Here is a 55,619-nt window from a genome sequence, read left to right as displayed (position 1 = left end):
TGATGAACGTGATCTTGGTCGCCAGGAACGCGTTGGCGGCGTATTTCGTGAGTTCGGCCGTCCGCCGGCCCATCACGAGGATCGGGGCCGCGTTGAGATACAGGGGGCGATAGATCTCGCGCATCACCGCCTCGGCGCGCGGATCGTCCACGCCGATGACGATCCGATCGGGCCGCTTGAAGTCGGAGATCGCGGCGCCTTCCCGGAGGAATTCCGGGTTCGAGACGACCGAGACATCCGCCTCGGGGGCGACCTCACGCACGATCCGCTCGACCACGTCGCCCTCCCCCACCGGAACGGTCGACTTGGTCACAATGACCGTGAAACCCCTGACGGACCGGGCGATTTCCTGCGCAGCCTCGCGGACATAGGTCATGTCAGCAAAGCCGTCCCCGCGGCGCGACGGCGTACCGACCGCGATGAAGACGGCCTCCGCCTGGGCGACCGCGGGGCCGAGATCCGTCACGAAGGCCAGCCGGCCTTGGGCGACGTTGTCGGCGACGAGGTCGCCGAGGCCCGGCTCGTAGATCGGCATCCGCCCCGCATTCAAGGCCGCAATCTTCGCGGGATCCTTGTCGATGCAGACGACCGAATGGCCGAAATCCGCCAGGCAGACCCCGGTGACCAGCCCGACATAGCCCGATCCGACCACGGCCAGACGCATACGTTCCTCCTCGGACCCCGGTCCGCAAGATCAGATCGTTTCCGCATTGGGGGCGATGCCGTTCCATCGAGAGCGCGCTCCGACGAAGCGGACACCGGTTCGGTGCACGAGAGCGCGTCAAAACACGGCTCTCGGAGGAGTACAGGACGATCCCGTTCAGATGATCGTATCCAACTCCTGCACGATCCTCCTGCGGCGAGAATAGACATTGTCCCAGATATACGGCTCGACGATACTCTTGTACCGGGTCTGGAGGATGTATTTGACCTTCTTCAGACCTTTGAGAGGCTGGGTCTTCTGATTGGTGTTCGGAAAGGACTTCGCAAACTCGGTATAGACCTGAAAGTATGCGTCTCCCCAGGGGGCGAAAGGGCCGTGCCAGGGGCGTGGGTTCGAGCAGAAATGCAGCAGGTTGGCGGGCACCTCTCGAAAATGGCTATAGTTCATGAGGAAGGTGGGGAAATTCCACTTCATGGACATCAAATTCTTGTTGCCAGACAATATGATATTCAGAGCGTCCTGATCAAAAAAAGTGAAAGCATTCTTGTTCCGGGCGAGCAGATTTTTGATCTCCGATCGCAAGTCACCGATGATACTCCTCTTGAGTTTCATGACGCCCGAATTGAAATACCGCTCGTGTTTATCTTCACCGATATTTAGAGATCGGAAATATTGTTTGATGCGCTTCGCTATCCGAGTGTTGTCGTTGACGATCAAGGTCATGGCATCGCGGGCCGCCACGAAATCGTGGTGTGCCAGGCCGGGCGCGAACAGGCCCTCGAGGGAGTTGGGCACCTGTGTATCGCCGTCGATATACACCAGGTTCCTGTATTGTGCCGGAAGCGCTTTGTCGAGAAACAGCCGCGCGTAGGCCAGGGGGACGCCCTCAAGTTCAGATTGGGGCATCAGGATGAATTTGATCCCGGAGGCCTCGGAAAGTGTCGCCGCTAGCCTTGTGTTGTCATTCGGCTCATCGAAACACACGATGGCGACATCGGCGCGCGCATGCGGCGTGTTTTTTCTGACCTGCAGGGCACTCAATGTTGCAGGAAACAAATAATTCGAATCGACAGCATAGCAAACGCAATTTTCCTGCATTGCCGCCTCGGCTGATGAACTTAATTATTGGTCAATAATGGCTTATCATGCAGCATTGACGAAATCAAATTAAATATTGAGAATTTTTATAAGTACGAATGCTTGCCGCTTCGGAAATATAACTAGGTTCATTACTAAATATTTCAAAAATCAAAGGGCCCCACCGTAGAGCAAAAAGTCGATTTTTTGATCCTTGGCCAAAATCAATCTCAATAAAAGTGAATTCATATTTACGATGATTTTTCCATGATGAAGACGGCTCTACACAGCTGTTTTAACGATTCGAAATCAGAATTCATGAAATGCGGATGTCTTTTCGAACCCCGTGTTCACGCGCGTGTGAACACGGGGAGGCGCCCTCACCCGATCCGCAGGTAGGTCCGCGGCCCGAGCCGCCGCAGCAGCCGCAACAGATCGGCCCGGGCGAGTGCGACGCAGCCCTCCGTGGGGCGGTAGCCATCCCGGGCGAGGTGCAGGAAGATCGCAGACCCCCGCCCCCTGCGGATCGGCCCGCGATTGTAGTCGAGGTCGATCACCACGTCGTAGAGCCCGTCGTCCCGCCACATCGATTCGGCGCTGACGCCCGGGGCCGGCAGGCGGATCGGGCGGTTGTAGCGGCGGTCCCGGATTTCGTCGCACCAGCCGTCGCCGGGCCGGGTCGCCCGGAGCGGCAGGGTCGTGCGTGGGCGAAGCCCGAGATGGTCGGGGCGGTAGGCACCGCCGCGCACCCGGAACCGTCCGCGGGGCGAGCCGCCATCACCCTCGCGCTTGTCGACGACGATGCCGCCGGCGCCGAGCGCACAGGGAATCACCATGGGTCCGACCAAGAGCTGGCCCCGGGACCGGTTGCCGATCACCGCGCGCACACGGATCTCGCGCACCGTCACGGGGACGCCGTCCTCGGCCCGTCCGCCCGGCCGTCGCCGCATATCCGCCCTCCACCAAGCCGCCCTGCCCCAAGCCGGCTGGCCGGCCTCGATCGGCGCGCCTTATGCCCGATATTCGCGCCCGGACGGATGAAAATTGCGCACAAGGCAATTTCCGGCCACAAAGTGTGCTCTATCCTTGCTCGCAACCCGGGACGTCAGCCGGGACTTGGGAGGAGACCGGTCCCGCGCCAGCGCGGGCGGGGCACCTTCGGAGTCCGGCACGGCGGCCCGGCCACCGCAGCAGACCCGCTCGCCGGGGCGTCCTCCGCCTCGACGGCGCAATGATGCGGACACGAAAGCCTCCGCAGAATCGCTGCGATCGCGTATCGCCACGATCCTGCCGAGAACCGCTAGTCTTGCGTGCTGCCCCCGGGAGGATCGCCCTCCCCAACCGGCGGCCTGTCCTGGGACCCGGACGATGTCGAATGCCTACCGCCTGCTGATCTGCGACGATGACGCGATCCTGCGCGACACCCTAACCGAACAGCTCGATCTCTGCGACGAGTTCACGGTCTTCACCGAGGCGAATGCCGCGGACGCGATCCGGCGGACCGCCACGGAGCGCATCGACCTCGCCGTGATGGATGTCGGCCTGCCCGATCTCGACGGGCGTGAGGCCGTGCGCCGGATGCGCACCGGCGGCTTCCGCGGACCGGTGATCATGCTCACCGCCCAGGATTCCGAGGCCGATCACGTCGAGGGGCTGGAGGCCGGCGCCAACGACTACGTCACCAAGCCGTTCAAGTTCGGCATCCTGCTGGCCCGGATCCGTGCCCACCTGCGCAGCCACGAGGCCTCCGAGGACGCGGTGTTCCAGATCGGCCCCTACACGTTCCGGCCCGGCGCCAAGCTGCTGGTCGGCGAGCGCGGCTCGAAGCTCAAGCTCACCGAGAAGGAGACCGCGATCCTGCGCTTCCTCTATCGGGCGGGCCGGGCCGTGGTGAACCGCGACACGTTGCTGGCAGAGGTCTGGGGCTACAACGCCCACGTCACCACCCACACGCTGGAGACGCATATCTACCGGCTGCGCCAGAAGATCGAGCCCAACCCGGCCACCGCCGCGATCTTGGTGACGGAGGGCGGTGGATACAAGTTGCTGCCCTGACGAAAAGACGTTTACCGTATATGCGACCAATCGGTACGCGTATGCGCAGGGTGGTGAGGCGTTCTTGGGGCTCGACGACGATATCGCGATCCTCGCCGGTGCGCCGCTGTTCGGCTTCCTCGATCGGGATGCCCTGCGCCTGCTGACCTTCGCGGCCGAGCGCCGCGATCTCGCGGATGGCGACCTGCTGTTTGCCCGCGGCGACCCGGCCGATGGCGGCTTCGTGGTGATGTCGGGAACGATCCGGCTCGAGCCCCGGGACGCCCGCGCCGAGCCGGTCCGGGCCGGCCGCTCCGCGCTGATCGGGCAGCTCGCCCTGTTCGTGCGCGGGACGCGCCCGACCGTGGCCCGGGCCGAGAGCGCCACCGCGGTCATGCGCATCACCCCGACGCTGATGCGCCGCGTGCTGGAGGAATTTCCGGAGGCCGCGCAGGCCGTCCACGCGACGCTGGCGGACGACCTCGCGGACTTGGCGGCCGACCTCGATCGGGTGCGCACGCTCCTCGACGTGATCGACGGCATCTCCTCAGGTGACAGCCCCGGTGCCCGCTTGTAAGCACGGACTCCCCGCCACGAGAGTGTTTCGACCTCCATGTCCCAGGCCGGCAAGCCCATTTCTGATCTCGCCCATTCCGATCTCGCCCAGACCATCGAAGCCGCCTGGGAGGACCGCGCCAATATCTCGACCGCCACCAAGGGCGCGGTGCGCGAGGCCGTGGAGGCGGCGCTCGATCTGCTCGATTCCGGCAAGGCCCGGGTCGCCGAGAAGAGCGGCAACCACGATTGGGTGGTCAACCAGTGGCTGAAGAAGGCGGTGCTGCTCTCCTTCCGTCTCAACGACATGGCGACGATCGAGGGCGGCCCCGGCGGCGCGCCCTGGTGGGACAAGGTCGCCTCCAAGTTCGCCGGCTGGGGCGAGGCCGAGTTCCGCGCTGCAGGCTTGCGGGCGGTGCCGGGCTGCTTCGTGCGTCGCGGCTCCTACATCGCGCCCGGCGCCGTGCTGATGCCGAGCTTCGTCAATCTCGGCGCCCATGTCGGCGAGGGCACGATGGTCGACACCTGGGTGACGATCGGCTCCTGCGCGCAGGTGGGGAAGAACTGCCACATCTCCGGCGGCGCCGGCATCGCGGGCGTGCTGGAGCCGCTCCAGGCCAACCCGGTGATCATCGAGGACGATTGCTTCATCGGCGCCCGCGCCGAGGTGGCCGAGGGCGTGATCGTCGGCCAGGGCAGCGTCCTGTCGATGGGCGTCTATATCGGCGCCTCCACCAAGATCGTGGACCGCGCCACCGGTGAGGTGATGTACGGGCGCGTACCGCCCTACTCGGTGGTGGTCTCGGGCACGATGCCCGGCAAGGCCCTGCCGGATGGCTCGCCGGGCCCCGGCCTGTACTGCGCGGTGATCGTCAAGCGCGTCGATGCGGGCACCCGGTCCAAGACCGCCATCAACGAGTTGCTGCGCACCTAAACTGCGCGCCAGGGCTTTGCCCTGGCAACCCACCGAAGGGCGCAGCCCTTTGGGATCCCCGATCGGGTGGATTGCCGGATGGACACGCAGGCGCTGAACCTCACGGTGGTGGGCTGGCCGGTGCCGACGCCCTGCGACGTGATCGGGCAGGGGAAGGCGGCGCTGCTGCTGCCGGCCCTGTCGACCATCTCGGCGCGAGCCGAGATGGAAGGCCTCGCCCGCGCCCTCGGGTCCGACTATCGCTGCCGCATCCCCGACTGGCCGGGCTTCGGCGCCCGGGCGCGGGCGCGGGTGCCCCTGGCTCCCGAAACCTTCCACACCTTCCTGGATGCGCTGCTCGAAGCCGCCCCGGGGCCCTACGCCCTCGGGGTCGCGGCCGGTCACGCCGCCGGCTATCTGGTCGCGACGGCGCGCCGCCATCCGAAAGCCTTCGACCGGCTGGTGCTGGTGGCGCCGACCTGGCGCGGGCCGCTGCCCACCGCGATGCCGGGCCGCGCCCACTGGTTCCCGCGGATCCGCCGGGCCGTGGAGGCGCCGCTCCTCGGCGAGGCACTCTACCGGATCAACATCAGCCCGCCGATCATCGGCCGGATGCTGCGCGCCCACGTCTACGCCGACGCCGCCCGGGTGACCCCGGCCCTGATCCGCGAGAAGCACGCCATCACCCGCCAGCGCAACGGCCGGTTCGGCACCGCCGCCTTCGTCACCGGCGGGCTCGACCCGGTGGGCAGCCGCACGGATTTCCTCGACCTGTTCGCGGGCGATCTGCCGCCGACCCTGGTGCTGCGCTCTGAGGGCGCGCCGCGCCGCTCGGGGGCCGAGATGGACGCGCTGATCGCCTCCGGCCGCGTGACCGGCGCCGCGATCCCCGGGGCGCTCAGCCCGCACGAGGAATACCCGGAGGCGGTCGCGGCCGCGATCCGGGCGGCATGAGGGTTATCGTCGAGGGATTCCAAAGGACGTAAGCCCTTTGGTGGGTCGCCAGGGCAAAGCCCTGGTCATCGGGCTTCGCCCGATGGCAGGGTTCCACCCTGCCCCCGGGGATGCTCGGGCGGCAGCGTGATCACGCCGCGATGATAGGGGAACCGGGCGCGCTGGAGCGGGTCGGGCCCCGTGAAGATCAGCCGCGTCCGGAACGCCACCGGGCTGACGCAGATCAGGTAGCTCCGCAAAGCCCGCTCATCAGGGACGAACAGGGCCTTGGTCAGATAGCGATCCCCGGCGCGGACCCAGCTGGGGATCGGCAGGCCCCAGCGCCGGGCCAGATGCTCCCCGACCCCGCCCAGGAAGGCGTCGGCCTCCGGCAGCCCGATCCGGCCGGGCTCCTCCGCGATGAAGGTCGCCTGCCGGGCCGTGTCGCCATCGGCCGCGTAGAAAGCGTCGAGGAAGTCGCGCAGGTGGTGCTCCCAGTCGCCGTCGTCGTGCGCGCGCGCGACCAATGCGGTGAGGTTATGCGGCCTCACGGGTTCGCCCCCACGACGGTTCGGAAGCGGGCGCGCGCCTCCGGCGGCGGTGCCTCGCCGTAGATCGAGCGGTAGAGATGATCGAGGGTCTCGACATCGCCGATGTTCAGGTGGGCCGCCAAGGCCCGCGCGTCGTTCAGATCCCGGTCGCCGCGGTCGAGGCTTTCGAGCGCATGGAGTTTCATCGCCAGCAGATAGGACGGTGTCGCCAGGACCGTCCGGAGACCGGGTGTGCCGCCCGTCGGATAGGTGCCGGCCAGCGCGAACAGGGACTCGTCCTCGTCGAGGGGCGTGAACATGCCGACCGCATCGTTGAGCCAATCCGGCTCGAAGCCCAACCGCTCGGCGACGCGCTGCACCGAAGGGGCGAGGGCGGCTTCGTCGTAGCCGGCCCGGACCACGGCATCGACATCCTCCGTGGACCGGCGCCACGCGAATTGCAGCATCAGAGCCCCGCCGCCGTAGACGGCGAGTTCGACGAACTGCCCATGATCGGCCAAGTCGGAGCCCAGGGCCTCGAAGGCTTCGAGGAGACGGGCGCGGTCGAGCGGTTGAGCCATCGTGCCGGATACCGGTGTCGTTTCAAGAGGGTTCGCGCCTCCCGGCGCCGGGGTCAACATCGGGACACCCGCCCTGGACAGGCGCCGGCACCTGTGCAGGGACTGAACCGGCCGGGCGAGCCGTTCGTTTGGCAGCGGGAGCGGCCCGCCGATTCATCCGAGCCCGCCACGGATCCGATGCCCCGCACCTTGACCCTGCCGACCGCCACCCTGTCGCTTCTGGCCCTGCTCGCCGCCGCGATCCCGGCCTGGGCCGAAGAGGCGCCCCGCCCGGCCCCATCGTCTGCGCCTTCGGCTGCCCCATCACCTGCGCCTTCGGCTCCGCCCTCCCTCGGCGCCGACACGCTCAAGCCCGGCAAGCCGGCGGTGAAGCCCTACCTCGCCGATACGGCGCTGCCGGACGCGGTCCAGATCCTGCCGCCGCCGCCGGCTCACGACGCGCCCCTCGACAAGGCCGACCGGGCGGCCTTTGCCACCACCCGCGCCCTCAAGGGCAGCCCCCGCTGGGAGATCGCCGCCAACGACGTGGCCGAGGGTGCGGCCGCGGTGCTGGAGAACTTCGCCTGCGTGCTCGGGACGCGGATCGACCAGGCCCGGGTGCCGGCGGTGATCAACCTGCTGGAGCGCACCCGCCTCGACCTCGCCCATGCCACCCGGGCCCCGAAGGTGCATTACCGGCGCCTGCGCCCGTTCGTGGGCAACGAGGCGCCGATCTGTGTGCAGCGGACTGAGAAACTCGCCGACAGCTTCAGCTACCCGTCCGGTCACGCCACCCAGGGCTGGGCCTACGCGCTGATCCTGGCCGCCCTGGTACCCGAGAAGGCGACCGCGATCCTGGTGCGCGGGCGGGCCTACGGCGAGAGCCGCGTCGTGTGCGGCGTGCACTGGCTCAGCGACGTGGTGGCGGGGCGCCTCACCGGCACGTCGGTCTTCGCCGCCTTGATGGGCGATCCGAGCTTTCGGGCCGACATGGAGAAGGCCCGCGCCGAACTCCGCACGGCCATGACGAGTGCCGGGACGGGCGCCGGGGCAGCCCCCGATCAGGCCATCTGCACCCGGGAGACAGATGCTCTGCGCGAGCCGCCACTGGAGTTCTAGGCTCGAACGATTCCAGTTTTTAAGTCTTCTAAGTGTGTGATTTACAACACGTATTTGGCTTGATCAACAACCCGTGATCGATCAATCGTGAGCCCAGTGCCGATCCAAAGGCGCTCCAACAGGGTTCTCGATGTCCATGCGTACCGCCCGCCTCGGGCTGCTCCTCGCCTCCACCGCCCTCGCGGGGCCCGCCCTGGCGCAGGACCGGAGCGTGCAGCTCAACGAGATCTCCGTGGAGGCCGTCGGCCCCGGCCCCGCGGTCGCAGCCGGTGCGGGGCTGGGCGGCAACGTGAGCGGCGGCGACGGCGGCACGGCGGCGACCAGCGGCGGGGGCGGAGGCCCGTCCGGCATCACCGGCTACGTCGCCCGGATCAGCCCCACCGCGACCAAGACCAACACGCCGCTGATCGAGACCCCGCAATCGGTCTCGGTCGTCACCCGCGAGCAGCTCAACGACCGCAACGTCCAGAGCTTCAGCGACGCGCTGGCCTACGTGCCGGGGGCGAGCGTCAACGTCTCGGGCTTCGATCCGCGCTTCGATCAGGTCTTCATCCGCGGCTTTGACGTGCTGTCTAACCAGGGCACCTACCGCGACGGCCTGCGCCAGATCGGCAGCGGCTTCATCTTTCCGCGCATCGAGCCCTACGGGCTGGAGGCCGTGACCGTCCTGCGCGGGCCGGCCTCGGGCCTCTACGGGCTGGGTTCACCCGGCGGCATCCTTGACGCGACCTCGAAGCGCCCGGTCTTCGCGCCCTTCGGCGAGGTCTGGTTCCAGAGCGGCAGCTTCGACCGCTTCCAGGGCAACTTCGATATCGGCGGCCCGGTGGAGGGCTCGGACGGCACCATGGCGTACCGGTTGACCGGCGTACGGCGGGAAGCCGGCACCTTCATCGGCCGCGGCACCAACGACGACCAGCTCAACATCGCCCCGGCCTTCACGTGGAAGCCCTCGGCCGACACCACCTTCACCTTCCTGAGCGAGTTCCAGGTCCGGAACACGCCCGCGACCGTGTTCTACTACAACGATCCCGGTTTCCGGGTGACCAAGTACTACAGCGGCGACCCACGCTTCGCGGGTCTCGACCAGACCCAGTACCGGGTCGGCTACGCCTTCGAGCATCGGTTCTCGGAGGATCTGATCTTTCGCCAGAACTTTCGCCACTACGGCGTCTTCCTCAGCGCCAAGTACACCGGGATCGATTCCATCAACGCGGCGCGCACGCTGGGCTCCCGCTCGACCGGCTACATCCGCGAGGGGCTGGTGCAGCAGACGCTGGACAATCAGCTCGAGGCGCACCTTGTCACCGGCCCGGTTACCCACACCCTGGTGGCGGGTGTGGACTATGCCCATTACGGGCTGAGCAACCGCTTTGGGGGCGGCCCGGCGCCCGACCTCGACCTGCTCACCCAGAATTACGGCCGGCAGTTCATCCCGACCCCGACGCTGGGGAGCCCGACCCGGCAGGCGCAGGATCAGATCGGCGTCTACCTGCAGGATCAGGCGCGGTTCGGCGACTTCATCCTGACCCTGAACGGACGCCACGATTGGATCTCCCAGGACAACCGCGCGACGCCGGTCAGCGCGGTCACGCGCCAGGACAACACCGCCTTCACGGGCCGCGTCGGCCTGGGCTACATCCTGGCACCCGGCCTCGTGCCCTATGCTAGCTACGCTACGACCTTCACGCCGCAGGTGGGCACCGACGTGCGCGGGCAGGCCTTCAAGCCAGCGACCGGCGACCAGATCGAGGCCGGCGTGAAGTACCTGATCCCCGGCACCAACATCCAGACGGCGTTCGCGGGCTTCGACATCGAGCAGTCGAGCATTCTGCGGACCGACCCGACCAACATCGCCTTCCAATCCGCCACCGGCGCCGTGCGCTCCCGCGGTTTCGAGGCCGAGGCGACCGCCAACCTCGCGCCGGGCACGAACCTGACCATCGCGTACACGCACCTCGACTTCCGCTTCGTGAACCAGACCTCGTTCACGGGCGCGACGCAGGATGGGAACCGCGTCTCCGGCATCCCGAGCGACACCTACGCGTCGTTCCTCACCTACGCGTTCCCGACCTCCTCGCCCCTGCGCGGCCTGACGATCGGCGGCGGCATCCGCTACATCGGCACGAGCTTTGCGGATGACGACAACACGGTGCGCAACCCCACCGTGACGCTCTACGACGCGCTGGTCGCCTACGATTTCGCGGCGATCGACCCGAAATACCAGGGCCTGCGCGCGCAGATCAACGCCTACAACGTGTTCGACCGGACCTATAACACCTGTGCATTCGGCAACTGCTACCGCGGTGCCCCCGCCACGGTGATCGGCAGCCTGATCTACCGCTGGTAGCGGGCGGGGCAGGGGACACGGGCATGGCAGGCCCCCGCCCCCGGCACTGGAGATCGGCGCGCATTTCGTCCTAAGGCCGGAGCCTCGTCCTCCGGTCTGGACCCGCCATGCTGTCGACTCTTCCGGTCGTCCTGCCGATCTTCGCGCTCGTCTTCGCCGGGTGGCTCGCCCGGCGGATCGGCGTGCTCGGCGCCGCCGCCACCACGGAACTCAACCGCTTCGTGGTCTTCCTGGCCCTGCCGGCGCTGCTGTTCGACGTCACCGCCCACGCCCATTGGGCCGACCTCTGGAAACCCGGCTTCATCGGCGCCTTCGGGCTGAGCAGCCTCGCGGTCTTCGCCTTCACCGTCCTGATCCGGTGCGGGGCCGGGCGGCCGCTCGCCGATTCCGCCCTGGACGGGCTCAATGCCGGCTACGCCAATACCGGCTTCATGGGCTTTCCCCTGGCGCTCGTGGCCTTCGGGCCGGAGGCGCTCGCCCCCACCACGGTGGCGGTGATCCTGACGGTCTGCGCCGTGTTCGCGGTGGCGATCGTGCTGATCGAGATCGGGCTGCGTCGGGCGGATCCGGGGGGCGGGCAGGGGAGTCCCCGCGTTCCGATCTGGCTGGCGGTCGGCCGCTCCCTGGTGCGCAACCCGCTGCTGGTCGCCCCGGCGCTGGGCGCCCTGGTTCCGAACCTCGGCCTCGCCGTGCCGGCGCCGGTGGAGACGTTCTTGAAACTCCTCGGGGGCGCAGCCTCGCCCTGCGCCCTGGTGGCGCTCGGCCTGTTCCTGGCCCAGAGGCGCCGAAGCCGCGGCGGGGCAGGGCGGGACGGGCATGCGCGGATCGCCGCCTTGCTGGTCGGGCTGAAGCTCGCCGTCCATCCGTTGCTGACCTACGGGCTCGGCCGCACCGTGTTCGACCTGCCGCCGCTCCTGCTGCACACCGCCGTGCTGATGGCGGCGCTGCCCACCGGCACAGGGCCGTTCATGCTGGCGGAGTTCTACCGGCGCGAGGCCGACCTGACCGCCACCGTGGTGCTGGTCTCGACCGTGCTGGCAGTGGCGACGGTCTCCGGCTATCTGGCGACACTCTGAAACCGAGCGACCACGGTCCTGCCGCAGTGGAATCGTAATCCGCGCCGCGTAGCTTGGTGGCGCGGCACGCCGTGTCCGCGCTAGAACGATCCGGCGAAGCGGGGCGGAACGACGGCGTGATGGTGGGTTCGGGTGTATCACTCGCGGGGCGGATCGCCCGCTTGACCTGCGTGGCCGGCTTGGGCTTGAGCCTGTCGGCCTGCTTCCGTCCGCTCTATGGACCGACCGCCTCGGGTGAATCGGTCCCGGCGCTGCTAGCCTCCGTGCAGGTCGACGACGTCGCGATGGCGCAGGGCCAGGAGCGGCTCGGCCACTACCTGCGCAGCGAACTGGTGTTCGACCTCGACGGGTCGGGCCAGCCCGCGACAAAGTGCTACCGGCTCAAGCTCTCGGGTTCCGAGATCGTGCAGACCCCGATCGTGTCCTCGACCACCGGCCGCGCCGAGGCCGGCACCCTGGTGGCCAACATCAAGTACAGCCTGGAGGACATGGCGGGCACCAAGGTCTACAGCGAGGGCGTGGCCACCTCGACCGCGACCTATGACCGCTCGGTCCAGCGCTTCGCCAGCCAGCGGGCGGCGCGCGATGCCGAGATCCGGCTCGCCAGCGTGTTGTCCGACCAGATCAAGAGCCGGCTGGCCGCTGTCCTCTCCACCAAGCCGTAACCGGCATGACAGCCGTCAAGGCCGGTGAGATCGAGGGGCTCCTCCGGCGCGGGCCCGATCCGCGCATCCCGGTGATCCTCGTCTACGGGCCCGATACCGGCCTCGTGACCGAACGTGCCCGCAAGCTCGCCGAGGATTTCGTCCCCGATCCGGCCGATCCCTTCGCGCTGGTGCGCATCGATGGCGATGCGCTGGCCTCCGATCCAGGCCGCCTGTGCGACGAGGCCGGCACGATGGGCCTGTTCGGCGGCCGCCGGTCGATCTGGATCCGGCCGGGGAGCCGCAACTACGCGCCGGCCGTCGAAGCGGTGCTGGGGACGCCGGTGGCCGAGGCCCGCATCGTCGTGGAGGCGGGCGACCTCGCCAAGAACAATCCGCTGCGCACCCTGTGCGAGCGCTCCCCCCGGGCGCTGGCGATCCCCTGCTACGCGGATGACGAGCGCACGCTGGCCGACCTGATCGACCGAACCCTTCAGGAGCGCGGCCTGCGGATCGACCGGGCCGCCCGGGAGGTCCTGGCCCGCAGCCTCGGCGGCGACCGCCGGGCGAGCCTGATGGAGATCGAGAAGCTCGCCCTCTACGCCGCCGGGGAGGGCACCGTGACGCTGGATCACGTCGAGGCCATCACCAGCGACGTGGCGGCGAGCGTGCTCAACACGCTGATCGACGCCGCCTTCGACGGGCGCCACGCGGCCGTGGAGCGCGATTACCGGCGGTTCCGGCACGAGGGCCTGGATCCGGGCGTGGTGCTGGGCTCGGCCCTGCGGCACGCCCTGACGCTTCTGACGACCCGGCTGGACAACCCCGACAAGACGCCCGCCATGATGGTGGCGACGTGGCGGGGCCTGCATTTCAAACGCAAGGCCAGCCTGGAGGGGCAGCTCGGCACCTGGGGGCCCAGCACCCTGCGTCAGGCCGCGGTGGCCCTGCAGGGGGCGGTCCTCGCCTGCCGGCGGGCCGAGCCTGAGCTGGCGCATGCGCTCGCCTCCGCGGCGCTGCTGCGGGTCGCGGAAGCAGGGGCGCGGCGGCGGCGGTAGACGTCCAGGTTTCAAAAGGCCGAGGCTTTTTGCGGGTGCAGGGCGGAGCCCTGATGGGTTCGGGCGAAGCCCGATGTCGGGGCTCCGCCCCGACACCCCGCCAAAGGGCTCGCCCTTTGGGATCCCCGACTCCGGTCAGCCGTCCGAGACCTTGAACCTGTTCAGCAGCGCCTGCAGCTCATCCTGGGTCTCGTAGCGGATCCGGATCTCCCCCGAGGTCTCGTCCTTCGGGCGGTACGACACCTCGACGCCCAGTGCCCGCCGGATCCGCAGCTCCAGATCGCGCACCGGCGCGGCGCGCTCGGCCGAGAGACGCGGGCGGCCGGGGCGGGGGATCTCGGACGGCGCGGCCTCGGCCTCGGCCGACGCCAAGGCCTCCACCTGCCGCACCGACAGGCCCTCGGCCACGACCCGGCGGGCCAGACCCTCCGGGTCCTTCACCGACAGCAGGGCGCGGGCATGGCCGGCGGTCAGCTCGCCGGCGGAGAGGCGGTCCTGCACGGCGGGCGGCAGGTTGAGCAACCGCAGGGTGTTGGCGAGATGGCTGCGGCTCTTGCCCAGGATCTCCGCAAGATCCCGCTGCGTGTACGAGAAGTCCTGCATCAGGCGCTCGTAGCCCGAGGCCTCCTCGATCGGGTTGAGGTCGCTGCGCTGGACGTTCTCCAGAATGGCGAATTCCAGCGAGGCGCGGTCGTCGATCTCGACCACCACCACCGGCACCTCGTCGAGCCCGGCCCGCTGGGCCGCCCGCCAGCGCCGCTCGCCGGCCACGATCTCGAACGTGCCCGGCACGTCGCCGATCGGGCGGACCACGATCGGCTGGATCAGGCCGCGCTGGGTGATCGAGGTCGCAAGTTCGGCGAGTTCAACCTCACCGAAGCTGCGCCGCGGGTTGCGCGGGTTGGGCCGCAGGAACTCGATGGCAACCTTGCGCTGCCCCTCGATCTTCGCGGGCGTCGGCGCGGCATCGCTGAAATCGCCGATCAGTGCGGCGAGACCGCGCCCCAGCCGGGGTCTTGCCCCCTCCTCCGCCATGCTTGCCACCCGTCTCACGCTCCACACGCACCCCCGGTTTGGTGGGGGCTCTCTCGTCGCCGTCAGGCCGCCGCCGGAACCCGGCCCTCGCGCTGGATCACCTCCGAGGCGAGGCGCAGATAGGCTTGGCTGCCGGCGCATTTCAGGTCGTACAGCAAGGCCGGCTTGCCGTGCGACGGCGCCTCCGAGATCCGCACGTTGCGCGGGATCACGGTCTCGTAGACCTTGTCGCCCATGAAGCCGCGCACATCCGCCACCACCTGGGCGGAGAGGTTGTTGCGCGGGTCGAACATCGTCAGCACGATGCCTTGAATCGTCAACTTCGGATTGAGGGCGCCGCGCACCTGCTCGACAGTCCGCAGCAGCTGGCTCAGGCCCTCAAGGGCGAAGAACTCGCATTGCAGCGGCACCAGCACGGCATCGGCCGCCGCCAGGGCGTTGATGGTCAGCAGGTTGAGCGAGGGCGGGCAGTCGATCAGCACGTAGCTGATCCGGCTCAGGCTCGGCGCCTGGGTCAGGCTCTTGAGCGTGCCGCGTAAGCGATGCGCCCGGTCGGGCAAGGTGGCGAGTTCCAGCTCCAGCCCCAGGAGATCCATCGTCGAGGGCGCGATCGACAGGCGCGGCACCGCCGTGGGGATCACCGCCTGGGCGAGCGACGCCTCGCCGGCCATGACCTCGTAGGTCGAGACCCGCCGGCTCGCCCGGTCGATCCCGAGGCCCGTGGAGGCGTTGCCCTGGGGGTCGAGATCGATCACCAGCACGTCTTCGCCGATCGCCGCGAGCGCGGTACCGAGGTTGATCGCCGTCGTGGTCTTCCCGACGCCGCCCTTCTGGTTGGCAAGCGCCAGGACGCGCAGAGGTCGACGCACGGAAGACTCCATGGACCGGTCGGCGGGCTCGCCGAGGATGGCTTCGCTCATCGATGACTCGGGGCGGCGAGGGCGGTGACGCGCACGATCCGGGCTTCGGAATCGGTCCGGCTCGGCACGAGGTCGTTAACGACTGTCCACTGCGCGGCAGCCTGGGTCAATTCGGCTTGCGCATCCCGGCCCTTCGGAAACAGACCGGTGGTACCCGTTTTCAACAATGGCTCCGTCCAGGCGAGGAGTTGGGACAGGGGCGCGAGGGCCCGGGCGCAGACGATTTCGGTGGTTCCGACATAGTCGCCGATCACCGCCTCGATCCGCGCGTTGCGCACCCGGACCGGAGCCCCGGTGAGACGGGCCGTCTCGGTCAGGAAGGCGCATTTGCGGGCGTTGCTCTCGACAAGATCCACGCGGATCCCGCGCTCCGCCCCCGCGATGGCGAGGATCAGCCCCGGGATGCCGGCGCCGGAGCCGAGATCGATCCAGGTTTTCGCCTCTGGGGCCAGATCGAGGAGCTGGAGCGCGTCGTCGATATGCCGGCTCCAGACCTCCGTCAGGGTGGCGGGGCCGACGAGATTCTTGATCGGCTGCCAGCGGCGGAGCTGCGCCACGTAGATGTCCAGACGCTCGGCTGTTTCACGTGAAACATCGGAGGCGGCGAGGATGCGGGCGCGGTCGGGATCCGTCATGCCGACGGACGACCCAAACCCACCCAATCGCCCCGGCGGGCATGGGCGGCCAGCAGCGTCAGGGCGGCAGGCGTCACGCCCTCGATCCGTGCCGCCTGCCCCAGCGTGCCGGGCCGCACGGTCTCGAGCTTCGTGCGCATCTCGTTGGAGAGTCCGCTGATCGCCGCGTAGTCCAGACTCGCCGGAAGCCGCACCGCCTCGTCCCGGCGGAAGGCCGCGATGTCGGCGTTCTGCCGGTCGAGATAAACCGCGTAGGTCGCGTCGGTCTTCAGACGGTCAGCGACCAGGGGCGGCACCGTGGCGAGGTCCGGCCAGATCCCCGCAAGATCCCGCCATTCGATCTCCGGATAGGCGAGGAGCTGGAAGGCCGTGCGCCGGATCCCGTCGCGGTTCAGGCTGAGGCCGTGGCCGGCGGCTTGGCTCGGCGTCAACGTCAGGGCGTCGAGCCGGGTCCGGGCCGCGTCGAGCGTCTGCTGGGAGGCCGTGAAATGCGCTGCACGCCGGGAGCCGACACAGGCAAGCTCGATTCCGCGGGGCGTCAGACGCGCATCGGCATTGTCGACCCGCAGGGACAGCCGGTACTCCGAGCGCGAGGTGAACATCCGGTAGGGCTCGCTGACCCCGTGGGTCACGAGGTCGTCGATCATGACGCCGAGGTAGGATTCGGCCCGGTCGAAGGTCGCAGCCTCGAGGCCGCCCACGCGGAGCGCGGCGTTCAGGCCGGCCACCAGACCCTGCCCCGCCGCCTCCTCGTAGCCGGTGGTGCCGTTGATCTGACCAGCCAGGAACAGGCCGGGACACCGCTTCACCTGCAGCCCCGTATCGAGTTCGCGGGGATCGACGTAATCGTACTCGATCGCGTAGCCGGGCCGCAGGATCTCGACGCGCTCCAGGCCCGGGATCAGCCGGACGAGGTCATGCTGCACCGCCTCGGGCAGGGCCATGGAGATGCCGTTCGGGTAGATCGTCGGATCGTCGAGTCCTTCAGGCTCCAGGAAAATCTGGTGGCCCGCGCGGTCACCGAAGCGCACCACCTTGTCCTCGATCGACGGGCAGTAGCGTGGGCCCCGGCTGGCGATGCCGCCGGAATACATCGGCGAGCGGTGCAGGTTGGCGCGGATCAGATCGTGGACGGCTTGCGTCGTCCGGGTGATGCCGCAGCGGATCTGCGGATTGGTGATGCGTTCGGTGAGCGTCGAGAACGGCACAGGATCAGCATCGGCATCCTGCATCTCCAAGGCGGCCCAGTCGATGGTCCGACCGTCGAGGCGCGGAGGCGTCCCCGTCTTGAGGCGGCCAAGGCGCAGGCCGAGGCGGTCGAGGGTCTGGGCCAGCCCGATGGCAGGCGCCTCGCCGACCCGGCCGGCCGGGATCTGGCGCTCGCCAATATGGATCAGGCCCCGCAGGAAGGTGCCGGTGGTCAGCACCACCGCGCCGCAGGCGAGGCTGCGCCCGTCCGCCAGGACAAGGCCGTGGATCTGGCCCGCCGCATCCAGGACCAGATCCTCGCAGGCGCCCGCCACCACGGTCAGGCCCGGGGTCTCGGCGATCGCGGCCTGCATGGCGGCGGCATAGAGCTTCCGGTCGGCCTGGGTCCGGGGCCCGCGCACGGCCGGCCCCTTCCGGCGGTTGAGCAGGCGGAACTGGATGCCGGCCGCATCCGCGACCCGACCCATCAACCCGTCCAGGGCGTCGACCTCGCGCACGAGGTGGCCCTTGCCGAGCCCCCCGATGGCGGGGTTGCACGACATCGCGCCGATCGTGGCCGGATCGTGCGTGACCAGGGCGGTGCGCGCCCCGCAGCGCGCCGCGGCGGCCGCCGCCTCGACGCCGGCATGGCCGCCACCGACGACCGCGACGTCGAACCGGTCGAAGGAGGGGAGGGGCATCGAATCTCGAACTGCGTCTGCGGACGTATCGCCGGATGGTCCCAACGGGAACGATGGCGCCGGGCGTGGTGTCAGCCGGTCTAAAGGCGGGCGGGCGCAACGGTCAACGGGCCGGCGCCGGTTGGCTCCGGCCCACCCAGGCGCCAAACTCCTCGGTGCGGCGCCCGAATACAGTATTTTTGATACTGGCGGGATGCTCTGAAAATGATCAGTATTGATTTACTTTTCATCGGCCGATGAAGAACTGATGAACGCGTCTTGCCAGCCGGATGTTCGCGTGCAAACCTGCCCTGTCCCCGATTCCTAGCTGGGCGTCGGTGTCCGGCAGGCACCCGGGAGACCTCGCTTCGCAGCGTCGCCGTGGTGACGCGCGGTGGGGGAGACAACGATGTCCTCGCTTACGATCGGTCTTGGCGCTGCCTGCTGCGCGGCCGGTGCCGCCGCCCCCTTCCTCGACACCAGCCATCGCAAGGAGGGTGCGTTCGGGCTCGCGGCCTTCGCCCTGCTGTTGACCGGGATGTACCTGAGCCGCGCTTAGCGGTTGATCGCTTCGCAATCCCGGGTTTCCAAAGGGCGTGCCCTTTGGCGGGTGCTCAGGGCGGAGCCCTGAGATCTCCGTCCCTAAGGGGGTTTCCAGGGCTCTGCCCTGGACCCGCGAAAGGTCTCGACCTTTCGAAACCAAGACGGAGGCTCAGCCCGTCATGGCCGTGGCCGTGTAGCCGGCCTTGGTGAGGGCCTCGGCGATCGACAGCGCCTGCACGTCGGTGCGGATCGCCACCCGTCCCGCCGCCCGGTCCACCTGAACTTCGGCCGCGGGGTCGAGGCGCTTCACCGTGCGGGTCACCGCAGCGGCACAGCCGTCGCAGGTCATGCCCTCGACCCGCATCAGCAGGTCGGCGTGCGTCGCATCCATGTGAGCCTCCGTGATCCGTATCGCCGGAATGTCGGAGCCCGGAGCGACCGGTGCAAGCGCGGGCTCAGAACAGCGCCGGCATCCGGAACGCGTAATCGATCCGCAGGCCGAACTGGTACTGGTTCGGGTTGCCGAAGGGCCGGCGCACCAGCGGGCTCGCGCCGGAGGCCCCGAGGATGCGGGTGTAGCCGGCAAAGGCCGAGTAGGCCCACGTCTCGCTCTGCGTGTAGGTCACGCCGCCGAGCACGCCGGCCGAGTAGAAGCTGGCCGGATCGTACGGGGTGACACGGCCGTTGAGCGCGGCCTCGACCGGCGACACCCCAAAATACTTCCGGGCGTAGCTGGCATCGCCCATGTTGAAGCGCGGCCCGATCGAGAACAGGAACTCGTCCACCGGGATCAGGTAGTCGGCCGCCAGGGAGCCCACCGTACCGTGATGCCCGTAGACGCCCTGCCGGGCCTCGACTCGGGTGCGGATGAAGGAGACCGGGTAGAACTCGGCGAACACGCCCGGCTCGACCGCGAAGCGCGCGTCACGGAAGCCGAACAGGTGCCGCCTGTCGTCGCCGTAGTAGCGCCCGGGCACGAATCGCGCAGTCGGACCGATCCGGAAGGTCCCGTTGTCGAAGAGCGACAGGCTGAAGCCGTCGTCCGGCGTCGAGAAGCGGCGCGGCTCGCCGACCTTCCGGATGTCGATCGAGGGATAGAACACCGCCGCGTAGTCGCTGGCCCCGGGGTAGCGCGGGATCGCCTGGATCGAGCCGCTCAGGGTCACGATCCACGTGCTGGGATCGACCATGGTGAAGGTCGGCGTCTGCCGCGGAACATCGGCGGCGAGATCGGCCGCGCGGGACGCGGTCGTGCCGCACGCGGCGAGGAGCGCGCCAACGCCGAGAAGGGCGCGGAGTCGGGATTTACGCGGGGGCACAGACGTCATGGCCACGCTTTATGGCGCGTTTTGCTGACCTGTGCATTTGCAAGGCGCGCAACCCATCCCGGATCGCCACGCAATCAGGCGCGCCGTGACGATTCCGCAACGTTCCAGCGGGCGCGGGCGTCACACCCCACGGAATTAACAGGCTTCCGATCGATGGGCGCCGGCCCACGGCCTTGCCGCGCCGGTCCCTCCGGGCCATTGATCGACGGATTCGATTCGCGCCCGGCGGGGCTTCGCCTGGGACCTTCCCCGGCGACCGGTGCGCGAATCCGGCAGGTGTTCAGACGATGGTCCCGGTCCTCGGCCGGTACGCGGGGCTGTTGACGGCTACCCTTCTCGGGCTCGTCGTGTTCGGGCCGCTCGCCGTGTTCCTGCCGCTCTGGAGTGCCCTGACGCTCGGCGCCGTGTCGGCCGCGGCGTCCGGCCTCGCCCTCACCCGCATCAAGGCCCTGACGGCACGCTGCGAGAAACTGTCGGGCGAAGTCGATCTCCTGTCCCGGCGCCTGCTCAAGGTCGAGACCACCGCGGTCAAGCCGGCGCCTGACTCCGGCGAGGCGGCACTGCGGGCCCAGATCGAGGAGCTGACCGTCGAGTTCGGCCTCCTCTCGGGCATCGTGCGCGACCTCACCACGGTGGTCAGCACGCAGGACGTCGAGATCGCGGGTCTCAATGCCCGGCCCGCACCGGCGCCTCCTGCGCCACCCCTTCCCGCGCCGGCTCCGCGGGAGCCCATCCCCGCGGCCGCTCCGCCCCCCGCGGCCGCTCCGCCCCAGGCGGTGGCCACAGCACGGCGGCCAGCGGTCTTCGAGCCGCCTGCCGTCCAGCCGCCTGCTCCCGAACCGCCGGCCTCGGTGCCGGTCCCGCCGCGACCGATCCCGCCCCGTCCGATCCCGCCGCGGCCGGTGCGGGACCCGGCGAGCGAGGCCGAGATCATCCGGGCCTTCGAGCAGGACGGGTTGGAAATCCACCTGCAGCCGGTGGTCAGTCTGCCCCAGCGCAAGGTCGTGGCCTACGAGGCGCTGGCGCGCCTGCGGATCGGCGATCCAGGCGCCGCGGCTCCGGCCGAGCCGGAGACCTTCCTGCCGGTGCTGGAGCGCTATGGCCGCACCACCGAACTCGACCGCCGCATGCTGCAGCGGGCCGCCCTGGTGGTGCGGCACCTCGCCCGCCGCGGCAGCGACACCCTGCTGACCTACGCGCTTTCGCCGCTCTCGCTGTTCGAGCCCGGCCTGCTGCGCGAACTGGGCCGCGCGGTGGCGGAGGATCCGTCCCTGGCCGGTCTGGTGATCGCCCTGCCGCAGGCGAGCTGGCGGGGCCTCGATGCCGGCCAGCGCGGCCTCCTGATGCCGCTCCGCGGACGGATCGGCTTCAGCCTCGACCGGCCGGACGACCTGCGCTTCGACGCGGTGGATCTCGCCGCCCTCGGCATCGGCCAGGTCCGGGTGCCGGCCGCGATGCTGCTGCGGCCGCAGGCGATTCCGGGCAGCCTGTCGGACCTCGCGGTCGAGGATACGGGGCCGGCCCTGGCGCGGGTCGGGATCCGTCTCGTCGCCACGGGCATCACCGACGAGGCCGACATCCCCGACCTGATCGACCTCGACGTGCCCTTCGCGCAGGGTACGGCCTTCGCGGCGCCGCGCCCGGTGCGGACCGAGGTCCTGACCGCGCCACCCGAGACCCCGGAGCCGCCCACCGAGCCAGGCCCCGAGCGCCGGCCCTTCCGCTCGGTCCTGCGCCGGGCCGTCTGAGCGCGTTCTCCATCGCAACGTCAGGGTTTCGAAAGGGCAAGCCCTTTCGCGGCACCAGGGCAGAGCCCTGGTGCCGGACGTGGTCCGGTGCCGGACGTGGTCCGGTGCCGGGCGAAGCCCGAGCGTCAGGGGCTCCGCGCCCGAACCCCGCCAAAGGGCGGAGCCCTTTGGAAACCCGGACTTACCACGAGATCTGCAGGCGCCCGACCACGGTGTCGACCGAGAACGGCGCGCGCCCGAACGTGTCCGCCTGGGCCTCGCCCGGTCGCACGCGTCCGCGGACGTAGTTGGCGATCAGACGGAGATTGGGCTCGGGATACCAGCTCAGGCCGAGGGTCACGTCCTGCTCCAGCCCGCCGCGGAAGCCCCGGGCGTCGAAGTCGATGGCACTGTAGCGCGCCGCCAGCTCAAACACGCCGATCCCGCCTCGGGAGACCCGCTGGCCGTCCGCCACGGTGACACCCTTGAAGGTCGCGTAGGTGGTGCCCCCCTGGGGCGTGAGCGCGTAGCCGCGCCCCTCGCCGTTCAGCACCCAGGCGGCCTCCACGTAGCCACCCTGGAAGCCGAGACCAGCGGCGGGCCTCCCGGGGCCGCTGAACGGCTGAAGCTCCGCCCGGATGTACTCGGCCTGGAGCAGGACCGGGCCCCGGCGATAGGCGAACTCGGCCCCCAACCGGGTGACACGCGCGGCATCCGGAAGGTCACCGGTATCCACCAGCTGGCGCTCGAACAGGGCCGCGCCCGCCGGGGCCGAGAAGCCGAAGGCGCCGTCGCTCCGGGACCGGCTGCGGTAGCTCGCCGCCAGCCCGAGATGCAGGGTCTCGCGCTCCTCCAGGATCGGCGCGTAAGTGGCGCGGGCCGCCACCGCCACCCCGTCGCCGGAGATGCCATTGCTGGCGGCGTTGCCGAACACGCCGGCCACCGCGGTCCAGGCCTGCCCGTTCCGCCCGACCGCGACGCCGAACCGGCGCTCCGGCACCAGGGCGTTGGCCCCGGAGCGCTCGACGAACAGGGTGTCGTTGTTGCTCTGCAGCCATTCCAGGCTGAGCGGCACCTTCATGTTGCCGAGCGTCACGATCGTGTCCGGCAGCCCCTTCCAGGCCACGAAGGCGTCGTTGATCGGCACCACCGGGTCGCTGAAATCGTACTGGAAGGCGATCACCCAATCCCGGCCGATCGTGAGCGTCGGCTCGATCCACGAACGGCGCACCACGAAATTGTCGGGGAAGGCCTCGGGCCCCTCGGGCCGGCTGAAGCGCGCCCCACCGGCATCGAGATGGAGCCGTCCGCCGATCTGCAGGGTGATGTCCGGCTCGGGAAAGGTGAGGCTCAGGCCCTTCTCGTCGTAGCGCAGGCGCTCGCCGTAGGGTCCCGCCATGCCCTCGATGGCATCGCCGGCGCAGGCAGGGGCCGCGCAGGCAAGGGTGGTGGCCAGGAAGGTCGAGGCCGGGCGTGCTCTGATCACGCCACGAGCAGAGAGCAGGTCAGCTTGGCGCCGCCAATATCATGGGGTTGGATGGCGCGAGAAATCCAACCGGGGTGTCTCGGCGGCCACGGGGTGCGGCGGCGGAGCTCATCGTGGCCGAGCAGCGAAACCCGGTCGACTCTAAAGGAATCATCCGTTTGACGGGTGCTTAGGGCAGAGCCCCGAGAGGGTTTTCGGGGCTCCGCCCTGGACCCGCAAAAGGTCTCGACCTTTCGAAACCATGACGCGATGACGAGGCTCAGACCGCGAGATTATCGATCAGCCGCGTCCGTCCCAGGTAGGCCGCCGCGAGGACGCGGGCCGGCCCCTCGACCCGCTCGACCGGCACCAGGGTCCGGGCATCGCAGATCGTGAGATACTGGACCCGGAAGCCTGCTACCTCCAGGGCCGCCCGTCCGGCGGCGATCCGCCCGGCGACCCCGGTGCCGTTGCGGGAGGCGAAGGCGATGTCGGACAGCACGGCGTGGAGTTTCGGGGCGATGGCGCGCTCCTCGGGCGACAGGTAGCGGTTGCGCGACGACAGGGCGAGGCCGTCGGGCTCACGCAGGGTCGGGACGCCACGGATCTCGACCCCCATGTCCAGATCGGACACCGCCTGCTGGATCACCCGGAGCTGCTGAAAATCCTTCTCGCCGAACAGGGCCGTGTCGGGCCGGACCTGATTCAGAAGCTTGGTCACCACCGTGGCGACCCCGGCGAAGTGGCCGGGCCGGAACGGGCCGCACAGCCCCTCGGACAGACCCGCGACCTCGATCCGCGTGGCGAAGCCCGGCGGGTACATGGTCTCGACCGCGGGCGTCCAGGCGGCGTCGGCCCCCGCCTCGCCCAGCAGGGCGAGATCGGCCTCGAGGTCGCGCGGATAGCGCGAGAAATCCTCGCTGGGGCCGAACTGGGTCGGATTCACGAAGATGCTGACCACCGCGCGGTCACCGGCCCGCCGGGCCTCCGCCACCAGGGCGAGGTGTCCCCGGTGCAGGGCACCCATGGTCGGGACCAGGACGATCCGCTCGCCCGCCGCACGCCATCGGGCCACGCACTGGCGCAGGGCTGCCGGATCGCTGAAGCGCTGGGGAACCGAATCGGGCACGGCACGGGCTCCAGAGGGGCGGGACCGCCCGTCTCAGAAGGTTTCGCAAGAGTGGCCGCCGGTCTTGCGATGAAAACCTGCGACCGGCCAAGGACCTGAGCGGAAGATGCGTCGGCGTGCCAACGCAGCTCTGCTTAGAGCATGATGTCGGGGAGGGGAATTAGCGACAGTAGGGCAGCAGGGAGCGGCCGAAGGGATCATCGACGCCGAGCGGTGGCGTGAACCCGTAATAGCTCGGATGGGCCAGCCCATATTCGGAGCCGACATAGCTCGGATCGTCCGGGGCGTTGGTGGGGACGGGCGCCCGCCGCGGCGTGCAGCCGACCGGCACCGCACGGGTGCGCAGGGCATAAACCGGCGGACGGTCGATCCCATCGCTGCGTGGGAAGAAGCGGAGGCGGGCGGTGACCTCCGCCGCCCCGTAGGCGCCTCGGACGTCGAGATCCGCGGCTGCGCCGGGGCCGGCGAGCAACAAGGCGAATCCAAGCGCCATCGTCCCCCTGCGCCCGATCATCCGCATTCAATCCCCAACGCCATCGCGAGCCGGCAGCGTGGTGAAGCAAGGTAAACGGTCGATTACCCGATGGGCAGACATCAGGTCAGCGGCACGACCAGCGCCTGCAGCACCACGACGAGATCCCCCTCGGTCAGCCGGATCTGCAGGCCCCGTCCGCCCCCGTTGACGTGGATCTCGGCACCCGGATCCCCGAGGGAACCGGAATCGATCGCGGTCGGGAATGCGCGCTTCTGGCCGAGCGGGCTGATGCCACCGACATGATACCCGGTCAGCCGCTCGGCATCAGCGGGCTTGAGCATCCCGGCGACCTTGCCCGAGAAGGCGGTCGCCACCCGCTTCATCGAGACCTCCCGGTCGGAGGCAACCAGCAGGCAGACCGGGCGCCGATCGACCGCTGCCATCAGGGTCTTCAGCACGCGGCCGGGCGGGACGCCCAGCGCTTCCGCGGCCTGGAGGCCGATGCGCGTTGCATCGGGATCGTAGTCGTAGGCGTGGAGGCTGTAGCGCAGGCCGGCCTTATCGAGGGCCTGGGTCGCCCGGGTGGTCTTCGGGGCTGATTTGGCCATGACGGTTTCGTGGACTTGGCCTCACGCGGCGACGATCCGCGCAGCGATGAGCTGGCCGATCTCGGCATGGACCGAATCGACCGCTTCGGCGGGCAGGGTGGAGCCGGTGATGTACACGGCCACGGTCACGGGCGCACGGCCCGGCGGCCGCAGGATCGCCACGTCGTTGAACGTGCCGTTGTCGCCGGTGCCGGTCTTGTCGCCGACAGTCCAGTCCTTCGGCAGCCCCGCCCGGAGCCGCTTGAACCCGGTCTGGCTTCCGACCATCCAGTCCTCCAGCCGGGCGCGCGACGGCGGCGCCAGGACGGTGCCGAGGAGGATCCGGCCGAGGGTCGCGCGCATCGACTCCGGTGTGGTGGTGTCGCGGGGATCGCCGGGGATCGCGGTGTTCAGCGTCGGCTCGTCGCGATCGAGACGGGTGACGGGGTCGCCGGTGTTCCGCAGCCAAGCGGTCAGGCCCTCCGGCCCACCGAGGCGTGCGAGGAGGAGGTTGGCCGCCGTGTTGTCGCTCCATTCGAGCGCGGCGGCGCAGAGTTCGGCCACCGAGAGCCGGCCGGCGCCGCCCTGCGTCTCCAGGGCCTTCCGGGTCACGGGCGCGTAGCTCAGGAGAGCGTCCGCCCGATACGACACCGGCGCATCGAGTTGCTCGGATCCGGCATCGATTCGTGCCAGCACCGCAGCCGCGGCCAGGACCTTGAAGGTGCTGCACATCGGGAAACGCGCGTCCGCCCGGTGTTGGAGTAGGATGCGGTCCGCCGATCCGGCCGCGACGCCGATCCTGCCGCCCATACGCCGCTCAAGCGCTTCAAGGTCCGGTTCGGCCGCCGCCATCGCGGGCTGCATCGGCAGGAGCAGCGACGCGGCGAGCAAGGTGCGGCGTGTGGGATGCATCCTGGCCTCCATCGCGGTTCGACGGGTCTGCATGAAGCGGGATCGGCCCAGCCACCGGATGGGGTATAGGGTCTTGGGCTGTTTCACGTGAAACACGCACGGATGACATGAAGAAGGCGAAGCTTGCGCGTCGCGGCTGCCATGACCGAAACCGAAACGCTCTTCGCCCCGGCCAGCGGCTTCGGCCGGGCGGCCGTCGCAGTGATCCGCCTCAGCGGACCAGGGGCTCGAACCGTGCTCACCGATCTGTGCGGAGCCTTGCCGGCGCCACGCAGGCTCTCGCTGCGGACGCTCCGGAATCCCGATGACGGGACTGAGCTCGACCGGGCACTCGTGGTCTGGCTCCCGGGCCCGAACACCTACAGCGGCGACGACATGGCCGAGTTGCACCTCCATGGCGGGCCAGCGGTGCGAATGGGCGTGCTCGCCGTCCTGGCCCGGATGCCGGGATGCCGTGCAGCCGGGCCGGGCGCCTTCACGCGACGCGCGGTCCTCAACGGCCGGATGGATCTGGCCGAGGCCGAAGCCGTCGCCGACCTGATCGACGCGGAAACCGAGGGCCAGAGGCGGCAGGCCCTGCGCCAGCTCGACGGGGCCCTCAGCCGACAGGTCGCGGCGTGGCGCGCCGAGGCGATCGATTGCCTCGCCGCCGCCGAGGCGGCCCTGGATTTCGCCGACGAGGGCGACGTGGACGAGGCCGGGCTCGATGCCACGCTGCTCGGTCGGGCCACCACCCTGCGCGACCAGATCGCCGCAATCCTGCGGGACGGGCACCGGGGCGAGCGGCTGCGGGACGGGTTCACCGTGGTGCTGGCGGGTGCGCCCAATGCCGGGAAGTCGACGTTGCTCAACGCCCTGAGCCGGCGGGACGTCGCGATCGTGTCGGACACGCCCGGCACCACGCGCGACGCGATCGAGGTGCGGCTGGATCTGGCCGGCCTGCCGGTGCTGCTGGTGGATACGGCGGGTCTGCGCGAGACGGCCGAGCCCGTCGAGGCCGAGGGGATCCGGCGGACCCGCGCGCGGATCGAGACCGCCGATCTCGTGCTGGCCCTCGTACCGCCCGGCGGAACGGAACCTGACCTCGCTGACACCACCGATCAGGTCCTGACGGTGCACACCAAGACCGATCTATTAGCCGGCTTTCAAAATCCGCGATCGGACGGCGTTCTGTGGGTTTCCGCCCAGACGGGTGATGGGCTCGATACCCTCCTCGACGCCATCCAGGCGCAGGCCGAGGCCGGCTTGGGGCAGGGCGACGCGCTGATCACCCGGGCGCGCCATCGGGCCGCCTTTGAAGCCTGTACAGCCCATCTCGATCGCCTGATCGCTGGGTCCGACGGCCAGCCGGAACTCGTCGCCGAGGATCTCCGCCTCGCCGTCCGGGCGCTGGGCGAGGTCGCCGGCCATGTCGGGGTCGAGGATGTGCTCGATCGATTATTTGCCGGCTTTTGTATCGGCAAATAGCGGTTGCGTCGCGACTAGCTCGGGATGCGCAGGATCCGCGGACGCCAGATCCCGAGGGCGACGTTGGCAGCCGAGATCGCGAGCAGGACCCACAGCGTCCCACGCTCGCCGGGGAGCGAGACCGCCAAAGCCGCCGGATCGAGCAGGCCGGCCAGCGCCCGTGCGCTCTGTGCGGCCTCCTGCTTCATCGGACCCTGAACGTAGACCAGCCCGCCCTCGAACATCAGGACGCCGGTGGCGAGCTTCAGCCACGCCCAGCCTGCGTTGAGGTAGGCCCGGTTCACCGCCATGGCGATCAGGCCCGACATCAGCGTCACGGCGAGCGAGGGCAGGAACACCCAGGTGGCGACTGCGCCCATCGCGCCGCGCATCGCCGCGTAGCCGGGCAGGGCGCTCGGAGGTGGGGTCAGCGCCAGCATGACCACCAGGGACGCCAGCGCCCCGAGCAGCCCGGCCGAGCCCATCGTGTGGAGGAATTTCAGCAGGCGTCGCACGGCGTCCCGGATCCGGCCGTTTCGCGAAAGCCTAACCGGGGTTGTCCCGCGACGTAAGCGGCGCAGCCGTCGCAGGCTGGCCCATCAGCTCCGCAGGCCCGGCGCCTCCTGGCCGGTGCGGGCCACGTACTCGGTGTAGCCGCCGCCATACTGGTGGATGCCCTCCGGCGTCACCTCCAGCACCCGGTTCGACAGCGCCGCCAGGAAGTGCCGGTCGTGGGAGACGAACAGCATCGTCCCCTCGTAATTGCCGAGCGCCGTGATCAGCATCTCCTTGGTGCCCATGTCGAGGTGGTTGGTCGGCTCGTCGAGCACCAGAAAATTCGGCGGGTCGTAGAGCATCAGCGCCATGACCAGCCGGGCCTTCTCGCCGCCCGACAGCACCCGGCAGCGCTTCTCGACATCGTCGCCCGAGAAGCCGAAGCAGCCGGCGAGCGCCCGCAGCGAGCCCTGGCCGGCCTGCGGAAAGGCCTCCTCCAAGGTCTCGAACACGGTGCGGTCGCCGTCGAGGAGGTCCATGGCGTGCTGGGCGAAGTAGCCGAGCTTGACGCTGCCGCCGATCGTGACCGCCCCGTCGTCGGGCGCGGTGGTGCCGGTCACGAGCTTCAGGAGCGTCGACTTGCCGGCGCCGTTGATGCCCATCACGCACCAGCGCTCGCGGCGGCGCACCGAGAAGTCGAGCCCCTCGTAGATGGTGCGGCTGCCGTAGCGCTTATGCACGCCTTTGAGCATCACGACGTCGTCGCCCGAGCGGGGCGCCGGCTGGAACTCGAACGCCACCGATTGCCGCCGCCGGGGCGGCTCGACCCGCTCGATCTTGTCGAGCTTCTTCACCCGGCTCTGCACCTGAGCGGCGTGGGAGGCCCGGGCCTTGAAGCGCTCGATGAAGGCGATCTCCTTGGCGAGCATCGCCTGCTGGCGCTCGAACTGCGCCTGCTGCTGCGCCTCGTTGAGCTTCCGCTGACCCTCGTAGAACGCGTAATCGCCCGAGAAGGTGGTGAGCGCGCCGCCGTCGATCTCGATCACCTTGTTGACGATGCGGTTCATGAACTCGCGGTCGTGCGAGGTCATCAGCAGAGCGCCGTCATAGGCTTTGAGGAACGATTCGAGCCAGATCAGGCTCTCGAGGTCGAGGTGGTTCGACGGCTCGTCGAGGAGCATCACGTCCGGGCGCATCAGCAGGATGCGGGCGAGCGCCACGCGCATCTTCCAGCCGCCCGAGAGGGCGCCGACATCGCCGTCCATCATCTCCTGGTTGAAGCTCAGGCCGTCCAGCACCTCCCGGGCCCGGCCCTCCAGGGCGTAGCCGTCGAGTTCCTCGAACCGGGCCTGGACCTCGCCGTAGCGCTCGACCAGGGCGTCCATCTCGTCGGCCCGGTCCGGATCGGCCAAAGCCGCGCCGATCTCGGCCAGCTCGGCCGCGACCGTGCTCACCGGCCCGGCCCCGTCCATCACCTCGGTGACGACGCTGCGGCCGGACATCTCGCCGACATCCTGGCTGAAATACCCGATCGTGATGCCCCGGTCGGCCGAGACCTGGCCTTCGTCGGGCTGCTCCTCGCCGATGATCATCCGGAACAGGGTGGTCTTGCCCGCCCCGTTCGGCCCGACGAGCCCGACCTTCTCGCCGCGCTGCAGGGCGGCCGAGGCCTCGATGAACACGAGCTGCCGCCCGTTCTGCTTGGTGATCTTGTCCAGGCGTATCATGGCGGTGGGCGCTGTCCGGCGGAATGCCCTGGCGCTTACGGCATCCGCCTGGGCGGCGCAAAGCGTGATGTCGCAGTGCGGGATAACGCTTGCACCCCATGCAGACCTGGGCGCATGCCGGGACCCGGAACCAGGCTCGACCGTTGCCCTGTGCAACAGTTGCCACGGGCAACATGAGGAACGCGATGCTGTTCGGTTGGTGGAAGACGGGCATGGACATGGCCATGCTGGGCCTGGAGGCGCAGGGGGTGATCGCTCAGCGCATGGTGATGTTCGCCCTCGGCGGTCCGGCCGCCCAGGCCGAGGCGCAACTGATGGTAACCGAGAAGGTCATGGCCGCCGGCGAGGCCGCCATGATGCTCGCCACAGGGGCCTCGAACGGCAAGGTGATCCGCAGCTACCGACGGAAGGTCCAGGCCAATGCAAGGCGACTGAGCCGACCAGCCTAACCCGAAGCCCACATCGTCATCGCGAGCGCAGCGACGCGACCCAGGGCAGCGCGACATCCGTAAGCGTGGCGCCACTCTGGATTGTTTCGCTGCGCTCGCAAAGACAAAGCAACCTCAGTTCCCCGCCGTCCGGAACGTGTCGCACGCCTTGGTCTGGCCGCTCTTGTAGCCGGCAGTAAACCAGCGCTGGCGCTGGGCCGAGGAGCCGTGGGTGAAGGAATCCGGCACCACGTAACCCTGCGAGCGCCGCTGCAGCGCGTCGTCGCCGATCTGCGCGGCGGCGTTCAGGGCCTCGTCGATATCGCCCTGATCCAGTTCGGCGTACTTGTCGTTGGAGTTCTTGGCCCAGACGCCGGCGAGGCAATCGGCCATCAGCTCGATCCGCACCGAGAGGGCATTCGCCTCGGTCTTGCTCGACGCCTGCTGCTGGCGCGCCTGAACCTTACCCAGGATGCCCAGCACGTCCTGCACGTGGTGGCCGACCTCGTGGGCGATCACGTACGCGTAGGCGAAATCACCCTTCACGCCGAACTTCGTGGCCATCTCCTTGAAGAAGCCGGTGTCGAGATAGACCTTCTTGTCGAGCGGGCAGTAGAACGGGCCCATCGCGGCCTGGGCCGAGCCGCAGCCCGAGCGGGTACCGCCGGTGTAGAGCACCAGGGTCGTCGGGGTGTATTGCTTGCCGGTCTGCTGCGGCAGGATCTGGCTCCACACGTCCTCGGTGTTGCCCAGGATCTTTGACGCGAAGCGGCCGCTCTCGTCGGTGGGCGCCTGGCGCCGCTTGGCCTGCGTCTGCGGATCGGCCGGCTGCTCCTGCTGGCTGTGACCGCCGCCGATCCGCTCGGCGCCGCCGATCAGGATCGCCGGGTTGATCCCCGTGAAGTAGCTGACGATCAGCAGCACCACGATGGTGCCGATCCCGAGCCCGCCGGCACCGCCGCCGGGGAAGCCCATGCCGCCACCGCCGCCACCGCCTTCGCCCCGGCGATCCTCGACGTTGTCGGAGCTGCGTAGATCGTCCCAGCGCATGGTCGGGTCCCGCTATCGGTGCTGCGCCGGCCGCCGCGGGCGGGACGCAAGGTGTCGTGCGTCGTCCTGGCCGGACGGCGGCGAACCGCCGGCGGGAACGAAGCTCTAATGGCGGGAGGGGAGAGCCGGTTCCGCTTCCGCGGTCAAGCTGTCCCGTCGATGAGCGCGCGCAGGGCGCGGAAGTCCCGCCACGCCAGCCGCTTCTGCACCGGCTGGCGCAGCAGGAAGGCCGGATGGAGCGTGGCGAGCAGCTTCACCTCGCGATTCGGCAACGTGTACGGGAACAGCCGGCCGCGGGTGCGGAGGATGCCGTCCTTGGAACCGGTGAGCGTCTGGGTCGCGGGCGCGCCCAGGCAGACGATGATATCGGGATCAACCAGCTCGATCTGCCGCTCCACGAAGGGCCGGCACACCGCGACCTCCTGGGGGGTCGGGTTCCGGTTGCCCGGGGGCCGCCAGGGCACGATGTTGCCGATATAGGTGCTGGTCCGGTCGAGGCCGACCGCCTTCATCATCTTGTCGAGGAGCTGGCCCGAGCGACCCATGAACGGCTTGCCGATCCGGTCCTCGTCGGCCCCCGGCGCCTCACCGAGAAACATCACCCGCGCCTCCGGATTGCCGTCGCCGAAGACGAGGTTCTTGGCGGTGAAGCGCAGCGGGCAGGCATCGAAATCCGCCAGGATCCGCTCCAACTCCTCCAGCGACTTGGCTTGGCGCGCCCGGGTGCGGGCGTCGCTCGCGGCCTCGTCGGGCTGGGCGCTGGCGGCCCGACCGAAGGTGCGCGGCGCCACGACGGGCGCCGGGGCGCCGGGGGGTGGCACGAGGCTGTTGGCCACCGCGACGACCGGCGGCTCCACAGCCCGGGCCGTCGCGACCCTGCGCGGGGCGCGCAGGGTCGGTGCGGGCGAGTCCGGCTCGCCGAAGCGGTCGTGCGGCTGCTCGTCGAGCGCCGCGTCGGCCCCGGCCTCCACGTGGAAGTCGAGATAGGCGATCAGGTCGGCTTGCGCGTCGGAGGGGCTCGGCATGGTCCAACCATGTGGGGTCACGGCGGCCTGTGGACAACTTTTGAAACGGGCCGGCCGTCAAGGACTTGCGTGACCGAAGGGCGCAGGGCCGGCGTCCCCGGACACGAATCGTCCAATCCGTCCCCTCCGGTGCGGCAAAGGGAACTTTGCCTTGAGCGTGAGCGTCGGCAACTTGCCTTTCTAGCTTGGAATCGCTTGAGACGGCAGAAGGAACGCCGGCCCGGCGATGAATCGGGTCCTGAAACAAAGAAAAGGAGAGGCGAGGATGGCGCTGCCCGAACGCGAGAGCATGGATTTCGACGTGGTCGTGGTCGGCGCCGGCCCGGCCGGGCTCGCCACCGCGATCCGCCTGAAGCAGCGCGCCGCCGAGATCGGCCAGGAGATCTCCGTCGTTGTCGTCGAGAAGGGCTCGGAGGTCGGCGCCCACATCCTGTCCGGGGCGGTGATCGATCCGATCGGCCTCGACCGGCTGCTGCCCGAGTGGCGCCAGGATCCGGAGCGTCCGCTCAAGACGGAGGTCCAGCGCGACGAGTTCATGATGCTGACCAAGAACAGCGGCATCACCCTGCCGAACGTGTTCTTCCCCAAGCTCATGTCGAACCACGGCAACTTCGTCGGCTCGCTCTCGAACACGTGCAAGTATCTGGGCGCCCAGGCCGAGGCGCTCGGGGTCGAGATCTATCCCGGCTTCCCGGCCTCCGAGGTGCTGTTCGACGCGAACGGCGCCGTGGCGGGCATCGCCACGGGCGATCTCGGCATCGGTAAGTCGGGCGAGCCACGCGACGACTACACAAGCGGCATGGAATTGCGCGGCAAGTACACGGTGTTCGGCGAGGGCGCCCGGGGCAACCTCACCAAGGGGCTGATCCAGCGCTTCTCGCTCAACCGGTACAGCGATCATTTCAAGTACGGGCTCGGCGTGAAGGAGCTCTGGCAGCTCGCCCCCGGCAAGTTCGAGCCGGGGCTGGTGCAGCACACGATGGGCTGGCCGCTGCCCAACAAGGCCGGCGGCGGCTCCTGGCTCTACCATTTCGACGACCATCTGCTCTCGGTCGGCTTCGTCACGCACCTGAACTACGAGAACCCGACCCTGTCGCCGTTCGAGGAGTTCCAACGCTTCAAGACCCACCCGATGATCGCCGAGACGTTCGAGGGCGCCAAGCGCATCGGCTACGGGGCGCGGGCCATCATGGAGGGCGGCTGGCAGTCCGTGCCCAAGCTCGTCTTCCCCGGCGGCTGCCTGGTCGGCTGCTCGGCGGGCTTCGTGAACGTGCCGCGGATCAAGGGCTCGCACAACGCGATCCTGTCCGGCATGCAGGCGGCCGATGCCATCGCGGACGCCCTGAAGGCGGGCCGCGCGGGCGACGAGGTCACCGCCTACGAGGCCGGCTGGCGCGACAGCCCGATCGGGCAGGACCTGAAGGCCGTGCGCAACGTCAAGCCGCTCTGGTCCAAGTACGGCACGCTGGTCGGCGTCGGGCTCGGCGGCCTCGACATGTGGGCGACCACGATCCTCGGCGCCTCGCCGTTCGGCACGCTCAAGCACGGCAAGCCGGATCACGCCTGCCTCAAGCCGCTCTCCGAGGTGACGCCGATCACCTACCCGAAGCCCGACGGCAAGCTGACCTTCGACCGGCTCTCCTCGGTCTACCTGTCGAACACCAACCACGAGGAGGACCAGCCGCCCCACCTCAAGGTCCGCGATCTGGAGCTGCAGAAGCGCTCCGAGCACGATGTCTACGGCGGCCCCTCGTCCCGCTACTGCCCGGCGGGCGTCTACGAGTGGGTGGCGGATGCCGCCGCGAGCGACGGTGTGCGCTACCAGATCAACGCGCAGAACTGCGTCCACTGCAAGACCTGCGATATCAAGGACCCGAACCAGAACATCGACTGGGTGACGCCGGAGGGGCCGGGCGGGCCGAATTATCCGAACATGTGAGGGAGCCACTGGTCTGGACAATCCGGACAATCCGCATGAAAATGCGCGGATCTGGAGGGTTGCCCCGATGGCACGGGATTTTGCGGCCGAGCGGGACGGACTCGATATCCGGTCCGATGACGTGCTGGCCGTGCTTCGGAGGCGCAATCCAGGGGCGAAGCCGGAATCGTTGAGGCATGCGGCGGGCCTGATGGCTGCCGTCGGCCGGGCCGTGGAGCAGGGCGATGCAGTCCGGGCCATGCACGTGGTCCTGAACTATCTGAAGGTTGATGGACCTGCCCCGGCCGAACCCGACGCTGCGGCGGCGCGGGCGCTCACCCTGAACCCACGGGGCGCAGTCGAAGTGAGCCACGGCGCTCCGGCGGGCGAAACGATCGATCGCCGGGACGGACTGAAGCGGCTCGCGGCCAGCGCGTTTCCGGTGACGCTGGAAGAATGGGCCGGCCCCCTGGCCGGCTCGAGCGAACTTGCGGCCCGTCTCGGGATCGCGCGATCCACCTTGCAGGACTGGCGGCGCAGCGGGGCGGTGGTCGGATTGCTGAAGGGAACACGCAAGCACCTGTTCCCCCTCGCCCAGTTCGTCGATGGCCATCCAGTTGAAGGGCTCGCGCCGGTACTGGCGATCATCGGGGATCCGCGCACCACCTGGCTTTGGCTAACCGAACCCTATGCGCGCGGCGGATCGCCGCTCGAAGACCTGAAGCGGGGACGAGTCGCCCCCGTCATCGATGCGGCTCGCGATGACTTCGCGTGAGCTGAGGCTCGATCACGCGGTTCTCGCCAGCCTCGCCGTCGCCTTCCAGCCCCTCGGCTATTACCGCGTCACACCGCTGGCCTATCGATCCACCCCCCTCGGCATGGGGTTCGGCCGGTCACGTTTTTCCAGTCCCGACGACAGCTTCAAAATCCTCTACCTTGCTGTGGACCTGACGACGGGTGTCGCCGAGACGCTGATCCGGGATCGCTTCGAGAATCGGCGCCGGCGCCGCATCGGCGCGGCGGAGATCGCGCGCTGGGGCGTCACGCGGGTGAGCGCGTCCCGGCCGCTAACCGTGATCGACCTGCGTACCACCGGCCTGCTCCGCCTCGGCATCTCCACGGATGCCGGCCGCGCCAAGGCCCATCGCTACGGCCCGCGTCTCAGTCGCGCGATCCACGCGACGAGCGATGCCGACGGCATCCTGTACGGCTCGCGCCTAACCGGCGCGGTTTGCTGCACTGTCTACGACCGGGCGGTCGCGACGCTGGCGGCGGAGCCTGTCAACGAGCTCCTCCAGGAGGCCACCCTGGCGGCCGTACTCGGCAATCTGGCTGTCGAACTGGTGATGTCCGCCTGAAGCCCGACGTCCGGACCGCGCCATCCTTTCGCCTTGCGGGGCTGGCGGGATGGGTTCAGTGTCCCCGGCGATTTTTCGGGGATAACCCGCCATTCTCGCGCCCGGCCCCTTGGCGGCCCGGCGCCCAGGAGCCGCGACCGGTTCATGATGACATCCCGCGCCCGCCGGAGCGTCTCGGCGCTCGCCCTGCTGCTGGCCGCAGGTCTGCCGCAGACCGTGCTTGCCGCGCAGCCGAAGGAATCGACCCCGATCCTCGACTACGAACCCGCGGATTCGCTGGAGGGCAACTTCCTCTCCGCCTACATCGCGGGCGCCGCCCGGGACACGACGGCGGCCGCGACCTTCTACCGCGAGGCCGTGAAGGCCGACCCGCGCAACGCCGAACTCGTCGAGCGCGCCTTCATCTCGCTCTTGGCCGACGGCGCCCTGCCGGACGCGTTCCGGGCGGCCGAGAAGCTGATCGCCCGCGATCCGACCAACGGGCTCGCCAACCTCTCGTTGGGGGTGCGCCAGATCAAGGCCGGCCAGTGGGCCGCCGCCCGCCAGAATTTTTCGCGCAGCGGCCGCGGGGCCGCCACGGACCTGACGGCGACACTGCTCACCGCCTGGTCGTATGCCGGCGCGGGTGACGGCAAGAAGGCGCTGGAGACGGTCAACAAGCTTCGGGGCGAGCGCTACTACAACACCTTCCGCGACTACCATGCCGGCCTGATCGCCTCGGTGACCGGCGACAATGCCGAAGCCGAGCGGCGCCTCAAGGCCGCCTACGAGGCCGACCGCAACACCCTGCGCATCGTCGACGCCTATGCCCGGATCGAGGCGAGCCTCGGCCGCACCGATCTGGCGATCCAGGCCTATTCGGACTTCGACCAGCTCTCGCCGCGCCACCCGCTGGTGCGCGACGCCCTCGACAAGCTCAAGGAGGGCAAGCCGCTGACGCGGCTGATCACCACCGCCCAGGAAGGCGCCGCCGAGGTGCTGTACGGGCTGGGCTCGGCGGGCTCGACGCAGGGCGACGAATTGCCCGCCGTGATCTACCTGCGGCTCGCCCTCTACCTCGCCCCCGACCACGCGCTCGCGCGGCTGACGCTGGCCGACACGCTCGACCGGATGAAGCAGCCCGAGCGCGCCAACGAGGCCTACGCGCAGATCCCCGCGACCTCCCCGCTCAAGCTCAACGCCGACATCCAGGTCGGCCTGAACCTGGAGCAGATGGGCAAGGGCGACGAGGCGCTGGAGCACCTCGACGCCACCATGAAGGCGCATCCCGACGACATCGACGTGATCACCGCGCTCGGCAACGTCCAGCGCGCGCGCAAGAAGTACGAGGAGGCGGCCGCCACCTACACCCGCGCCATCGACCTGATCGGCAACCGGCCGCAATCGAACTACTGGACGACCTACTATTTCCGCGGCACCGCCTACGAGCGGGCCAAGCAATGGCCGAAGGCCGAAGCCGACCTGAAGAAAGCCCTCGCCCTGGTCCCGCCCAACCAGCCGGCCGCCAAGGCGCAGGTGATGAACTACCTCGGCTATTCCTGGGTCGATCAGAACACCAATATCGACGAGGCGTTCAAGCTGTTGCAGCAGGCGGTCGAGGCCAGCCCGCGGGACGGCATGATCGTCGACAGCCTCGGCTGGGCCTATTACCGCCTCGGCCGCTGGGACGATGCGGTGCGCGAGCTGGAGAAGGCGGTCGAGCTGAAGCCGGGCGACCCGACCATCAACGACCATCTGGGCGACGCCTACTGGCGCGCGGGCCGGCGGCTGGAGGGCAAGTTCCAGTGGCAGCACGCCAAGGACCTCAACCCCGAGCCGGACGACCTCACGCAGATCAACGCGAAGCTGAAGGACGGCCTGCCCGAGATCGAGAAGCCGACCGCCACGGCCGAGACCGTGCCGGCCCCGGTTGCCGCCCCGCACAACGCCGAAAACCCGGAACTGCCCAAGGGGGCTCCGCAGCCGCACGAGGCGCCGGGCGCCGCCGACAAGGCCAAGAAGTCGGGGGGCTGAGCGGACTTCCACCGGAGCCCGTCATCGCGAGCGCAGCGAAGCGACCCAGGGCGGCGCGACGTCCGGCAGCGTGGCGCTGCTGGATTGCTTCGCTCCACGCGCAAGGACGACGGCGGATCGGGGCTTCCGGTCCGAAGTCTTGCGGGGCCGCACGCCGAGCGCGGGGGGGATCCCCGCCGGATCGACAAGACTATTTTGTCCACGACCTCATAAAAATCGACGCGCATTTCCCGCCCGTTTGACGCACACTGCGCAGCCGTTCGCGGGCGGCTGCCCGCATGAGCGGACATCCGCACGGCAAGAGCCGGCGGTCGGGCGCCGTGCCCGCGATTCAGGGAGGGAACGCCCATGCCGTCAGACATCGAGATCGCCCGCGCCGCGACCCTGAAGCCGATCGCGCAGGTCGCGGAGAAGCTCGGCATCCCGGATGACGCGCTCCACAATTACGGCAAGCACATCGCCAAGATCGATCACGGCTACATCGCCGGGCTGGAGAGCCGGAAATCCGGCAAGCTCGTGCTGGTCACCGCGATCTCGCCGACGCCCGCGGGCGAGGGCAAGACCACCACCACGGTGGGCCTGGGCGACGCCCTGAACCGCATCGGTGCCAAGACCATGATCTGCCTGCGCGAGCCGTCCCTCGGGCCGTGCTTCGGCATGAAGGGCGGGGCGGCCGGCGGCGGCAAGGCCCAGGTCGTGCCGATGGAGCAGATCAACCTACACTTCACCGGCGACTTCCACGCCATCACGGCGGCCCACAGCCTCGCGGCCGCGCTGATCGACAACCACGTCTATTGGGCGAACGAGCTCAACATCGACGTGCGCCGCATCCACTGGCGCCGCGTGGTCGACATGAACGACCGGGCGCTCCGCCAGATCACCCAGTCGCTCGGCGGTGTCGCCAACGGTTTTCCGCGGGAGGACGGGTTCGACATCACGGTGGCCTCCGAGGTGATGGCGGTGTTCTGCCTGGCGCGTGACCTCGCCGATCTGGAGGAGCGCCTGGGCCGGATCGTCATCGCCGAGACCCGGGACCGCAAGCTCGTCACCCTCAAGGACGTGAAGGCCACCGGCGCCATGACGGTGCTGCTGAAGGACGCCCTGCAGCCGAACCTCGTGCAGACGCTTGAGGGCAACCCGGCGCTGATCCATGGCGGCCCCTTCGCCAACATCGCGCATGGCTGCAACTCGGTGATCGCCACCCGGGCCGGCCTGCGGCTCGCCGACTACACGGTGACGGAAGCCGGCTTCGGCGCCGATCTGGGTGCTGAGAAGTTCCTGGACATCAAGTGCCGACAGGCGGGGCTGACCCCGTCGGCGGTCGTGGTGGTGGCGACCGTCCGCGCCCTCAAGATGCATGGCGGCGTCGACAAGAAAAACCTTGGGGCGGAAAACATCGACGCCCTGGAGAAGGGCTTTGCGAATCTCGCCCGGCACGTCACCAACCTGCGCGGCTTCGGCCTGCCGGTCGTGGTCGGCGTCAACCACTTCTACGCCGACACCGACGCCGAGCACGCCAAGCTCAAGGCGCTGTGCCGCGAGCGGCTCGATGTCGAGGCGATCACCTGCCGCCACTGGGCGGAGGGCGGGGCCGGTGCCGAGGAACTCGCCCACGCCGTGGTGAAGCTCAGCCAGGCCGAGCCGGCACCGATCCGCCACGCCTACGAGACCGAGGCGCCGCTCGCCGATAAGATCCGGTCCATCGCCACCAAACTCTACGGCGCCGCCGACATCCAGATCGAATCCAAGGCTCAGGCCAAGCTCGCCGCCTTCGAGAAGGACGGCTACGGGAACCTGCCGATCTGCATGGCCAAGACCCAGTACTCGTTCTCCACCGATCCGACCCTGATGGGCGCCCCCGAGGGCCACATCGTCGGCGTGCGCGACGTCCGGCTCTCGGCCGGAGCCGGCTTCGTGGTGGCGATCTGCGGAGAGATCATGACCATGCCGGGCCTGCCCCGGGTGCCCGCGGCCGACACGATCCGGCTGGACGCCAACGGGCAGATCGACGGGCTGTTCTGAGAATCGCGCGCGGCCTTCACCAAGGTTGGCTCAAGGCCGCGCGGGACCATCCCCGGATTTCAGCGAATCAATCAGCAGGGCTCTGCCCTGAACCCGCAAAAGGTCGCAGACCCAGCCCTTTTAAGGTGTTTTCGGCCCTGTGGGATACCGACCGGACGCGCTCTCCTCCCCCTTGCGGGGAGGAGTTGGAGGTGGGGGTGGCTCAGGATCGAGCGCTGCGGTGCCTTCTGCACCACCCCCACCCCTGACCCCTCCCCGCAAGGGGGAGGGGAAATACGCTTGCTCTATCGATGATTGAGAAGGGCCATAGGTGGGATACCTGCGCCTAGCCCAAACACCTTAAAAGGGCTGGTCGCAGACCTTTTGAAACCAAGACTTTAGGCGCCCCCGAACAGCGCCACCGCCAGCCGCGAATGGTCCTCGCGCAGGCGACCCACATCGACTCCCACGGGCTGCCCGTCGATCACCCGCCAGCGCCCCGCCACCATCACCCGGTCGGCCCGGGTCGCGCCGCACAGCACCAGCGCCGCCAGCGGGTCGTGGGCACCCGAGAAGCGCAGCTCGTCCAGGGTGAACAGCGCAAGATCCGCCTCCCGCCCCGGCTCGATCCGTCCGATATCGGAGCGACCGAGGCAGGCGGCCGAGCCCTCCGTGGCCCAGCGGAGGGCGTCGAGATGCGTCACCGCCTCCGCGCCATAAGTGAGCCGGCTCAGCATCACCGCGTGGCGCACGCCCTCCATCAGATTCGAGCTGTCGTTCGAAGCCGAGCCGTCGACTCCGAGACCGACGGGGGAGCCCGCCGCCTCCAACTCGCAGGTGCGGCAGTGGCCGGACGCAAGCGTCATGTTGGAGGTCGGGCAGTGGCATACGCCGACCCCGGCCTTGCCCAGCCGGGCCACCTCCGCATCGTTGAAATGGATGCCGTGGGCCAGCCAGACCCGGTCGTTCAGCCAGCCGACCTCCTCCAGATACTCAACAGGGCGGCACTGGAACATCGATTGGCAGTAGGCATCCTCGTCGAGCGTCTCGCCGAGATGGGTGTGCAGGCGGCAGCCGTGGCGGGCGGCCAGATCCGCGCTCTCGCGCATCAGGCGCTGGGTCACCGCGAAGGGCGAGCAGGGGGCGAGACCGATCTGCACCATCGCGCCGGGGGCGGGATCGTGGAACAGGTTCAGCACCCGCTCGCTGTCGGAGAGGATCGTGTCGTCGTCCTGCGTCAGCGCCTGAGGCGGCAGGCCGCCTTCGCGGTCGGACAGGCTCATCGAGCCGCGGGTGATGAAGGCGCGGATCCCGAGATTGCGGGCCTCGTCGACCTGGACATCGACCGAATCCTCCAGACCCTTCGGAAACAGGTAGTGGTGGTCGCCCGCCGTGGTGCAGCCCGAGAGCAGCAGCTCGGTATAGGCGACGCGGGTGGCCAGCCGGAACGCCTCCGGGGTGATCCGCCCCCAGATCGTGTAAAGCGCCTTCAGCCAGGGGAAGAGCGGCTTGTTGATCGCGATCGGATGCGCACGGGTCAGTGTCTGGAAGGCGTGGTGGTGGGTGTTGATCAGCCCGGGGATCACCACGTGGCGCGACGCCTCGAAGGTCTCGTCCACCGGGGCCGCCGGCCGGGCACCGGCCGCCACGAGCTCGACGATCCGGCTGCCCGCGACGACGATCCCGCCCTCAGCCCCTGCGGCCAGGATGGCGAGCGGATTGCGGATCCACAGGCGGCTTGGTGCCGCTCCAGCTTCGTGCGCCATGTGTCCGACCGATCCTGTTGCCCCGACAGCCCTGCGTAGCGGAGCCGACGGAGTGCGGGCAACACCGCAATCGCCGCGCTGCGCTACCGGATACCCGCCCCGGGGGCCCAGGATTGTCCGCGCATTTCCGAACGCGTCCCCGCCTCCGGATCCCGGCTCCGGTAAGACTCGGCCGTCTGAACGTGCTGCGGGCCGCCGCCCGGCGGCACCGCCACGCCGCGTTGCCCGAGCCAAGCCTCCATCTCGGCGATCTCCCGCTGCTGCTCGACGATCACCGCCTCGGCAAGCTGCCGGGTCCAGGGGTCCTTGGCGTGCGCCAGGGCGACCTGTCCCATCGCGATCGCGCCCCGGTGATGCGGGATCATCTGAAGGCGGAAATCGACATCCGGATCTCCGGTATAGGGGACCGTCATGTCGTGCATCATCTGGCCGTGCGCTGCCTTGAAGCCCCGGGTCGCCGGCGTGTCGGCCTCGGCACCGGTTCGGGCCGCGGGTTGCGCGTGACCATGCATATGGGACGGTGAACCTTCAGCGACGGCGGACCCCGCCGTCAGAAGCAGACCCAGTACCCATCCCACGCGTCGCATATCGGTCTCCGCTGCCGCCGCGACGGCATTCGTTGCAGCGGCCCGGCAGGTTACCATGAGGGAACGGGCAAGGCAGCGCCGGCGTCCAGGGTTGACGGGCTCGGGCCGCCTTGAGAAACGTCATGGGGACTGACCTATCACCCGTTGGGAGCGGCCGCGCCGTGACACGGACAGCCCCGCGCCAAGACGTCTTCATGGAATCGTCTGTGGAGACCTTCGCGGCGAAACCCGTCCCGGGCGCCGCGCCGGCCGCCCTGGGCAGCGACGACCTGATCGAACTGCTGTTCTTCGCCTATCGCGACTTCGTGGGGGATCCCGACCGGATCCTGTCGGCCTACGGCTTCGGCCGGGCGCACCACCGGGTGCTGCACTTCGCCGACCGCTATCCCGGCCTGACCATCGCCGAACTTCTCGACATCCTGCGGATCACCAAGCAGAGCCTCAACCGGGTGCTGAAGGACCTGATCGGCCAGGGCTACGTCGTGCAGAAGCCCGGCGCGAGCGACCGGCGCCAGCGCCTCCTGTACTGCACGGCCTCGGGGGCAGAACTCGCGGCCGACCTGACCCGCGTCCAGGCGCGCCGCCTCGCCCGGGCGCTGGCCGCGCCGGATGCCCGGGGCTCGCCGGAGGACTTTCTGATGGCGATGATCGAGCCCGAGGACCGGCCGGCGGTCCAACGCCTGATGGCGCGGCGCGGAACCTCCGGGGGCGGCGCATGAGCCATCCCGTCCGGGCCGACCTGCCCGACGAGGCCCCGCACGTCCTCGTGGTCGATGACGACCGCCGCCTGCGCGAGTTGCTCACCCGCTACCTGACCGACCAGGGGTTCCGGGTCACCGCGGCGGCGAGTGCCGCCGAGGCCCGGGCGCGGGCGCAGAGCGTGGTGTTCGACGCCATGGTGCTCGACGTGATGATGCCGGGCGAGAACGGCTTCGAATACGCCCGCAGCGTGCGCGAGACATCCCGGGTGCCGATCCTGATGCTGACGGCCCGCTCCAACCCGAACGACCGGGTGATGGGCCTGGAAATCGGCGCGGACGATTACCTGCCCAAACCCTTCGAGCCGCGCGAGCTGACGCTGCGCCTCAGCAACATCATCAAGCGCAGCCCGCGTCCCCGCGCGGCGGCGGCCGAGACGGTGACCTTCGGGCCCTTCGCATTCCGGATCGACCGCGGCGAGCTGCGCCGGGACGACGAGATGATCCGCATCACCGAGCGTGAGCGGGAGATCCTGACCATCCTGGCAGCGGCCAGCGGCGCCAACGTGGAGCGCGAGCAACTCGCCGGGAGTGGCGGCGCCGCGGCGGAGCGCACGGTCGACGTGCAGATCAACCGCCTGCGCCGCAAGACCGAGGTCGATCCCGCCAACCCGGTCTTCCTGCAGACGGTGCGGGGGGTCGGCTACCGGCTCGCGGTGGATTGAGGCCGGGCCGCGTCCGGTCGGCCGACCCATCGCAGCGGACAATCGCTGCGGGGATCGATCACGAACCTGATCGGACGCGATCGAGGTGCATCCCGTAACACGCCCATCAGCCTGTCCGATCTCGGTCCGTCGGGTCTTCTATGCTTGGAGCCGATCTGCCGCTTCAACCGGCGTAAGCTTACGAAGAAGATCCTCGAACGGCATCGGCTTGGCGATGAAATAGCCCTGCATGTAGCGGCAGCCCTGCCGACGGGCGGCGTCCTGCTGCTCGGCGGTCTCGATGCCCTCGGCTATTCCTTCGAGGCCGAGGTTCCGGCAGAGATCCAGGATGGTGGAGACGAGGCTACAGCCCAGATCCGTGTCGATGCCGGCCATGAAGCTGCGGTCGATCTTGATCTTGTCCAGCGGCAGGCTGTGGACGTAGCCCAGGCTGGAATATCCCGTGCCGAAATCGTCCAGGGCGACCGCGATGCCCAGAGCTCGCAGCATGCGAATGGCCGCCTTGGCCTGATCGAAGTCGCGCATCAGCGCCGTTTCCGTCAGCTCCAGCGTCAACCGATGCGGATCGAAGCCGCTCGCGCGCACGGCGGCCAGGATTGCCAACACGGTGTCGGGTGAGGTCAGGTCTTGGGCCGACAGATTGAAGGACAGGCCGATCCCCGGCGGCAGCCGGGTGCCGTCGGCGAGCGCCTTGCGCAGGAGCAGGAGCGTCATGTCGTGGATGAGGCCGCACCGCTCCGCCGCGGCGATGAACCGGTCCGGGGACACGCGTCCGAGCTGCGGGCTGGTCCAGCGCGCGAGCCCCTCCACGAGGGCAATCTTGCCCGTGTCCGTATCGAGGATCGGTTGGTAGTACAGCGTCATCTCGGCGGAGAGGTCCGCCGTGCGCAGGGCGGTCTCCACGATCTGCTCCGCCCGGATGGCGTCCTCGTGCTCCTGTGAGAACAGGATCGTCTTGCCGCGACGATGCTCCTTCGAATGGTAGAGCGCGTAATCGGCGCGGTCGAACAGCGCATCCGCGTCGCGCCCGGCCCGGGGATACTTGGCCAGACCACCCGAGCAACCCGTGACGACCTGGATGTTGCCGAAGCGGATCGGCTTCGCCAGCGCGGCGCAGATGGCATCGCAGAACGCGATGATCTCCTCGGGCGGTCCAGGGTTCCGGACGAGGATGCCGAACTCGTCCCCGCCCAGGCGCGAGACGGTGACGTTCTCGTTGGCGAAGGCCGCCAGTCGCGGGCCGATCACAGCCAGAACCCGATCGCCGACCACGTGTCCGTAGGTGTCGTTGACCGGCTTGAAACGGTCGAGGTCGAAGATCGCCAGGGCGAAACGTGCGTCGTTCCCCGCCGAGGCCTGGATGAGCTCGCCGAGTTTCTGGAAGAAATAGCGTCGGTTGGGCAGCTCGGTGAGACTGTCCGTATGGGCGAGGCGCGCATTCTCGTCCGAGAGCCGGTCAGCCTCGGCCTGCGACGCGACCAACTGGACGAAGGCCCGGAAATTGTTGGCGAGGACACGCATCATCACCACGGTCACGAAAGCGGTGTTGACGGCGATCGCCAGGAACACGTGGTTCTGACTGGTGATGCAGCAGAACAGAAAGACACCCATCACGATGCCGGTCACGAGAAAGGCCGCGACCGGCAGGTGGGTGAGACAGAAGATGCAGGCGATCACCGTGATCGCCACGAAGATCGCCACATGGCCCTGCTCATAGGGGCCGCCGTAGCCGTTCAAGATCATCGCCCAACTGACGAACGCGACTGAAAAGACCGCCGTCAGAGCCGTCGTTCGACGAAGTTGGATAGCAGCCTGGTCCTGGCTCATCTCATCGACGCGCATGCGCCACCACCGGACCGCGCGCAGCACGCAAACGGTGACCAAAACACCGGGAAATCCGAGAGTCAGAAGGACTGGTGCCAATGGATAATGCGTTACAGCGAGCGCACAACTATTAACAGACAGCAGGACATAAAGGGTTGGGATGTGCTTCCGCAGCTCCGTCAGCTGGCTAATGCATGTGGGATCTTTGGCGTGATGGATCCGCACCAGATTTAGCATTCTATGATCATGCCCAGATACGATCGCGCGCGGTCTTTTTGTTCGACTGTTGATCGTAGAATGGAATCATTAAAGGCATCTTTCGAATATCTTCGTTTCACCCACCTACAGTTATATCTGATTTTATGTGTACTATCAGACAGTCGATTTCCACGGAATGGCACTGTGGCGACTGCGCCCGAACGGAAGACTAAAGTCGGACTGCAACGCAAAACGATCTGAAATGACGGTTCGTCAATGACTGCAATCGGGACGCGTTGGCGACCTTCCGTATGCCCGGCATGGGTCGCAAGAACGTCGCTGACGCACGACCCCATCGGGTTCAGACAACAAAGGATTAGCGCCGCGGGGGCGTCACACCGCGCGGGGCTCGTCGGGCTTCAGCTTGAGCGCCTTGGCGATCCGGGTTGACAGGCCGCCCACCAGGGACACAGCGGCCTGCGGGCCGGCCAGGCCGCGCACCGCCTCGATCGCCGCCTCGGCATCGGGTTTCATCACCGCGTAGACCAACGGGCGCGCCGCCTTGCGGGGGCGCTCTGGCGTCACGGCGACGAGGAAGGTGTTGTAGCGTCTCCGAACGCGACCGGGCATGCTGCGGGATGTGGCATGTCGGCTAAGCATCGCCAAGGCCTGCAAGCGCTGAACGTCGGAGCCGGCGCGGGATGCGTCGCGAGTGGCGACGATAATCCCTGACCTCCGCCTCAGATCAAGGCGAGATCGATATCGGGCAACGGCAATCCGTCGAACCGGGCGCGCCAGAACTCGCCGGGCGCGAGCGGCAATGCATCGGTGAGGGTGCCGGTGGTGATGATCTCGTGCGCTGCGAGAGGCGGCGCTGCCGGATCGTTAGCCAGCACATCGACAAGATGGCCGAGGGCGGCGAGGGGCCCTGCGCCCATCACGTTCCGTCCGCCGCCGCGGTCCGCGCGCATGCCGTCCCGCAGCAGATCGACCGAGAACCGTTCGAGCCGGCCGATCCAGGCCGACCGCTCATCCGCGGCAATCGGCACACGCTCGCCGACCACCAGCAATCCGTGCAGCCCGAAGGCCGCGACCGTGTCGGGGGCGGTGAAGCGCCAGCCGGGATAGAGGGATTGCACGATCTCGAATCCGGCGGCCGCCCAGGCGACGCATCCGATCAGGGCCGCAGCGTCCATGCCGGGTTCCGGGGTGCGGGCGAGCCCGAACACGATCTCGGGCTCGATGCGCGGCTCGACGAAGGCGGAGAGCGCCACGGGGCCGGCCGATACGGCATGCGCGCGCAGGGTCGTGTCGTAGACGTAACCCCAGATCGGCGCGCGAACGCCGTACCGGTCCCAGAGGGTCGTGTTGGTGAAGCCGATCTTGCGGCCGACCACCCGCTCGCCCCGGGCGGCGCGCAGGCCGCGCACCGCCTCGGCGACCCGGTAGGCGGCCGGCAGGTCGAGGGCCGGATCCCAGCTGGTCAGCGGTGCGATCGGGCGGCGATGCTCGTGGGCGGCGAGGATCGTCCGGGCATGGGCGGCGGCGGGGACGGGGTCGGCTATCATGACTTGTTAGCATCCGGCATGCCGGTGGCGACGTCCAGCGCCGGCTACCAGCGCAGCCGCTCGATCACCGCGTCCGGATGCACCGCCTGCCGGCCGAGCCACTCCGCGATATCGCCCAGCCGGTGGTGCTCGGCTGTGACGCCGAGTTCCTCCGCGTGGATGCCCCGGGCGACCAGCAGGCTCGCGATGCCGAAGCCGCGGGCCCCCGCGATATCGGTCCGGATCGCGTCGCCGATCGCCAGAACCCGGGCCGGATCGACCGGGGCGCCGGTCAGGTCGCCGCCCTTCACGAGCGCCGCCTCGTAGACCGGCCGGTGCGGCTTGCCGGCGTAGACCACCGGGCCGCCGATCTCCGCATAGGCCGCCGCCAGCAGGCCCGCGCAGGGGATCAGCCGGTTGCCGCTCTCCACGACGAGGTCGGGATTGGCGCAGATCATCGTCAGCCCACGGCTGGCCAGCCGCGTCAGCTCCGGCCGGTAATCCTCGGCGGTCTCACTGCGGTCGTCGAACAGGCCGGTGCAGACCACGAGGTCGGCCTCCGCCTCCGGCACCAGGGTGAGGTCGAGGCCCTGGAAGATGCCGAGGTCGCGCTCCGGCCCGATATGGCGGATCCGGGCGCCGGGCCGCGCCGCGATCAGGCCGCGGGTGAGGTCACCCGAGGTGAGGATCGCGTCGTAGGCCTCGCGCGGCACCCCGAACCGGTCGAGGATCCGCCCCACGCCGTCCCCCGGCCGCGGGGCGTTCGAGACCAGCACGACGCGGCGCGGCCGGTCTCCGGCCAAGCCACGGAAGCGGATCAGCGCCTCGCCCGCGGGCGCGTGCGCCGTCTGGCCGTCGTGCAGCACGCCCCAGACGTCGCAGAGGATCAGGTCGTACCGGTCGGCGACGTCGCCGAGGCCGTTCAGGGTCGGGATGGTGGTCATCGCAAGTCCTGGTTTCAAAAGGTCCGGGACCTTTTGCGGGTGCAGGGCAGCGCCCTGCGTTCGGCGACCGGGCTACACATCAGGGCTCCGCCCCGATACCCCGCCAAAGGGCTCAGCCCTTTGGAAACCCGTTACCGGCGTTTCGGGCCGAGGCGGTGTTCGGCGAAGAAGTCGAGCATCGCCCGGGAGGCGTCGGGGCCCTCGCGGTCCGTGTAGCTGCCCTCCGGGCGGCCGCCCGACCACGCGTGGCCGGCGCCGCGCACCCGCCAATCCTCCACCACCACCCGGCCGGACGAATCCCGGTAGCGGGTGCGGGTGAAGGGATGGCCGCGGCCTTCCATGGTTTCGGACCGGGCGGTCAGCCCCGCCACGTCGGCCTGCGCCAGGACCTGATCGGCATTGCGGACGCTCACCGTTCCGTCATCCTCGCCGTGGAAGACGATCGTGGGCACGCGGGTCGCCGTGGCGGGCGCACCGAACGGCGTCGCCGTGCCGAGTCCCGGCGCCCCGACCTGCATGGCCATCAGGGCCGAGCCGAGATCGCGGGCGCAGCCGGCCGCGAGGCCCGAATGCACCCCCACGGCAGCGTAGAGGTCCGGATAGGCCCGGGCAGTGTTGAGAGCGGCCGCGCCCCCCGCCGAGAGACCCGCGATATAGACCCGGGCCGGGTCGATCGGGTGCTCGGCCATGATCGCGCGGGTGAGCCCCGCGATGATCGCCGGCTCGCCCGAGCCGCGGGCCTGATCGCGGGGGTCGTACCAGTTCCAGCAGCGTTGGGCATGGGCCTGCCGGCTCTGCGCCGGGTAGGCCACGAACACGCCCGCACGCTCCGCCAGGGTGTTCATGCCGGTGCCGGTGGCGAAATCGTCCGGGTTCTGCATGCAGCCGTGCAGCATGACGACGAGCGGAGCCCGGGTATCCGGACGGCTGGGGATGAACAGCTTGTAGTCGCGGCTGCCGGCGGACTCCGTGTGGCTCAGGGCCACGAAGCGGCCCCCCGGGGGTCCCGCCGCCTCGGCGGGCGACGCCGGCTGCCGCAGGGGCTTGCCCAAACCCTTCAGCACGGGTGCGAGGCCGCGCACGACCTGCCCGACCACCTCGCGCACCCGCGGGGCGGATTCGGACGAATCCCGATCCGTGCCGGGACGCGCATCAGGGGCGGGCGCGTCACGGCGGGCCTGCGGGGCACCGCCGAGGCTGCGCTGGATCAGCGCTGTGGCTTCGTCCAGACGGCCTAGACCGGTGAGGCGGGTCGCCTCGATCATGTCGGCCCAGGGCGAGGTGCCGGACCCGCGCATCGACTCTTCATCGCGGCTGCCGAGATCGTCGGTCATGCGTGCGCGCCTCGTTGTCTCGGCATTCCTGTCGCGGCTGGGACCTAGGCGACGAAGCCACTGCATGGACCATCCTCACCATCCGATCGATGGTACGCCGAGCTTGGATTGTGCACTGCAATAAACCGCGCCGTGCTGCACCGCAACACCCGGCGACGCGGGTCTGCCGGGCGTGTCAGGCCGGCTCGTCCGTGCCGATATAGTCGGACCAGATCGCGGCGGCACCGAGGCTCGCCCGAAAGACGTCGTGGCGGGCGCGTTCGCCCTCCGTCAGCCGGCTCCGGTATGGGCGCGGCGCCGCGGCGGTCGCCTGACGGGCGGCCGCTCCCGCGGTGGGGGCGGCGATCGCCACCTCCGTCAGCCCGAGACTGGTCTGCTTGCCGCCGAGCAGCTCGACATAGACCTCGGCCAGGATCTGGGCATCGAGGAGCGCCCCATGCTTGGTGCGCTTGGTGTTGTCGATGCCATAGCGGGAGCACAGGGCGTCGAGGTTGTTGGCCGCCCCCGGGTGCTTGCGCCGGGCCATCGGCAGGGTATCGACGACATCCTCCAGCCGGATCGGCGGCGGGGCGCGGTCCCCGAGCCGGGCGTATTCCATGTTGAGGAAGCCGACATCGAAGGGCGCGTTGTGGATCACGAGCCGCCCGTCGGCCAGGAAATCCAGGAGATCGCCGACGATCTCGGCGAAGAGCGGCTTGTCGGCCAGGAACGCGTCCGACAGGCCGTGGACGTTGAACGCCCCTTCGGACACCGCCCGCTGCGGGTTGCAGAAGCGGTGGAAGGTGCGGCCGGTGGGGATGTGGTTGAGCAGCTCGACCGCCCCGATCTCGATCAGGCGGTCGCCACCCTTCGCTTCCGTGCCGGTGGTCTCGGTGTCGAGGACGATCTCGCGCAGCATGAGGGCGACTCGCGGGCTTGAGAGGGGGAAACTCGGGAGGCATGCGACGCGCGTTCGGCATCGCCGATCCGGGGAATCTCGGGGTGATCCTACGGGACGATGCTGTCGCGTTCGTTATCGCACGGGGATCCCGGAGGCCGGGTCTACACGGCCCGGGTCAGATCCGTGTGTCCGAAATCCCGTCCCTTGAACAGGATCGGGTCGCGGTAGGCCTGGGCGCAGGCGTAGGACAGGCAGTCGGCGAGGTTGAGCTGCGCCGGGTGTCCCCGTCCTTTGCCGAAGCGTCGGAATGCCGCGACGGCCATCCGGCCGATGGCGTCGTCGATCGGCACGACGGCGATATCGGCCTCGGACAGGAACGCATCGACATCCTCTTGGACATCGGCGGGGTCTCGGTCGAGACGGCTCGCCAGGACGATACAGGTTTCCAGGCGGACCAAGGGTGAGGTCCGGCGCTGGCCCGCCCGCTCGATGCAGGTGGCGAAAAGTCCCGCCTCGGGCTCCTTGCAGAAGATCGCGACGAACGCGGATGTGTCGATGAACATCAACGCGTCCAGAGGGTGTCGCGATCCGCCTCGGTGACGGGACGGGGGTTGGGCCCGGCCTTGGCCAAGCTGCGATCCGCGATGGCCGCGAGGCGATGCGCCAGGGGTATCGTGGCGCGTTCGCGCTCCAGCGCGTGCTCCAGAGCCTGGATGACGGCTTCGGTGATGCCGGTCTTCCGACGCGCGGCGAGTTCCTGGGCAAGCGCATGCGCACGCGGATTCCGGACGTTCAGGGTCGTGGCCATCGCAACCTCTCTTTACAAGATCGTAAAGCCGTAAAGACGAGAGCGTCAATGCAGGGTCATCCGGCAATCCCTTCGGCTGTCATTGTCCGCAAGGCCGCGTGCTTCACCGCGACGTGTTGCGGTAGACGCAGACGCGCCCCTGGTCCTCGTAGCCGGCCGGGCAGGCGGTGACGCAGGCGCCGGCCGCGAATTTTTTCGGCGGCAGGCAGGACATGGCGTATTGCGCTCCGGCTGGTGCGGTTCCGAGCAGGACGAGGGTGAAACAGGTCAGTCGCCCAGCGCGCCATCCGCGGCTCAACCCGGACCGGCGGACGGAAGCCTGTGGTGGCCGGATCGTCCACGCCATTCGCATCGCGGGCCGCCTCTTATCGCGCCGGTGCTTCCGAAGTTGGCGCGCGCGCTACGTCGAACGTCGCAAGGCGTGGGACGTATCCGCTCAACCCCCGGGGCTGGCCGCGGTGCCAGCGAGCGACCCGCCGTCGAGGCTGATCTCCGAGCCGGTCATGGAGGCGGCTTCATCGGAGGCCGGCAGAATGCAGACCGCCGCGACCTCGTCCGGGGTCCCGAACCGGCGGAGCGGTGTGTCGGCGACGAGGGCCGCCATCCGGGCCGTGCGGTCGGGGCCGTCCCCCAGCATCGGCTCCCACATCGGCGTCAGGACTGCGGCCGGATGAACCGAATTGCAGCGCACGTTCAGGCCCTGCGCGGCGCAATACAGGGCCACCGTCTTGGTGTGGTTGCGGATTGCCGCCTTGGAGGATGCGTAGGCCGCCGCCATGGGAATGCCCACGAGGCCAGAGCGCGACGAGATGTTGATGATGGCACCCTTTCATGCCGGCCGCATCGCCCGGATGGCGGATCAGCAGCCGAGGAAGACACCATCGAGATTCTTGGCATGGACCGCGCGCCAGTCGGTCAGGGTGGTGGTCTCGGGATCGTGCGCGACCGGTCCGTCCTCGAAGCCGGTGACGCCAGCATTGTTGACCAACACGTCGAGGCGACCGTGCCGGGCGAGGAGATCCGCCATCACGCCGTCCCAGGCCGTCTCGTCGCGCACGTCGAGCGCGGCGAACTGCGCTTGATCCTCGCCGATCGCGGCGGCGACAGCGCGCCCGGTCGGCGCGTCGCGGTCGGTAACGGAGACGAAGGCGAAGGCGTCCTCGGCCGCGAAGGCCCGGGCGATGGCCTCACCGATGCCGCGGCCCGCGCCGGTCACGCGTGTCACCTTGCCCTGCAGCCGGTCCGACATGGTGTCCCACCTCCTGATGCGCGCTGGTCCACCCCGCGATTCGCCGCACCTGTCGGGGCCATGCCTTAACCCGGCGCACGGTCCCCCGTCAGCCGGGCGACGATCCGCGCCACCTCGGCCTCGGCCGCGGGAAAGCCCCGGCTCGTGTCGATGACGAAATCGGCCCGGGCGCGCTTCTCGGCATCAGGCATCTGCTTGGCCAGGATCGCCGCGAAGGTCGCCTCATCCATGCCGGGGCGGGCCAGCACCCGGGCGCGCTGGACCTCCGGCGGGGCGCTCACCACCGCGACCGCGTCGCAGCGGCCGTCGCCGCCGGTCTCGTAGAGGAGCGGGATGTCGAGGACGACGAGCGGGGCTTGCGCGTGCCGGGCCAGGAACGCCGTGCTGGCAGCCCGGACCAGGGGATGGACGATCTGTTCGAGCGCCGCCATCCGGTCGGGCGCATCGAGCACCGCCGCGCGCAGACGCGTCCGGTCGACGCCGCCCGCCGCGTCGAGCACGCCCGGAAAGGTTGTTTCGATCGCCACTGCCGCCGCACCGCCGGGGCCGTAGAGGGCATGGACGGCCGCATCCGCGTCGTGGACCGGGACGCCGCGCTTGGCGAACAGCGCCGCGGTGGCCGACTTGCCCATGCCGATCGAGCCGGTGAGCCCGAGCACGACGGATCCGGACCCGGCCTTCGGCCTCACCGGGTCAAATTCGGGGCGAGATCCGCCACGATCCGGTCGCGCAGGGCGGGGGTGACGGTGGGGCGGGGGCCGAACCAAGCCTCGAAGCCCGGCACCGCCTGGTGGAGCAGCATGCCGAGGCCGTCCACGGCGGCCAGCCCCCGGCGGCGCGCCACCGCGAGGAGGTCGGTCTCCAGGGGCGCGTAGACGATGTCGGCCACCGCGGCCTCAGGCGGCAGCGGAGCGAGGTCGAGGGCGAGGGGCGGCTGGCCCTTCATGCCGAGCGACGTGGTGTTGACGAGGAGACCGGTCTCGGCGAGCGCCGCCGGCAGGTCGTCCCAGGCAAGGGCGTCGGCGATGCCGGGGGCGAGGGCCGCCACGGTCTCGGCCCGGGCCGGGGTGCGGTTGGCGACCAGGATGCGCCGCATGCCCCGCTCGGCCAGCCCGACCACGATCGCCCGGGCCGCGCCGCCGGCGCCCAGCACCACGGCGGTGCCGTTCCCGCGCGCGGGCCAGCCCTCTCCCAAGGTTTGGTCGAGATGGGCGCAGAAACCCGGCGCATCGGTGTTGTCGCCGCGGATCCGCCCGTCGGGCCCGACCACCAGGGTGTTGACTGCGCCGATCTTTTGCGCCCGCGGCGTCAGGGTGTCGGCGCGCGCGCAGGCCGCCTCCTTGTGGGGGATCGTGACGTTGCCCCCCCGGAAGCCCGAATCCGGCAGCGACCGGACGAACGCCGAAAAGGCCTGCGGGGCCACGTCCAGGCGCTCGTAGGAGCCGGAAATCCCGTGCGCTGCGAGCCAGTGGCCGTGGATCAGCGGCGAGCGCGAATGGGCGATCGGGTGGCCGACCACGAAGGCGCGCAGCACCGGGGCGCGGGACTGCGGATCGCTCACGCCGCGCAATCCTGCGCCAGCCGGCAGGCCGGGCCGCCGGCTTCCTCGATTTGCATCGTGGCATGGCCGATGCCGAAGCGTGCCCGCAGGCCCTCGGCGGTCTCGGTCAGGAATCCGTTGCCGGACAGGCGGTAGCCGTCTTCCATCACGAGATGGACCGTCAGGGCGACGCTGGTGGTGCTCATAGGCCAGATGTGCAGGTCGTGCAGGTCGGCGACGCCAGGTCGCCCACGCAGGAAGCCGGTCACGGCCTCCGGCGAGATCTCCTGCGGCACGGCATCGAGCGACATCGCCAGGCTGTCGCGCAGGAGCCCCCAGGTCGCCCAGACCACCAGGCCCGCGATGACGAGGCTGACCGCGGGATCGAGCCATGCGAGCCCGGTGAGCTGAATCACGAGGCCGGCAATCACCACCCCGGCCGAGACCGCGGCGTCGGCCGCCATGTGCAGGAAGGCGCCGCGGATGTTGATGTCGCCCTTGGCGCCGCTGGCGAACAGCCACGCGGTCAGGCCGTTCACCAGGATCCCGATGGCAGCCACCACCATCACGGTGGTGCCGGCCACGGGCTCGGGATGGGCCAGCCGGACCAGAGCCTCCCAGATCACCGCCCCCATGGCGATCAGCAGGAACACGGCGTTGAACAGGGCCGCCAGGATCGAGGAGCTGCGATAGCCGTAGGTGAAGCGCGCGGTGGCCTGCCGGCGCACGAGGATCGCGGCGACCCAGGCGGCGGCGAGACCCAACACGTCCGACAGGTTGTGGCCGGCATCGGCTACAAGCGACATGGAGTTGCTGAGATAGCCGTAGATCGCCTCCACCACCACGAAGACGGTGTTGAGCGCGATGCCGATCGCGAAGGCCGGCCCGAAATTTTTCGGGACATGCACATGGCCGCCATGGCCGCCATGGGAATGTCCGCCATGGGAATGTCCGGCATGCGAATGCCCGCCATGGGAATGGCCATCGTGGGAATGCCCTCCGTGGCCGCCGTGCGAATGGTCGTGTCCCGCCAAGGCGGTTCCCCCTCAGAAAGCCAGAAGCCCGGCGGCGCGCAGCCGCGCGAGGAGCGGCAGCAGCGGCAGGCCCAGCACGGTGCTGTGATCGCCCGCGACCGATTCGAACAGGTGGATGCCCGGCCCCTCGAGCTGGTAGCCGCCGACGCTCGCCCGCACGCGATCCGCGCCGGCGCAGTCCACATAGGCCGCGATCGCCCGATCATCGAGGGGGCGCAGGGTCAGCCGGGCGGTCTCCACGAAGGTGTCGCGGACGGATCCGGCCAGCGCCACGGCGGAATGCAGGGCGTGGGTCCGTCCGGCGAGGCGGGCGAGCTGCGCCCGGGCCGCCGCGGCATCGGCCGGCTTGTGGAACACGATGCCGTCGCAGTCGAGCACCTGATCGGCGCCGATGACGACGCGTCCGGGATGCCGGGCCGCCACCGATTCGGCCTTGGCGCGGGCGAGGTGCAGGGCGAGATCGGGCGGGAACAGGCCGGCGCTCTGCGCCTCCAGGACGCGCTCGTCGACATCGGGGGAAGCGGTCTCGACCGGCAGTGCGGCGCTCTCCAGCAGGAGGCGTCGGGTCGGGCTGGTGGAGGCGAGGAGGAGCGGGGCCGAGCCGGTCCAGGGCGAGCGGAGCATCCCGCCAGTGTCACGGATCCGGCGACGGGCGCAAGACGGTGTGCGTGTCGGGGGCTGCGACGAGCCCCGCCGTCGGAATGGACCGGCGGGCGGGGCTGTCGCGGGGCCGTTACGCAACCTGGCGCCCGAGATGACCGTGGCACGGGTCGGTTAGGGGAAGGTCAACGGCCGGGGCAGGGGACTTGTCCATTCCGTGCCGAGAAGGGACAGGCACCGCTTGTCTCCCTCCCCCCTCTGCGGGCTTGCGGATTCACACGTCTCCAAGG

General features: G+C 69.3%; 54 protein-coding genes and 1 pseudogene (1 of these 55 running past the window's edge). 20 read left to right on the top strand and 35 right to left on the bottom strand.

The features are described from left to right. The 3 genes from OXS49_RS11260 to OXS49_RS11250 form a co-directional block, all read right to left on the bottom strand. A protein-coding gene (locus tag OXS49_RS11260; RefSeq protein WP_244005156.1) for a UDP-glucose/GDP-mannose dehydrogenase family protein crosses the window boundary here: on the bottom strand, positions 1–664 show its 5' portion. It extends 665 nt beyond the left edge of the window; 664 of the gene's 1,329 nt are visible here — the first part of the coding sequence; its start codon is at positions 662–664; its stop codon lies off the left edge, out of view. A gap of 156 nt (positions 665–820) precedes the next feature. Then, positions 821–1,762: a glycosyltransferase gene (locus OXS49_RS11255; protein WP_267424181.1), complete on the bottom strand. Its 942-nt coding sequence runs from the start codon at positions 1,760–1,762 to the stop codon at positions 821–823. A 359-nt stretch (positions 1,763–2,121) separates the two neighbouring features. Continuing rightward, on the bottom strand, positions 2,122–2,691 hold the full coding sequence (locus OXS49_RS11250; protein WP_244005160.1) for a L,D-transpeptidase family protein: 570 nt from the start codon (positions 2,689–2,691) through the stop codon (positions 2,122–2,124). Positions 2,692–3,109: 418 nt separating this feature from the next. Between OXS49_RS11250 and OXS49_RS11245 the strand changes: the two genes are divergently transcribed. From OXS49_RS11245 to OXS49_RS11230, 4 genes are all read left to right on the top strand, one after another. Beyond that, entirely contained in the window at positions 3,110–3,796 is a 687-nt protein-coding gene (locus OXS49_RS11245) for a response regulator transcription factor (RefSeq protein ID WP_244005162.1), read from the top strand. Between the two features lie 64 nt (positions 3,797–3,860). Further along, complete coding sequence (locus OXS49_RS11240; protein WP_267424177.1) at positions 3,861–4,352, top strand: Crp/Fnr family transcriptional regulator; 492 nt, start codon at positions 3,861–3,863, stop codon at positions 4,350–4,352. Between the two features lie 36 nt (positions 4,353–4,388). After that, on the top strand, positions 4,389–5,264 hold the full coding sequence (gene dapD, locus OXS49_RS11235; protein ID WP_244005166.1) for a 2,3,4,5-tetrahydropyridine-2,6-dicarboxylate N-succinyltransferase: 876 nt from the start codon (positions 4,389–4,391) through the stop codon (positions 5,262–5,264). A gap of 78 nt (positions 5,265–5,342) precedes the next feature. Further along, positions 5,343–6,197, top strand: a complete 855-nt coding sequence (locus OXS49_RS11230; protein WP_244005168.1) for an alpha/beta fold hydrolase — start codon at positions 5,343–5,345, stop codon at positions 6,195–6,197. Between the two features lie 65 nt (positions 6,198–6,262). Here OXS49_RS11230 and OXS49_RS11225 read toward each other — a convergent pair whose 3' ends face one another. Both OXS49_RS11225 and OXS49_RS11220 read right to left on the bottom strand, forming a co-directional pair. Next, positions 6,263–6,727: a hypothetical protein gene (locus OXS49_RS11225; RefSeq protein WP_244005170.1), complete on the bottom strand. Its 465-nt coding sequence runs from the start codon at positions 6,725–6,727 to the stop codon at positions 6,263–6,265. Continuing rightward, a complete protein-coding gene (locus OXS49_RS11220; protein ID WP_244005172.1) occupies positions 6,724–7,287 on the bottom strand; it encodes a hypothetical protein in 564 nt (187 codons plus the stop codon). The genes OXS49_RS11225 and OXS49_RS11220 overlap by 4 nt, the downstream gene beginning before the upstream one ends. A 177-nt stretch (positions 7,288–7,464) precedes the next feature. Between OXS49_RS11220 and OXS49_RS11215 the strand changes: the two genes are divergently transcribed. From OXS49_RS11215 to holA, 5 genes are all read left to right on the top strand, one after another. Beyond that, complete coding sequence (locus OXS49_RS11215; protein ID WP_267424170.1) at positions 7,465–8,385, top strand: phosphatase PAP2 family protein; 921 nt, start codon at positions 7,465–7,467, stop codon at positions 8,383–8,385. A 130-nt stretch (positions 8,386–8,515) separates the two neighbouring features. Then, positions 8,516–10,732 carry a TonB-dependent siderophore receptor gene (locus OXS49_RS11210; RefSeq protein ID WP_267424168.1) on the top strand — a complete coding sequence of 739 codons (2,217 nt, stop codon included), beginning with the start codon at positions 8,516–8,518 and terminating at the stop codon, positions 10,730–10,732. Positions 10,733–10,839: 107 nt separating this feature from the next. Beyond that, the gene (locus OXS49_RS11205) at positions 10,840–11,808 is read left to right on the top strand and encodes an AEC family transporter (protein WP_244005179.1); all 969 of its coding nucleotides are present in this window, start codon (positions 10,840–10,842) and stop codon (positions 11,806–11,808) included. Positions 11,809–11,927: 119 nt separating this feature from the next. After that, positions 11,928–12,473 carry an LPS assembly lipoprotein LptE gene (lptE, locus tag OXS49_RS11200; protein WP_267424165.1) on the top strand — a complete coding sequence of 182 codons (546 nt, stop codon included), beginning with the start codon at positions 11,928–11,930 and terminating at the stop codon, positions 12,471–12,473. Positions 12,474–12,478: 5 nt separating this feature from the next. After that, positions 12,479–13,510 carry a DNA polymerase III subunit delta gene (gene holA / locus OXS49_RS11195; protein WP_267424163.1) on the top strand — a complete coding sequence of 344 codons (1,032 nt, stop codon included), beginning with the start codon at positions 12,479–12,481 and terminating at the stop codon, positions 13,508–13,510. 135 nt (positions 13,511–13,645) lie between these two features. Here the strand turns inward: holA and OXS49_RS11190 are convergent, their stop codons facing one another. The 4 genes from OXS49_RS11190 to mnmG all read right to left on the bottom strand — a co-directional run bounded on the left by OXS49_RS11190 (position 13,646) and on the right by mnmG (position 17,989). Further along, on the bottom strand, positions 13,646–14,545 hold the full coding sequence (locus OXS49_RS11190; protein ID WP_267424161.1) for a ParB/RepB/Spo0J family partition protein: 900 nt from the start codon (positions 14,543–14,545) through the stop codon (positions 13,646–13,648). A gap of 62 nt (positions 14,546–14,607) precedes the next feature. Further along, a complete protein-coding gene (locus tag OXS49_RS11185; RefSeq protein WP_276081665.1) occupies positions 14,608–15,465 on the bottom strand; it encodes a ParA family protein in 858 nt (285 codons plus the stop codon). Further along, a complete protein-coding gene (rsmG, locus tag OXS49_RS11180) occupies positions 15,462–16,100 on the bottom strand; it encodes a 16S rRNA (guanine(527)-N(7))-methyltransferase RsmG (protein WP_244005184.1) in 639 nt (212 codons plus the stop codon). Before rsmG ends, OXS49_RS11185 begins: the two co-directional genes overlap by 4 nt. Continuing rightward, positions 16,097–17,989, bottom strand: a complete 1,893-nt coding sequence (mnmG, locus tag OXS49_RS11175; protein ID WP_267424159.1) for a tRNA uridine-5-carboxymethylaminomethyl(34) synthesis enzyme MnmG — start codon at positions 17,987–17,989, stop codon at positions 16,097–16,099. The genes rsmG and mnmG overlap by 4 nt, the downstream gene beginning before the upstream one ends. Positions 17,990–18,377: 388 nt before the next feature. On the opposite strand from mnmG, the gene OXS49_RS11170 reads away from it, so the two are divergent. Continuing rightward, positions 18,378–18,527, top strand: a complete 150-nt coding sequence (locus tag OXS49_RS11170; protein ID WP_267424157.1) for a hypothetical protein — start codon at positions 18,378–18,380, stop codon at positions 18,525–18,527. A gap of 153 nt (positions 18,528–18,680) precedes the next feature. On the opposite strand, the gene OXS49_RS11165 is transcribed toward OXS49_RS11170, so the two are convergent. Next, positions 18,681–18,902, bottom strand: coding sequence for a heavy-metal-associated domain-containing protein (locus OXS49_RS11165; protein WP_267424155.1), 222 nt, complete (start codon positions 18,900–18,902; stop codon positions 18,681–18,683). A gap of 64 nt (positions 18,903–18,966) precedes the next feature. After that, positions 18,967–19,839 (bottom strand): MipA/OmpV family protein, encoded by an 873-nt coding sequence (locus OXS49_RS11160; RefSeq protein WP_244005192.1) that lies wholly within the window; start codon positions 19,837–19,839, stop codon positions 18,967–18,969. A 287-nt stretch (positions 19,840–20,126) separates the two neighbouring features. Here OXS49_RS11160 and OXS49_RS11155 point away from each other — a divergent pair, with 287 nt between their 5' ends. Further along, on the top strand, positions 20,127–21,587 hold the full coding sequence (locus OXS49_RS11155) for an EAL domain-containing protein (protein WP_267424151.1): 1,461 nt from the start codon (positions 20,127–20,129) through the stop codon (positions 21,585–21,587). A 181-nt stretch (positions 21,588–21,768) separates the two neighbouring features. Here the strand turns inward: OXS49_RS11155 and OXS49_RS11150 are convergent, their stop codons facing one another. The 5 genes from OXS49_RS11150 to bla form a co-directional block, all read right to left on the bottom strand. Further along, positions 21,769–23,052, bottom strand: a complete 1,284-nt coding sequence (locus tag OXS49_RS11150; protein ID WP_267424149.1) for a porin — start codon at positions 23,050–23,052, stop codon at positions 21,769–21,771. 259 nt (positions 23,053–23,311) lie between these two features. Next, entirely contained in the window at positions 23,312–24,160 is an 849-nt protein-coding gene (gene panC, locus OXS49_RS11145) for a pantoate--beta-alanine ligase (RefSeq protein WP_267424147.1), read from the bottom strand. Positions 24,161–24,320: 160 nt separating this feature from the next. Further along, positions 24,321–24,680 carry a hypothetical protein gene (locus OXS49_RS11140; protein ID WP_244005200.1) on the bottom strand — a complete coding sequence of 120 codons (360 nt, stop codon included), beginning with the start codon at positions 24,678–24,680 and terminating at the stop codon, positions 24,321–24,323. A 74-nt stretch (positions 24,681–24,754) separates the two neighbouring features. Next, positions 24,755–25,243 (bottom strand): aminoacyl-tRNA deacylase, encoded by a 489-nt coding sequence (locus OXS49_RS11135; protein ID WP_244005202.1) that lies wholly within the window; start codon positions 25,241–25,243, stop codon positions 24,755–24,757. A gap of 21 nt (positions 25,244–25,264) precedes the next feature. Then, complete coding sequence (bla, locus tag OXS49_RS11130; protein ID WP_267424144.1) at positions 25,265–26,134, bottom strand: class A beta-lactamase; 870 nt, start codon at positions 26,132–26,134, stop codon at positions 25,265–25,267. Between the two features lie 141 nt (positions 26,135–26,275). On the opposite strand from bla, the gene mnmE reads away from it, so the two are divergent. Continuing rightward, complete coding sequence (gene mnmE, locus OXS49_RS11125; RefSeq protein ID WP_267424142.1) at positions 26,276–27,601, top strand: tRNA uridine-5-carboxymethylaminomethyl(34) synthesis GTPase MnmE; 1,326 nt, start codon at positions 26,276–26,278, stop codon at positions 27,599–27,601. Between the two features lie 14 nt (positions 27,602–27,615). Here the strand turns inward: mnmE and OXS49_RS11120 are convergent, their stop codons facing one another. Together OXS49_RS11120 and OXS49_RS11115 are read right to left on the bottom strand one after the other, a co-directional pair. Continuing rightward, complete coding sequence (locus OXS49_RS11120) at positions 27,616–28,095, bottom strand: hypothetical protein (protein ID WP_244005208.1); 480 nt, start codon at positions 28,093–28,095, stop codon at positions 27,616–27,618. Between the two features lie 84 nt (positions 28,096–28,179). Then, the gene (locus OXS49_RS11115) at positions 28,180–29,802 is read right to left on the bottom strand and encodes an ABC-F family ATP-binding cassette domain-containing protein (protein WP_267424140.1); all 1,623 of its coding nucleotides are present in this window, start codon (positions 29,800–29,802) and stop codon (positions 28,180–28,182) included. A 185-nt stretch (positions 29,803–29,987) separates the two neighbouring features. On the opposite strand from OXS49_RS11115, the gene OXS49_RS11110 reads away from it, so the two are divergent. Next, a complete protein-coding gene (locus OXS49_RS11110) occupies positions 29,988–30,251 on the top strand; it encodes a hypothetical protein (protein WP_244005213.1) in 264 nt (87 codons plus the stop codon). Between the two features lie 114 nt (positions 30,252–30,365). On the opposite strand, the gene OXS49_RS11105 is transcribed toward OXS49_RS11110, so the two are convergent. Together OXS49_RS11105 and OXS49_RS11100 are read right to left on the bottom strand one after the other, a co-directional pair. Further along, the gene (locus tag OXS49_RS11105) at positions 30,366–31,280 is read right to left on the bottom strand and encodes a neutral zinc metallopeptidase (protein WP_243922977.1); all 915 of its coding nucleotides are present in this window, start codon (positions 31,278–31,280) and stop codon (positions 30,366–30,368) included. Between the two features lie 143 nt (positions 31,281–31,423). Then, a complete protein-coding gene (locus tag OXS49_RS11100; RefSeq protein ID WP_244005215.1) occupies positions 31,424–32,305 on the bottom strand; it encodes a uracil-DNA glycosylase in 882 nt (293 codons plus the stop codon). 265 nt (positions 32,306–32,570) lie between these two features. On the opposite strand from OXS49_RS11100, the gene OXS49_RS11095 reads away from it, so the two are divergent. From OXS49_RS11095 to OXS49_RS11075, 5 genes are all read left to right on the top strand, one after another. After that, the gene (locus tag OXS49_RS11095; RefSeq protein WP_267424136.1) at positions 32,571–34,244 is read left to right on the top strand and encodes an electron transfer flavoprotein-ubiquinone oxidoreductase; all 1,674 of its coding nucleotides are present in this window, start codon (positions 32,571–32,573) and stop codon (positions 34,242–34,244) included. 190 nt (positions 34,245–34,434) lie between these two features. Then, complete coding sequence (locus OXS49_RS11090) at positions 34,435–34,998, top strand: hypothetical protein (RefSeq protein ID WP_267424134.1); 564 nt, start codon at positions 34,435–34,437, stop codon at positions 34,996–34,998. Further along, positions 34,973–35,581, top strand: coding sequence for an RES family NAD+ phosphorylase (locus OXS49_RS11085; RefSeq protein WP_267424132.1), 609 nt, complete (start codon positions 34,973–34,975; stop codon positions 35,579–35,581). The genes OXS49_RS11090 and OXS49_RS11085 overlap by 26 nt, the downstream gene beginning before the upstream one ends. Before the next feature lie 144 nt (positions 35,582–35,725). Continuing rightward, the gene (locus OXS49_RS11080; RefSeq protein WP_244005222.1) at positions 35,726–37,594 is read left to right on the top strand and encodes a tetratricopeptide repeat protein; all 1,869 of its coding nucleotides are present in this window, start codon (positions 35,726–35,728) and stop codon (positions 37,592–37,594) included. A gap of 348 nt (positions 37,595–37,942) precedes the next feature. Next, complete coding sequence (locus OXS49_RS11075) at positions 37,943–39,616, top strand: formate--tetrahydrofolate ligase (protein WP_267424130.1); 1,674 nt, start codon at positions 37,943–37,945, stop codon at positions 39,614–39,616. A 377-nt stretch (positions 39,617–39,993) separates the two neighbouring features. Here OXS49_RS11075 and OXS49_RS11070 read toward each other — a convergent pair whose 3' ends face one another. After that, entirely contained in the window at positions 39,994–41,361 is a 1,368-nt protein-coding gene (locus tag OXS49_RS11070; RefSeq protein ID WP_243997641.1) for an 8-oxoguanine deaminase, read from the bottom strand. An 83-nt stretch (positions 41,362–41,444) separates the two neighbouring features. Continuing rightward, positions 41,445–41,873: a DUF305 domain-containing protein gene (locus OXS49_RS11065; RefSeq protein ID WP_346016941.1), complete on the bottom strand. Its 429-nt coding sequence runs from the start codon at positions 41,871–41,873 to the stop codon at positions 41,445–41,447. Between the two features lie 269 nt (positions 41,874–42,142). Between OXS49_RS11065 and OXS49_RS11060 the strand changes: the two genes are divergently transcribed. Then, complete coding sequence (locus OXS49_RS11060) at positions 42,143–42,667, top strand: MarR family transcriptional regulator (protein ID WP_243997643.1); 525 nt, start codon at positions 42,143–42,145, stop codon at positions 42,665–42,667. Beyond that, the gene (locus OXS49_RS11055) at positions 42,664–43,371 is read left to right on the top strand and encodes a response regulator (protein WP_243997645.1); all 708 of its coding nucleotides are present in this window, start codon (positions 42,664–42,666) and stop codon (positions 43,369–43,371) included. Before OXS49_RS11060 ends, OXS49_RS11055 begins: the two co-directional genes overlap by 4 nt. A 138-nt stretch (positions 43,372–43,509) precedes the next feature. Here the strand turns inward: OXS49_RS11055 and OXS49_RS11050 are convergent, their stop codons facing one another. The 13 genes and pseudogenes from OXS49_RS11050 to OXS49_RS10990 all read right to left on the bottom strand — a co-directional run bounded on the left by OXS49_RS11050 (position 43,510) and on the right by OXS49_RS10990 (position 55,353). Next, entirely contained in the window at positions 43,510–45,432 is a 1,923-nt protein-coding gene (locus OXS49_RS11050; RefSeq protein WP_267424125.1) for an EAL domain-containing protein, read from the bottom strand. Positions 45,433–45,786: 354 nt separating this feature from the next. Further along, on the bottom strand, positions 45,787–46,023 hold the full coding sequence (locus tag OXS49_RS11045; RefSeq protein WP_267424124.1) for a hypothetical protein: 237 nt from the start codon (positions 46,021–46,023) through the stop codon (positions 45,787–45,789). Positions 46,024–46,133: 110 nt separating this feature from the next. Beyond that, entirely contained in the window at positions 46,134–46,961 is an 828-nt protein-coding gene (locus OXS49_RS11040) for a hydratase (RefSeq protein WP_267424123.1), read from the bottom strand. A 44-nt stretch (positions 46,962–47,005) separates the two neighbouring features. Then, complete coding sequence (locus tag OXS49_RS11035; protein ID WP_243997653.1) at positions 47,006–47,884, bottom strand: TIGR01459 family HAD-type hydrolase; 879 nt, start codon at positions 47,882–47,884, stop codon at positions 47,006–47,008. A 131-nt stretch (positions 47,885–48,015) separates the two neighbouring features. After that, complete coding sequence (locus tag OXS49_RS11030; RefSeq protein ID WP_267424122.1) at positions 48,016–49,218, bottom strand: PHB depolymerase family esterase; 1,203 nt, start codon at positions 49,216–49,218, stop codon at positions 48,016–48,018. Positions 49,219–49,393: 175 nt separating this feature from the next. Next, complete coding sequence (gene dnaQ / locus OXS49_RS11025) at positions 49,394–50,116, bottom strand: DNA polymerase III subunit epsilon (protein WP_243997657.1); 723 nt, start codon at positions 50,114–50,116, stop codon at positions 49,394–49,396. A gap of 143 nt (positions 50,117–50,259) precedes the next feature. Then, on the bottom strand, positions 50,260–50,661 hold the full coding sequence (locus OXS49_RS11020) for a type II toxin-antitoxin system VapC family toxin (protein ID WP_243997659.1): 402 nt from the start codon (positions 50,659–50,661) through the stop codon (positions 50,260–50,262). Then, on the bottom strand, positions 50,661–50,906 hold the full coding sequence (locus OXS49_RS11015; protein WP_243997661.1) for a type II toxin-antitoxin system VapB family antitoxin: 246 nt from the start codon (positions 50,904–50,906) through the stop codon (positions 50,661–50,663). Before OXS49_RS11015 ends, OXS49_RS11020 begins: the two co-directional genes overlap by 1 nt. Positions 50,907–51,342: 436 nt before the next feature. Further along, positions 51,343–52,155: pseudogene (locus OXS49_RS11010) on the bottom strand (SDR family oxidoreductase). 65 nt (positions 52,156–52,220) lie between these two features. Then, a complete protein-coding gene (gene coaE / locus OXS49_RS11005; RefSeq protein WP_267424118.1) occupies positions 52,221–52,844 on the bottom strand; it encodes a dephospho-CoA kinase in 624 nt (207 codons plus the stop codon). Then, positions 52,841–53,716, bottom strand: coding sequence for a shikimate dehydrogenase (locus tag OXS49_RS11000; protein ID WP_267424116.1), 876 nt, complete (start codon positions 53,714–53,716; stop codon positions 52,841–52,843). The genes coaE and OXS49_RS11000 overlap by 4 nt, the downstream gene beginning before the upstream one ends. Then, positions 53,713–54,729, bottom strand: coding sequence for a cation diffusion facilitator family transporter (locus tag OXS49_RS10995; RefSeq protein WP_267424114.1), 1,017 nt, complete (start codon positions 54,727–54,729; stop codon positions 53,713–53,715). The genes OXS49_RS11000 and OXS49_RS10995 overlap by 4 nt, the downstream gene beginning before the upstream one ends. Before the next feature lie 12 nt (positions 54,730–54,741). Then, positions 54,742–55,353 carry a Maf family nucleotide pyrophosphatase gene (locus OXS49_RS10990; protein WP_243997666.1) on the bottom strand — a complete coding sequence of 204 codons (612 nt, stop codon included), beginning with the start codon at positions 55,351–55,353 and terminating at the stop codon, positions 54,742–54,744. Positions 55,354–55,619: the final 266 nt, after the last annotated feature.

It is taken from the genome of Methylobacterium sp. GC_Met_2 (assembly GCF_026540795.1).
Lineage (GTDB): Bacteria > Pseudomonadota > Alphaproteobacteria > Rhizobiales > Beijerinckiaceae > Methylobacterium.
The sequence above is the reverse complement of the archived record's forward strand: the minus strand, read 5'-3'. Positions and strand labels throughout refer to the sequence as shown.

Coding starts and splice junctions, on each gene's coding strand:
- OXS49_RS11255 (WP_267424181.1), bottom strand. CDS start 1,762: ATGCAGGAAAATTGCGTTTGCTATGCTGTCGATTCGAATTATTTGTTT.
- OXS49_RS11250 (WP_244005160.1), bottom strand. CDS start 2,691: ATGCGGCGACGGCCGGGCGGACGGGCCGAGGACGGCGTCCCCGTGACG.
- OXS49_RS11245 (WP_244005162.1), top strand. CDS start 3,110: ATGTCGAATGCCTACCGCCTGCTGATCTGCGACGATGACGCGATCCTG.
- dapD (WP_244005166.1), top strand. CDS start 4,389: ATGTCCCAGGCCGGCAAGCCCATTTCTGATCTCGCCCATTCCGATCTC.
- OXS49_RS11230 (WP_244005168.1), top strand. CDS start 5,343: ATGGACACGCAGGCGCTGAACCTCACGGTGGTGGGCTGGCCGGTGCCG.
- OXS49_RS11220 (WP_244005172.1), bottom strand. CDS start 7,287: ATGGCTCAACCGCTCGACCGCGCCCGTCTCCTCGAAGCCTTCGAGGCC.
- OXS49_RS11215 (WP_267424170.1), top strand. CDS start 7,465: ATGCCCCGCACCTTGACCCTGCCGACCGCCACCCTGTCGCTTCTGGCC.
- OXS49_RS11210 (WP_267424168.1), top strand. CDS start 8,516: ATGTCCATGCGTACCGCCCGCCTCGGGCTGCTCCTCGCCTCCACCGCC.
- OXS49_RS11205 (WP_244005179.1), top strand. CDS start 10,840: ATGCTGTCGACTCTTCCGGTCGTCCTGCCGATCTTCGCGCTCGTCTTC.
- lptE (WP_267424165.1), top strand. CDS start 11,928: ATGGTGGGTTCGGGTGTATCACTCGCGGGGCGGATCGCCCGCTTGACC.
- holA (WP_267424163.1), top strand. CDS start 12,479: ATGACAGCCGTCAAGGCCGGTGAGATCGAGGGGCTCCTCCGGCGCGGG.
- OXS49_RS11190 (WP_267424161.1), bottom strand. CDS start 14,545: ATGGCGGAGGAGGGGGCAAGACCCCGGCTGGGGCGCGGTCTCGCCGCA.
- OXS49_RS11185 (WP_276081665.1), bottom strand. CDS start 15,465: ATGAGCGAAGCCATCCTCGGCGAGCCCGCCGACCGGTCCATGGAGTCT.
- rsmG (WP_244005184.1), bottom strand. CDS start 16,100: ATGACGGATCCCGACCGCGCCCGCATCCTCGCCGCCTCCGATGTTTCA.
- mnmG (WP_267424159.1), bottom strand. CDS start 17,989: ATGCCCCTCCCCTCCTTCGACCGGTTCGACGTCGCGGTCGTCGGTGGC.
- OXS49_RS11170 (WP_267424157.1), top strand. CDS start 18,378: ATGTCCTCGCTTACGATCGGTCTTGGCGCTGCCTGCTGCGCGGCCGGT.
- OXS49_RS11165 (WP_267424155.1), bottom strand. CDS start 18,902: ATGGATGCGACGCACGCCGACCTGCTGATGCGGGTCGAGGGCATGACC.
- OXS49_RS11160 (WP_244005192.1), bottom strand. CDS start 19,839: ATGACGTCTGTGCCCCCGCGTAAATCCCGACTCCGCGCCCTTCTCGGC.
- OXS49_RS11155 (WP_267424151.1), top strand. CDS start 20,127: ATGGTCCCGGTCCTCGGCCGGTACGCGGGGCTGTTGACGGCTACCCTT.
- OXS49_RS11140 (WP_244005200.1), bottom strand. CDS start 24,680: ATGCGGATGATCGGGCGCAGGGGGACGATGGCGCTTGGATTCGCCTTG.
- OXS49_RS11135 (WP_244005202.1), bottom strand. CDS start 25,243: ATGGCCAAATCAGCCCCGAAGACCACCCGGGCGACCCAGGCCCTCGAT.
- bla (WP_267424144.1), bottom strand. CDS start 26,134: ATGCATCCCACACGCCGCACCTTGCTCGCCGCGTCGCTGCTCCTGCCG.
- mnmE (WP_267424142.1), top strand. CDS start 26,276: ATGACCGAAACCGAAACGCTCTTCGCCCCGGCCAGCGGCTTCGGCCGG.
- OXS49_RS11115 (WP_267424140.1), bottom strand. CDS start 29,802: ATGATACGCCTGGACAAGATCACCAAGCAGAACGGGCGGCAGCTCGTG.
- OXS49_RS11110 (WP_244005213.1), top strand. CDS start 29,988: ATGCTGTTCGGTTGGTGGAAGACGGGCATGGACATGGCCATGCTGGGC.
- OXS49_RS11105 (WP_243922977.1), bottom strand. CDS start 31,280: ATGCGCTGGGACGATCTACGCAGCTCCGACAACGTCGAGGATCGCCGG.
- OXS49_RS11100 (WP_244005215.1), bottom strand. CDS start 32,305: ATGCCGAGCCCCTCCGACGCGCAAGCCGACCTGATCGCCTATCTCGAC.
- OXS49_RS11095 (WP_267424136.1), top strand. CDS start 32,571: ATGGCGCTGCCCGAACGCGAGAGCATGGATTTCGACGTGGTCGTGGTC.
- OXS49_RS11090 (WP_267424134.1), top strand. CDS start 34,435: ATGGCTGCCGTCGGCCGGGCCGTGGAGCAGGGCGATGCAGTCCGGGCC.
- OXS49_RS11085 (WP_267424132.1), top strand. CDS start 34,973: ATGCGGCTCGCGATGACTTCGCGTGAGCTGAGGCTCGATCACGCGGTT.
- OXS49_RS11080 (WP_244005222.1), top strand. CDS start 35,726: ATGATGACATCCCGCGCCCGCCGGAGCGTCTCGGCGCTCGCCCTGCTG.
- OXS49_RS11075 (WP_267424130.1), top strand. CDS start 37,943: ATGCCGTCAGACATCGAGATCGCCCGCGCCGCGACCCTGAAGCCGATC.
- OXS49_RS11070 (WP_243997641.1), bottom strand. CDS start 41,361: ATGGCGCACGAAGCTGGAGCGGCACCAAGCCGCCTGTGGATCCGCAAT.
- OXS49_RS11065 (WP_346016941.1), bottom strand. CDS start 41,873: ATGCATGGTCACGCGCAACCCGCGGCCCGAACCGGTGCCGAGGCCGAC.
- OXS49_RS11060 (WP_243997643.1), top strand. CDS start 42,143: ATGGAATCGTCTGTGGAGACCTTCGCGGCGAAACCCGTCCCGGGCGCC.
- OXS49_RS11055 (WP_243997645.1), top strand. CDS start 42,664: ATGAGCCATCCCGTCCGGGCCGACCTGCCCGACGAGGCCCCGCACGTC.
- OXS49_RS11050 (WP_267424125.1), bottom strand. CDS start 45,432: ATGCTAAATCTGGTGCGGATCCATCACGCCAAAGATCCCACATGCATT.
- OXS49_RS11045 (WP_267424124.1), bottom strand. CDS start 46,023: ATGCCCGGTCGCGTTCGGAGACGCTACAACACCTTCCTCGTCGCCGTG.
- OXS49_RS11040 (WP_267424123.1), bottom strand. CDS start 46,961: ATGATAGCCGACCCCGTCCCCGCCGCCGCCCATGCCCGGACGATCCTC.
- OXS49_RS11035 (WP_243997653.1), bottom strand. CDS start 47,884: ATGACCACCATCCCGACCCTGAACGGCCTCGGCGACGTCGCCGACCGG.
- OXS49_RS11030 (WP_267424122.1), bottom strand. CDS start 49,218: ATGACCGACGATCTCGGCAGCCGCGATGAAGAGTCGATGCGCGGGTCC.
- dnaQ (WP_243997657.1), bottom strand. CDS start 50,116: ATGCTGCGCGAGATCGTCCTCGACACCGAGACCACCGGCACGGAAGCG.
- OXS49_RS11020 (WP_243997659.1), bottom strand. CDS start 50,661: ATGTTCATCGACACATCCGCGTTCGTCGCGATCTTCTGCAAGGAGCCC.
- OXS49_RS11015 (WP_243997661.1), bottom strand. CDS start 50,906: ATGGCCACGACCCTGAACGTCCGGAATCCGCGTGCGCATGCGCTTGCC.
- OXS49_RS10990 (WP_243997666.1), bottom strand. CDS start 55,353: ATGCTCCGCTCGCCCTGGACCGGCTCGGCCCCGCTCCTCCTCGCCTCC.